The sequence below is a fragment of the Pseudomonas fluorescens genome (genome assembly GCF_018614775.1).
GTDB classification, from domain to species: domain Bacteria; phylum Pseudomonadota; class Gammaproteobacteria; order Pseudomonadales; family Pseudomonadaceae; genus Aquipseudomonas; species Aquipseudomonas fluorescens_BY.
Window position 1 is genome coordinate 1 of sequence record NZ_JAGGOF010000062.1, and the last position, 56,028, is coordinate 56,028.

Below are 56,028 nucleotides of genomic sequence, written 5' to 3' on the forward strand. Positions count from 1 at the left end.
CGGCAAGGAATGGGGCCGTGAAACCGAACTGGCCTACACCGTGCAGAGCGGCGCGCTGAAAAGCCTCAACGTGAAATGGCGCAACTCGACGATGCGCCGGGACTTCAATACCAATGAGTTCGATGAGAACCGCTTGATTGTCAGCTATCCGATCAGCTTGTTGTAAAGCGGCTGCGGTGGGTCTGCTGGTGTGGCGGCCGTGCCGCCGCTATCGCGAGCAGGCTCGCTCCCACAGGGGATTGTGCGGGTTCAGAATGCCAACTGAAGGGTTTGCTGGCCTTCGAGGCTGAGCAGGAACTGTTTGGCTGCAAGACCGCCGGCGAAGCCGGTGAGGCTGCCGGAGGTGCCGATGACGCGATGGCAAGGGGCAATGATCGAGATCGGGTTACGACCATTGGCCGCGCCAACCGCCCGCACCGCGGTCGGTTGGCCGATCTGGATGGCAATGTCGCGGTAGCTGCGGGTCTGGCCGAAGGGAATGGTCAGCAGCGCCTGCCAGACGCGGATCTGGAAGTCGGTGCCGACAAAATCCAGTTCCAGTTCGAAACGGCTGCGTTGGCCGACAAAGTATTCCGTGAGTTGGCGTTCGGTTTCCTTGAGGGTCGGGTGCTGGCTGTCTTCCTCCAACGGTCCCAGGCGTACCCGGTTGAGCCGTTCGTTCTCCCACAGGATGGCCGCCAGTTTGGTTTCCCGGGCGACGAGAATAAGTTGGCCGACGGGGGATGGGATGGTTGTGTAGAGGGGTAGCATTGGCGTCATTCCTGCTGACCTGTGACTGGCTTTTTGTGGCGTGGGGATTTATCCCCTCGCCACCAGTAGACCTCATTCAACCCAGCAACCCCAACGCCTTCGCTCGCGCTACGGCCTGGGTGCGGCGCTCCACGCCGAGCTTGCTGTTGATGTGGCTGGCGTGGGTCTTGACGGTGTGCAGCGAGATGAACAGTTGCTCGCTGATCTCCTGGTTCGAACAGCCTTGGGCGATCAATTGCAGCACCGCCCGTTCACGACTGCTGAGGGTTTCGACCGGAGCCGAGGGATCCGCCGCTTGAGCCGCCGCCAATGGCAAACGCTCAAGCAACTGCTCGCGTACATTGCTCGGCGCTGCTTGCAGCAGCTGTTCACGAAGCCATTCACGATGGTCCCCCAGCAGCCACTCGAACGGCTGCAACACACCGCCGCTGGCCGCTTCAAACGCCTGCGCCAGGGCGCGTCGCGCTTCGGGTTCGCGTCCAAGGCCCAGCAACAAGGCGACTTTCTGGTTCAACGCCATCACGCTGAGTATCTGCCGGCCCGTTTGCTGTCCATGTTCGAGCAAGGCATTGAGCCGTCCTTCAGCGAGCATCGGCTGGCCGCGGATGGACTCCAGCGACGCCTGTTGCAGTTCGACATGCAGCGGCAGTTGTGGGTGGAATTCCGGGGGGGCTGCGGCCCGTTCGCCCGTGTAGGTCTGCCCCAACCGCGCCAGCCAGGCCTCAGCCAGGTCGGTGCGGCCCTGGGCGAGCCAGAGCTCGCATTTGACCAGGGTGATCATCGCCAGGTAGTAGATCGGTGGCACATCCCAGATGTGCATCAGGCGCTCGGCTTCGGCCAGTTCGGCAAACGCCCGGGCGAATTCGCCGTTGTAACCTTCGATACGCGCGATCACGCAGTGGCCGAGCAACACGCTGATGTCGCGACAGGCGCGGGCCTCGGTGAGGCCGGCCTGCAAGCGCGTCAACCCGGCCTGGGGTTGCATGCGCAAGGTCAACAGGAAACCTTCATAGAGGATCAGCCGCGCCCGCACCGCGTAAAGCCGCTGGGGCGACAATTTTTGCAGACGTTGCAAGCCCTGGTGCACTTCATCCAGTGCCCGCTGGATCTCACCGCGGGCTTGCAGGACCCTGGCGCGATCGTAATGGGCCAGGGCCTCGAACAGCGGGTTGCCGACCCGCTGCGCCAGTTCCAGGGAATCGCGGTTCAGGGCACGGGCGCGCCACAGGTCTCCGTCGGCAATCGCCAGGTTCGACAACGTGGACAAGCACATCAGGCGTTGGCCGTAGCGCTTTTGCGGCAGGCTTTCCAGGGCTTCGCTGCAGTAGCGCACCGTGGCTTCGCGATCACCGCGGCCACGGGCGACGATCCCGCTCAACGCCAACCATTGGGCGAGCATGGATTTTTGTGCGGTGGCCGACGGCGCCGGCAGGAAGCGACTCAGATGCGCCGCCAGTTCTTCGGCAGCGTCCAGTTGGCAGGCCAGCCCCAACGCCCAGCTGTAGAGCACGATCAGTCGCGGGGTACTGATGAGCAGGCTGTCGGGCAAGTCCATTTTCCAGCGCAGCAGCATACCGACGTTCTGTTCGGCCAGCAGTTGCTCCTCCGAGAGGTTCTGCACCAGGTTCGCCGCCACGTCCAGATGCCCGGCCCGCAGCGCCTGCTCCACGGCTTCGTCGATCAGGCCCTGGGCGTTGAACCAGCGGCAGGCGCGCAGGTGCAGGGTCGCGGCCGGCACCATGGCCGGTGCACTCGGACGACTGCGCAGCAGATCGGAAAACAAGTGGTGATAGCGATACCAGTGGCCGTGCTCGTCCAGTGGCACCAGGAACACCTGATGGGCCGCCAGGTAGCGCAGGATCTCGGCGCTGTCATGGGCTTCGCGCACGGCGTCGCACAGCGCGCTGCAAAAGCGTTCCTGGGGCGCGGTGTCGTAGAGAAAGGCCTGTACTTCGGCGGGTAGGCAGTCGATGACCTCTTCGAGCAGGTAATCGCGAATCAGCCCTTCCCCGCCGTGCAGCGCCTGGGGCAGCAGGCCTTCGGTGCCGGCTTCGGCGGCAGCCAGCAACCAGAAACGCAGCCCGGCCACCCAACCCTCGCTGCGCTGGATGAGGTTTTCCAGGGCCTCGCCGCGCAACGAGCTGCTGTGATGCTGGAGCAGGGTCTGAGCCTCGTCATGGGTCAGGCGCAGATCCTGCTCACTCAGTTCAAGCAGTTGCCGCGACAGGCGCAGGCGCGCCAGGTGCCAGTCCGGGCGCTGCCGACTGGTGACGAGTACCAGCAAGCCATCGGGCAGGTGATTGAGGAAAAATTGCAGGCAGCGATCCAGCACCGGGCTCTGGGCCAGATGGTAATCGTCGAGCACCAGCAGCAACGGATTGCCGGACGAAAGATGGCTGGACAGTTCATCCAGCAGGCCATCGAGCCATTCTTCAAAGGCAAAGGGTTGATGGCGCTGGCGCATCTTCAGCAACCCCAGCGCCCGGCGGCCCAATTGCGGGTAGAACGCCTGGAGCCCTTCGAGCAGCCGCTCCAGGAAACGACCCGGATCGTTATCCCTGGCGCTCAACCCCAGCCAGAGGCTTTGCCAATGGGCCGGCAGCCCCTGGCAGAACTCCACCGCCAGGGAGCTTTTACCAAACCCGGCAGGGGCACTCACCAACAGCAGCCGGCCGCCAAGCCCCGCACTCAAACGCTCGCACAACCGCGGCCGCAAGACGTGTCCGTCGGGCAAGGGCGGGCGGTAGAAGCGCCCATCCTGGACCGCGATGGCTGCGCGGGCAGTATCCGGAAGTGAAGACAAATCAGTCATGGCCGGCTCTTGTTGAAAGGCGGATGGCGGCGTTGCAGATGTCCGCAGACTAGCGGTAAACGAGGAGGTATTGAAGGGAGTGCTACAAATGGCTACAAAAAGACTACACGTCGAGTGGCGCCCCAAATGCCGTTGTTGTGGGAGCAAGGCTTGCCCGCGATGAAAACAACCCGGTCTTTGCTGCATCGAGGCGCCTGTATCGCGAGCAAGCTTAGCTCCCACAGATTCCTTGCCACAGGTTTTGGGCGCAGCAAAAAAACGCCCCGAACCAGGTCGGGGCGTTTCTTCGAGGATGCGGCCTCGGGTAAAGCGTTTAGCGGATGCCGTCCTGACGCAGTGCGTTCGGGGTAAAGTCGGCGGTGGTGGCGGTGAAGCCGAAGTCGTAGGCCGATTTCTCTTCGTTTTTCATGCCCAGCGCCAGGTAGCGGCCGGACTGCAGGTCGTAGAGGGTTTCCAGGGCGTACCACGGCACTTGCTTGTCGTAGTAGTTCTCGGCATGGGCCTCGGCAACGCGCCACAGCTGGCCGCGACCGTCGTAATGGTCAATCACCGAAGCTTGCCAGGTGTCTTCGTCGATGAAGAAATCACGCTTGGCGTAGATGTGGCGCTGGCCTTCCTTCAGGGTCGCGGTCACGTGCCAGACACGGCGCAGCTCGTAGCGGGTCAGGTCCTGGTTGATGTGGCCGGCCTTGAGGATGTCGGCGTACTTGAGCTGCGGCGAATCGATCTTGTAGCTGTTGGCAGCAATGTACAGTTCCTTCTTGCCTTCGAGCTTCCAGTCATAGCGGTCCGGCGCGCCGTTGTACATGTCCAGGTTATCGGAGGTACGCAGGCCGTCGGCGGCCGTACCCGGGCCGTCATAGGACACTTGTGGTGCGCGGCGCACCCGGCGCTGGCCGGCATTGTAGACCCAGGCCGAACGCGGTTCCTTCACCTGGTCGAGGGTTTCGTGCACCAGCAGCACGCCACCGGCCAGGCGTGCCGGCGCCGTCACTTGTTGCTTGAAGTAGAACAGGATGTTGCCAGGGTTGGCCGGATCGAAATCCTTCATCTTGTCGCGGAACACGAACTGGTCGCGGAAATACACCAGGCTGTAGGAGCCATTGGGTTGCGGCGTGGCCTGGGTGACCAGGCGCGTCACGCTGCCGCCGCGGTAGCGGGTGATGTGGTTCCAGATCACTTCCACGCCGCTCTGGGGGATCGGGAACGGCACGGCCGTCTCGAAGTTCTCCAGGCCGTTGCCGCCGGACACCAGCTTGGTGTTGACCGCATTTTTCTTGATGGAGGCATACACCTCATCCGGCACGGTGGCGCCACGATGGGTCGGGTAGACCGGCATCTTGAAGGTTTCCGGGTAGCGCTTGAACATCGCGTACTGGCCCGGCGCGAGCTTGTCCTTGTACTGGTCGACGTTCTGCGCGGTGATGATGAACAGCGGTTTTTCACTGGCATAAGGGTCGGACAGGAAACCCTTGCTGTCCACGCTACCAGCGTTCTTGGCCATGGGTTTCCAGGCCGAGATAGAGCCATCGGCATTGCCGGCCATTTCGGCGCCCATCGGCGTCAGGCTCTTGCCCAGTTTGTCGGCTTCGGCGGCAGGCACTGCCGCCATGACACTGGCGGCCAGCAGGGATAGCCCCAACACGCCGACCTGCAACAGACTCTTTGTTATTTTCATAATGTGTCGTCCTGAAATACGGTGCTTAGAAGGTCACGCCGACGCTGAGCGCCAGGAAGTCGCGATCGTCCACGGTGCTGAAGTCGCCACCAAAGAAGTTGGTGTAGGCCAGGCTCGCGTTGTAGGTGTTCTGGTATTCGGCATCCAGCCCGAGGCTGACGGCTTTGCGGCCTTCTTCAAAGTTGCCGCCAGGGCCTGGCGAGTAGCCCTTGACGTCGTGGGACCAGGCCACGTTGGGCTTGAGGTTCACCCCGGCGAAGACATCCGGGTATTCCCAGATGGCGCGTGCGCGGTAGCCCCAGGAGGTGGCGGTGGTGAAACCGTCGTTGTTGCAGTTGCTGTTCACGTTGCCGATAGTCTGGCCGCCCCCTGCGGCCGTCGAGGTGTTGAGCGAGTTGCAGAAACCATTAGGCAGTTCGCCCGGACCAAACACCGGGTCACGGCCGTAGCGCGCCTCGGATTTGCTTTCCAGGCCGCCCACGTGGGTGACACCGACTTCGCCCACCAGGGTCAGGCGGCTGGCGCCCATGACCTGATCGAGAAAGTGCGTGAAGGTGGTCTGGAACTGGGTGACTTCCTTACGGTTATAGCCATGCAGGTCCTGGCCCGGCGTGCCCTGGAGCACCGAGGCATTGCCAAACCCGGGAAGCGGCGTCACGCCGGCAAAGAGAATATCAGTGGTGCTCAATTGCACCGGCGCATTCGGACGGTAGCTGAGCTCACCGCTCCACGCGGTGCCGGTCGGCAGCGTGGTGGAGAAGCTCAGGCCATAGAGGCGGATGTCTTCCGGGTATTCAACGAAGTAGTTGGAGTTACCCGCCACGATCAGAGGTCGCAGCGCCGCAATGGGCCCTGCGGTGTAGAACTGCTGCGCAGCGCCCTGGGCGCTGAAAATCGGCGCACGGCTGTGGTAGTTCATGAAGTAGGCACCGAACTCGGTGTCCAGCGGCTCGAACATGTACTTCATGGACGCGCCCCATTGGCCGCTGTCACGGGCATCGCGATCCGGGCCGCGACGCACCAGCACGCCCTCTTCATTGATGTCGACACCCTGGCCTTGAAGTATCGGGAGCACGACACCCGGAAGCGGAACGCTCGAACGCTTGTTCAACACCCGCAGGTTATTGGTGCAGCCATCGGCGATCACATCCGGCTGGGAGAAGAACGTGCCGCAGTTGTCGACCACGGTCTGGTCCCACTCCAACTGGTAGAAGGCCTCGGCCGACAGGTTGTCGGTCAGGCTCTGGGACACATAGAACATGTTGACCGGGATCAGGCCTTCCTTGATCTCGGCACCGGGGCGACGGAACGCGGACACGTCGACCGGGTTGATGGAGTTGATGCCGCCCTGGATGAAGGTGCTCTCACCCCAGCTGACCACCTGCTTGCCCAGGCGGACAGAACCCGGCTGATCGGCAATGGCATAGTTGTGGTAGACGAACGCATCGAGGATCTGCCCGCCGGAAGATTTGGCGCCTTCCTTGCGATTGTTATCGCTGATGTCTTTGAACTCGCGGTTTTCGTCCTTCAGTTCAAAGTCGTACCAGTACTTGCCACGGACAAAGACACCGGTATCGCCGTACTTCAGCTCCAGGTCGTGGATGCCCTTGAAGATCTTCGAGAAGGTTTCCCCACGCTTGAAGTTCAGGTGGCCGTCATCGGAGGTCTGTGACAAGCCCTTGCCGCCGTTGTTGACACCGATCAGGTCTCTGTTGGGCTTGGCCGTGGACCAGCTCGCGCCGACCGACAGGGACGAGTCGAACTGGCCTTCGATTTCACCGATGTTGAAACTGACGCCGAAAGCTGGCCCGGCGAGCGAAGAGGCGAGACTGACCGCCAGAGGCAGTTTTGCCCGGCGCCAGAACGTGGTTGCTGAGGTCATCGACGCTACTCCATGTGCATTATTGTTATGGCAGTGGGTTATTCACGAACACCTCGACGGCTGGGAGCGACAGGGCTCCGGTATCCGATGAGGTCGCATCGCTCTTTCGTGCGTGCGCCCCGTTCCTGAAAATCCGTCAGCGGACTATAGCCAGCAGGTAGTACGGCTTGATCCCTCTAAAGTGTGATTTGCAGCCCTCGACCACTCTGGAACGGTCCTTTCGCCAGGCCGACAGGTGTCGGCACGGCAAGGATGGCTGAAATTTGCGGTTTGACAAGGCAAGCGCTTGCTTGGTGGGGCTGCCGCGCCCTTTCGGGCACGGTAGAAACGCTCAAAGCGTCGAGAGGAAGGCGCTGTTGTTGCTCTGCCATTCGGTGATGTCGACGCGAATGCGCTTCTTGTCGAGTTTGCCGACGCTGGTCTTGGGAATTTCAGTAACAAGGGCGATCTGGCTCGGAATCGCCCACTTGCTCAAGTGCCCCAGTTCGACGAACGGCTTGAGGTGCTCCTTGAGTTCGCGTGCCCCGATCTGATGCCCTTCGCGAATCACCAGCAAGGCAAACGGCCGCTCGCCCCACTGCGGATCGGGAATCCCGACCACTGCTACTTCGCGTACCGCCACGTGACGGCTGATGAGGTCTTCAAGGTCCAGGGACGAGATCCATTCGCCACCGGTCTTGATCACATCCTTGATGCGATCGCGGATGTCGATCACACCCATGCTGTCGAGGGTGGCGACGTCCCCGGTGTGCAGCCAGCCGCCGGCCCAGAGCTCGGCGCCCTTCTGCGGTTCATTGAAATAACCTTCGGTGAGCCACGGCGCACGCAGCACCAGCTCACCTTGGGTTTCGCCATCGGCGGGCAGGAATCGGCCCTCGGCGTCGACAATCGCCGCTTCCACCAACGGCCCCGGCACACCGGCCTTGATCCGGTACGTGGTGCGTTCGTCCTCGCTGCCGGCCATCAGTTCTTCGTTGAGGTGGGCACAGGAGACCAAGGGACCGGTTTCCGACATGCCATAGGCGGCGGTGAGCTGGATCCCCTTGGCCTTGGCCGCTTCGTACAGGCTGCGGTTCAACGCGCTGCCGCCGATGACGATTTTCCAGCCGCCGAAATCGGTATCCTGGGCGCCCTTGGCGCTGAGGAGCATCTGCAGGATGGTCGGCACGCAGTGGGAGAAGGTGACCTCTTCCTTGCGCCATAGCCGCACCATGAATTCAGGGTCATAACGGCCCGGATAAACCTGCTTCAAACCGAGCATGGTCGCCACGTACGGCAGGCCCCAGGCGTGTACATGGAACATCGGCGTGATCGGCATGTAGACGTCGTTGGTGCCCAGCAGCCGCACGCTGTCGATCGACCCCATGATGGTCGACACGCCCAGGGTGTGCAGCACCAGTTGCCGATGGGTGAAGTACACACCCTTGGGGTTGCCGGTGGTGCCGGTGGTGTAGAACGTGGTGGCGACGGAGTTTTCGTCGAAATCCTGGAAGTCGTACGCGGGGCTGGCGGCGACCAGCAACTGCTCGTACTCCCCCACCAGGTTCGGCAGGTCGGCGGTTTTCTCCGGAAGGTCGGTCAGCAGCAGGGTCTTCTCGACCGTGGTCAGGTGTCCGGCAATAGCCTGGTACAAGCCGACGAACTCGCTGTTGACCAGCACGAAGCGGTCCTCGGCATGGTTCATGGTGTAGAGGATCTGCTCCGGTGACAGGCGCACGTTGATGGTGTGGATCACCGCACCGATCATCGGGATGGCGAACATGCATTCAAGGTAGCGATGACTGTCCCAGTCCATCACCGCCACGGTGTCGCCCGCCTTGACGCCGGCCTCGGTCAGGACATTGGCCAGCCGCGCGACCCGTTCGATCAGCGTCGGATAGCTGTAGCGCAACTGGTCGCGGTAAATGATCTCGCGGGTTTTCTCGTAACGGGCGCCGGACATCAGCAGCCGTTTGATCAGCAGCGGGTATTGATAAGCGCCTTCGGCTGGAGGAATAACGCGAGTCTGCAACATGGGAATCCCTTTTCTGACGGCACGGTCTTGGCTGAAAGCAAGCACTTTAGAGCGCTTATACACGGATCAAATCAGCCAAAGGGATGATTTGATCCGTGCGTAAATACTAGCCTTGAGCCATCTACGCGTCCGGTTTCCGAGCCTTTTGTACTAAACCTTGTCAGAATGGCGCTCAAAGGCGAGCATATGGCCTCGGTTTCTTTACAAAACCCATGGATGAATAAAGATTGCCACTCGGCCATTACGGAGAACAATGAGCATTGAATCAGGGCCCCCCCAGGCCACCGCGTCGCAGATGCCACCGTTGGTTTCGATCGTGGCTCCTTGCTACAACGCCGAGAAGTACCTGGAAGAGGCCATGCACAGCATCTTCGCCCAGGATTATCCGAACTTTGAAGTTATCGTGGTCGACGACGGTTCCACCGACAACAGCCTCGCAATGCTCCGGCACTTGCAGCAGACCTATGACTTCCAGCTCTATTCCCAGGCGAACCAAGGGGTCAGCGCCGCGCTTAATCATGGCTTGAAGTATGCCAGGGGCACATACGTGTCGACGCCCGACCTGGATGACGTGATGTTGCCTCATTCCCTGCGGGTCCGAGCCGATTACCTTGATCATCATCCCGAAACGGGTTGTGTCGGCGCGCTGATCATCTACATGAACAGCAATGGTCAGACCATCAAGGAGCAGCGGCGCACCAGTACCCAGATCTACACCTTCGATGACATCCTGCGCGAGGCGGTGGTGATCGGCGCACCTACCGCGCTCTACCGCATGAGCGCACTGCACAGCGCCGGTTTCTATGACCCGCTGCTTCGGGTCCAGGATTTCCAGATCACCCTGCGGATTGCCCACCAGGGCTATGAAATTCATGAGTTGCCCGTCAAGGTCACGCGCTATCGACGCCACCCCAACAATCTGTCCAGGAAGTACAAGCTGATGCTTGAGGCGGATCTGATGGCTATCGAGCCTTACCGTGACCACCCCGAATACGAATCGGCTCGCACGGTACTGATTCATAAGGCATTGAAGTACGCGGTGGTAGAAGACAAGAAAGAGGCGTGGCAGTTGCTGCGCAGCATTCCATGGCGCCACTGGAACAAGACCAGCTTGAGGCGCTTCAAGCGGCTGCTGCTGTCGCGCTCGACCGTGAGGTCCGGTTCGTGAAGTTTTTGCAGAAGCTCAAGGACCGCAGGACCCGAAAACACCTCAAACGTCTGGAAAAACTCGAGAGGGCCCCTGAAAAAATTCGCCTGCGCTATCCACGGTACGAGGTGGGCGTCGGAACCTATGGCATTCCGGAGGTGACCGAGTTCGGCGACGATACGCGGCTCAAGATCGGGTCCTACACGTCCATCGCCAACGGGGTAAAAATCCTATTGGGGGGTGGGCATCGCATGGACTGGGTCAGCACGTTTCCATTCCCGCTGATGATCGACGAGGCCAGGCATATCCCTGGCAGCCATCCGACCAAGGGCGACGTGGTGATTGGCAGCGACTGCTGGATCTGCGCCGAAGTGATGATTCTCTCCGGCGTCACCATCGGCCACGGTGCCGTCGTCGCCGCCGGCGCGGTGGTGACCCGCAATGTCGAGCCCTACGCCGTTGTCGGTGGCAACCCCTGCCGGTTCATCCGGTGGCGCTTCGAGGAGCCGGTGCGTCAGGCACTGCTCGCATCAGCCTGGTGGGAGTGGCCAATGGAGGAGGTCAAGGCTGTCGCGCCCTTGCTGTGCAGCGACGACATCGCGGCTTTCCTGGACTATGCCCGTCACCGCCAGGTCTGATCTGGGGCGGTCGCCCACTACACAAACGAGGGCAATCGGCGGCTTCAGTGCATCTCGGTGAACGCCAGCTTGACGCCAATGGCGATGAGCACCGCGCCCATGGTCCGGTCGAACCAGTGGCCCATGCGGGCGAAACCGGCACGCACCCGTTGCTGGCTGAACAACAGGGCCACCAGGCAGAACCAGACTGCAGTCGCGACCGCCAGGTACACGCCATAACCGGCCTGGACCGCCAACGGCGTGTGCGGGTTGATCACCACGGTGAACAGTGACAGGAAAAACAGTGTCGCCTTGGGGTTCAGGCCATTGGTGACGAAGCCTGCGGTGAACGCGCCGCGAGCGGTCCGCTCGCCGACTTCCTTGTGCAGGCTTTCCGAGGCCGGCTTGGCCGGTTGCGCCCGCAGTGCCTTGAAGCCGATGTACAGCAGGTACGCGGCGGCGGCCCACTTCAGCGCGTTGAACAGCACGATCGATTGCGACACGATCAGGCCGATGCCCAGCAGCGAATACCCCACATGCAGGAAAATCGCCGTGCCCACGCCCAGCGCCGTCCAGGTCCCGGCGCGTCGGCCATGGGTCACGCTTTCGCGCACCACCACGGCAAAGTCCGGCCCGGGACTTGCCACGGCCAGCAGGTGGATCAGGGCTACGGTGAGGAATTCGGCGAGGTACATGGGGGCTCCTTGTTGTTGAAATACCGTGGCGGGGAAGCTTGCTCCGCTCGAGTGCGCAGCGCTCCGTTGTTCTCAGGGCCGCTGCGCAGCCCAGCGCAAGCAAGCTCCCTCGCCACGGCTCGGCGTCATGCAACAGCTCATCTGATAGGCTCGCCACATTACGCCTTCAAGCCTCTTCATAACAGGTACAGCTGATGACAAACACCGCCCGCGCCGTTTTCCTCGACCACCCGTCTCTGGACCTCGGCGACCTGGACCTGAAACCGCTGCGTGATTGCTTCGACGACCTGCAATTGTTCGCCCGTACCACCTCGGACCAGGTAAGCGAGCGACTCAAGGGCGCCAGCGTGGCGATCACCAACAAGGCGGTGATCGATGCGGCCGCGATGGCCGCCAACCCTGGACTGAAGCTGATCCTGATCAGCGCCACCGGCACCAACAATGTCGACCTGGAGGCCGCCCGACGCCACGGCATCACCGTTTGCAATTGCCAGGGCTACGGCACGCCATCGGTGGCCCAGCACACGATCATGTTATTACTCAATCTGGCGACGCGCCTGGCCGATTATCAGAAAGCGGTGGGCAACGGTCGCTGGCAGCAGGCCTCGCAGTTCTGCCTGCTGGACTATCCGATTGTCGAATTGCAAGGCAAGACCCTGGGCCTGCTGGGCCACGGAGAACTGGGCAGCGCCGTCGGGCGATTGGCCGAAGCCTTCGGCATGCACGTGCTGCTGGGGCAGATTCCCGGACGCCCTGCCCGCTCCGACCGACTGCCACTGGACGAGCTGTTGTCGCAAGTCGACGCGCTGACCCTGCATTGCCCGCTCAACGAGCACACCCGCCACTTCATCGGCGCCCGGGAACTGGCCCGACTCAAACCCGGCGCCTTCGTGGTCAATACCGCTCGTGGCGGCCTGATCGACGAACAGGCCCTGGCCGAAGCGCTTCGCAACGGCCACCTGGGTGGGGCCGCCACCGACGTGCTGAGCGTGGAACCGCCGACCCAGGGCAACCCACTACTGGCTGGCGACATTCCCCGGCTGATTGTCACCCCCCACAACGCCTGGGGCAGCCGCGAAGCACGGCAACGGATCGTCGGGCAAATGACCGAAAACGCCTTGGGCTTTTTCAGCGGTACAGCGCGACGGGTCGTCAGTTGATAAACTGCTGCACTTTTTTTCAAGGAGAGACCATGGACCCGCGCAGTGAAGTACTGCTTCGTCAGGCCGAGTTATTCCAAGGCCCGGTGCTGCTGGCCGGCTTGCCCGCCGACGATCTGCTTGGCCGCCTGCCCGACGCCCATGGCTGGTGCTGGCACGCCGGCGACCAGGCTGCGCTGGACGCACGCTTTCCCGAGCGCAGTCACTTCGGCGTCAACGTGCCTGAACGCGCGTTCGACACCGCCGTGGTGTTTTTGCCCAAGGCCAAGGACCTCACCGATTACATTCTCAACGCCGTGGCGGCGCGCCTGGCCGGGCGCGAGGTGTACCTGGTGGGGGAAAAACGCAGCGGCATAGAAGGCGCGTCCAAGCAGCTCAACCCGTTCGGCAAGCCACGCAAGCTCGACAGCGCGCGGCATTGCCAGCTGTGGCAGGTCACCATCGCCAACGCCCCCGAGGCCAAGCCACTGGAGAGCCTGGCCCAGACCTACGAATTGTCTATGGCCGAAGGCCCGTTGACCGTCATCAGCCTGCCCGGCGTGTTCAGCCACGGTCGCCTGGATCGCGGCAGTGCACTGCTGCTCGAACACCTGGACAAGTTGCCCAGCGGTCATTTGCTCGACTTCGGTTGCGGCGCCGGTGTGCTCGGGGCGGTAGTCAAGCGTCGCTACCCGCACAACACCGTCACGCTGCTGGACGTGGATGCGTTCGCCGCCGCCAGCAGTCGCCTGACCCTGGCCGCCAACGGCCTGGACGCCGAAGTAGTGACCGGTGACGGAATTGACGCCGCGCCCATGGGTTTGAGCGCAATCCTGAGCAATCCGCCGTTCCATGTCGGCGTGCATACCGACTACTTCGCGACGGAAAATCTGCTGCGAAAAGCGGCAAAACATCTGAAAAACGGCGGCGAACTGCGCCTGGTTGCCAACAGCTTCCTCAAATACCAACCGCTGATCGAGGAACACTTGAGCATTTGCGCAATCAAGGCCGAAGGCCATGGTTTTCGCATCTACCGGGCCAAGCGCGGCTGAAACTTTTTTGGCAAACAGCACTTGCCCAATAGGATTTGCCTAGGCAGAATCCGCTCCGTCCTAGGGGAGTAGTCTCCCGCGAGCGCCCTGCTCGCCCGGCATACGTCAACATACTTGGTCAGCAGACCATGGCGTATGCGGCCCAAGCGTCCACGCAAATGGTCGTTGGGTTTGACAAGACCTATGACACGCACACCTTACCCGGGGCGGGAAGGCTGTACGTGTCATAGCCGTGTCGACCCGCCCCTTAGGAATCACCTGATGCTGGACTCTTTCCTCGTACCTACCGCCATCGTTGCGCTGGCCGAAATCGGCGACAAGACGCAATTGCTTGCGCTCATCCTGGCGGCGCGCTTTCGCAAACCCTGGCCAATCATCGCAGGCATCGTTGCGGCTACGCTCGCCAACCATGCGGCCGCCGGCGCGGTGGGGGCCTGGGTCGGGAATATTTTCTCGGATGCGGTGTTGCACTGGATCCTGGCGGCGAGCTTTGCAGCCACGGCGCTGTGGACCCTGGTCCCGGACAAGCTGGACGATGAAGAAGCCAACACCGGCCGCAAGTTCGGACCGTTCCTGACCACGCTGATTGCGTTCTTCCTGGCGGAAATCGGTGACAAGACGCAAATCGCCACGGTGATGCTTGCCGCGCAATACCCGGAGCTGTGGCTGGTGATCATCGGCACCACCCTGGGCATGCTGATTGCCAACGTGCCGGTGGTGCTGGCGGGCAATTTCGCCGCCGACAAACTGCCCCTGAACCTGATCCGCCGCCTGGCCGCCTCGGCCTTCTTCGTCCTGGCGGTCGTGGCGGTGTACAAGGCGATGCAGAGCAGCGGGTGGGTTTGAAGAGGTAGGCAAGCAGTTCCGTGTCATCGTTCATCGCGAGCAGGCTCGCTCTCACATTGGCCGCTAGTGCTCACACAACATGTGGTCACTGCCAATCTTCTGTGGGAGCGAGCCTGCTCGCGATGAGGCCAGTAGCCTCAATGCATGACGATGCTTACTTCTTGGCCTGCTGATAAAGCGGCATCACCTTCGGGATTGCCGCCTGCAGCGAGGCGATCCGGCTGCTTGATGCCGGGTGGGTGCTCATGAACTCCGGTGGCGACCCTTCCGATGCCTTGCTCATCTTGTTCCACAAGGTAATCGCGGCGTTCGGGTTGTAGCCGGCACGTGCGGCCAGTTCGAGGCCGATCAGGTCGGCTTCGTTCTCGTTGGCACGGCTGTTGGGCAAGGTCATGCCATAGTTGGCCACGGTGTCGGCCAGCGCCAGGCTGTCCTGGCCCAGGCCGAACAACGCACCGGCGCCCTGCTTGGCCATCTCGATGCCGTAGGCCTTGGACATCGCCTCACGTCCGTGTTCGCGCAGGGCATGGGCGATTTCATGGCCCATGACCGCAGCGATTTCATCGTCGGTCAACTTCAACGAGTCGATCAGTCCAGTGTAGAAAATGATCTTGCCGCCAGGACCACAGTTGGCGTTGAGCTCGTCGCTCTTGATCAGGTTCACTTCCCACTTCCATTGCGCCGAGTCCGGGCGGAACACCGGCGCCTGGGCGATCAATCGGTCGGCAATGGCCTGGACGCGCCTGGCTTCGCTGCTGGTCTTGTCCAGTACGCCCTGGGTGCTCGCCTCGCCCACGGTCTTCTGATAGGACTGGGCATACATCTGGTTGACCTCATCGGTCGACAACATGCTGAACATATACTGCTTGCGCTCCACGCCCACGGCCCCGCCGCTGGTGGTATTCACCGATTGGCAACCGGCGAGCAGCAGGCCCGCGCCCAGTACACTCACCATCAATGTCTTGTGCATATAAAAAGCTCCCTGGAAACGTGGGCGTATCCTAGGCGGTGATTTGTATCGGCGCCAGATACAGAGCGACGGATTACTGTTTTTTCGGAAAGGTCGCACTCCGTCCATTTGCGACATCCACGCAGCCAAAACAGTCATCCGACGAACTGTGTCTCATGTCCGAGCGCCGAAACGCCGATACAGCTTTCAGACGTCATCCCGCGTCCGGAGCCTTTATGAAATTCAAATCGATCCAGTTTTCCGTGGCCGCCCTGGCCGGCGCCATCGTTCTCAGCGTGGTCGCCGCCTTGGTGTTGTACGCGCTGTTTGCCGGCGCCCGCACCCAGGAGATGGTGCAACAACGGACCAAGGCGCAGTTCGAGCAACTCATCGAGCAGCGTCTCAGCGCCCTGGCCCGTACCCAGGCCAGCCTGATCCAACGGGAACTGGAAGCGCCGCTGCAACTCGCCAAGGGGCTTGCCACCACCAATGCGTTGATGGGCATGAAAGGCACGGACGGCAACCCGTCACTGAAGATGCCGCGCGAACAGATGATCAGCCTGTTGCGCGAAACCGTGGTACGCAATCCGAAAGTCCTCGGCGCCTACATCGCCTGGGAACCGAACGCCATCGACCATGATGACGCCAATTATGTGAACAGCCAGGTGCTGGGCATGGAAACCAATGGGCGTTTTCTGCCGTGGTGGTTTCGCAATCAGGACGGCACCTTGGGCCTGGAAAAACTCGCCGACGTAACCGACCAGAAACTGCTCTCCACCGGCATCCGCGCCAGTGAGTACTACCTGTGCTCCCAGGACAGCAGGAAAGCCTGCGTGATCGATCCGGCGCCCTACCGCGTCGGCGACACCATGACCATGCTCGCCTCGTTCATCGAGCCGATCATGATCGATGGCAAGTTCCAGGGCATTGTCGGCGCCGACCTGTCGGTGAACTTCATCCAGGACATGCTCGTCGCCGCCGACGGCAAGCTCTACAACGGTGCCGGGGAAATGGCACTGCTCTCCAGCAACAACCGCTTCGTGGCCTTCACCAAGGACCCGAGCAAACTCGGCGAAAAGGCCAGCGACCTGCTCGACGCCAGTGAACTGGATAACCTGGGCAAACTCGGCGCTGGCGAAGTGCGTTACAGCATCGATGAAGAACACGGGCATATCGAGGTGTACATGCCGTTCGGGATCGGTGAGACCAACGCCCGCTGGACGCTGATGTTGCAGCTGCCACTGGATGCAGTCATGGCCGACCTGCAAGCGTTGCAGAAAGACCTCGATCACCAGCGCCAGGCCGACATCTTCGGCATGGCGATGGTGGGCCTGGTGATTGCCGGGATCGGCTTGCTGGTGATCTGGCTGGTGGGCCACGGCATTGCCCGGCCGCTGAAGCAGATGGTGGCGATGCTCGACGATATTGCCCAGGGCGAAGGCGACCTGACCCGTCGCCTGGTGAGCGATCGCGCCGACGAACTGGGTTCGATTGCCCGGGGTTTCAACACCTTTCTGGGCAAGTTGCAGGGGATGATCACGCAAGTGGTGACTTCGGTGCAAAGCGTCAGCGATTCGTCGGAGCACACCGCCGATATCGCCATTCGTACCAACCAGGGCGTGCACAAGCAGATGTCGGAGATCGATCAGGTCGCCACCGCCGTGCAAGAAATGACCGCCACCGCCCAGGACGTGGCCCGCAATGCGACCCAGGCCGCGCAAGCCGCCAGTCACGCCGACCAGGCCGCCAGCCAGGGCATGCAGATTGTGCGGGACACTTCGACCTCCATCGGCGCCCTCGCCGTGGAAATCGGCAAGGCCGTGGGTGTGGTGCAGACCCTGGCCAAGGACAGCGAGAACATCAACGCGATCCTTACCGCCATCCGCGGGATCGCCGAACAGACCAACCTGCTGGCGCTCAACGCCGCCATCGAAGCCGCCCGCGCGGGTGAACAGGGTCGTGGTTTCGCCGTGGTGGCCGACGAGGTGCGCAACCTGGCGCAGAAGACGCAGCAGGCCACGGAGGAAATCCAGTCGATGATCCAACAGCTGCAACAAGGCACGCGGGATGTGGTGCGGGTAATGGAAGACAGCCAGCACCGCACCGATGAAAGCGTGCAGCACGCGGCAAAAGCGGCCCAGGCCCTGGAGACCATCACCCAGGCCGTGTCGGTGATCAATGACATGAACACCCAGATCGCCAGCGCCGCCGAGGAACAGAGCGCGGTGGCCGACGACATCAACCGCAACGTGATCAACATCGGCCAGGTGGCGAACGAAGTCGCAAGCGGCGCGGACGAGTCCAGCGCGGCCAGCGCCGGGCTGACCAAGCTGGCGGAACAGCAGCGGCGGCTAATCAATCAGTTCAGAGTCTGATCCGCAGCCGCCATCGCGAGCAGGCTCGCTCCCACAGGGGATTTGCACGGAACACACTTGCTGCAAACACCCGCAGCCAGTGTGGGAGCGGGCTTGCTCGCGAAGGCGGTGTGTCAGGCAATGCGATTCTGTCTGGGCTATTGCTTTCGCGAGCAAGCCCGCTCCCACAGGGGATTTGCACGGAACACACTTGCTGCAAACACCCGCAGCCAGTGTGGGAGCGGGCTTGCTCGCGAAGGCGGCAGTGGACGCACCACAGGCTTCAAGCCGGCGTCAGGCACTCCGGCCCATTGAGTTTCGGGTCGTTGACCATGTTCGCCAGCACCCGCTCGCGCAGTGTCGCCGGTTCGCTGGCGAGCAGGCCTTGCAAGACGTGCAGCGGCGTCTCGGGGTCGAGCCACAGGCGTTGGCCCTCTTCGTCCAGGATCAACGGCCGGCGCTGACCCGCTGCCGGCTGGGTGATCACCGCCGTGCTCAGCCACACCTGCTCCTGCACCGGATACGCTTCCCAAATCGCCGCAAAAAACAGCGACGAACCCTCGCCCGGCGTCAGCCAGTAAGGGCGCTTGCGCGTACCGCCGCGCCACTCGTAGAAGCCGTTGGCTGGCAACAGGCAGCGGCGCAGGCGCAAGGCCTCGCGGAACATCGGCTGCTCAGCCACGGTTTCGGCCCGGGCATGGGCCGGAGTGCGAGACAAATCGGTCAGCCACGGCGGCGTCAGCCCCCAGCGCGCCCGGGCCAGTTCGCGCTGGCCCTCGGCGCCGGCGCGCAACATCAGCACCGAATCGTTAGGCGAAATATTCCATTGGGCCTTCTGGTCGGCGGGAAAGCCGGGCAAGGCCGCGAAAGCGGGGTTCCAGCGAAACAGGGCATAACGTCCACACATGGGAGCAGCACGACTCTTGATAAAACGGCCGCCAGCCTAACAGACCAGCGTGCCGGGGTAGATCTGCGGTTCATCACCGGGCACTGGCATCGCGGCATTGTACGCAACGATCAGCTCGCGGGCGTATTGCGCCTGGTCATTCTCGACCGCCAGCCCCAGCAGGCCGTGCATCGGTAATTCCCCGGCGGCACCCACCAGGTCGCGGCCCAACACGTGCGCGGTGATGCCTTCGCTGGCGAGCATGCCTTGCAGCAACTCGCCTTCCATCAGGTTTTCCAGCTCGTAGATTCGTTGCATGGGCGCCCCCCATCAATCGTTTTCGCTAAAGACCTCGAGAAACCAATCCTCGTCATGCACTTGCAACTTAAACTTGATCGGTCGGCAACACACCTGACAGTCCTCAACATACTCTTGGTCCCCACCGGACAGATCCACGGACGTCTCGACCTCTTCGCCACAATAGGGGCAATCATAAAGTGCGGTTTCCAGCATCGCGGTCTCCCAGGTGACTTGTGCGTATAATCGCCGGTCTATTTGCAGGGCTATTTTCGTCTGGCTTATCTTCCAGGCCGTGCCCCGTCGTTTTTAGCGAACCTTTACTTACCCTAGCCGTTTCCAACAAGAGAGCATGATGGGCGAATTCGATGCCATCCGACCTTACGACGACAGCGAAGTCCCAGCGGTGCTGGCACGGCTGCTCGGCGACAAGGCGTTTCTAGATATCCTCACCCACTTCCGCTTCCCGCGCCTGGCCGGTGCTTTCGGCTGGATGCTCAAACCTCTTATAGCGCAAAGATTGCGTCGTGAGTTCGCCGGTGTGACCTCCGTTGCCACTTTGCAGGACAAGGTGGAGTTCTACGTCGACCACACCATCGAGCGCGCCACCGATGGCGTGACCTATACCGGAGTGGAGCAATTCAAGTCCGGCAGTGCGTACCTGTTCATCGCCAATCACCGTGACATCGTGATGGACCCGGCCTTCGTCAACTACGCCGTCTACCACGCCGGCCTGCCGACGCCGCGCATCGCCATTGGCGACAATCTGCTGCAAAAGCCTTTCGTCAGCGACCTGATGCGCCTGAACAAAAGCTTCATCGTGCACCGTTCCCTCACCGGGCGCCGGGAGAAACTGGCGGCGTATCAATTGCTGTCGGCCTACATCAACCACTCGATCCGCAACGACTGCGCTTCGATCTGGATCGCCCAGGCCGAGGGCCGGGCCAAGGACGGCGACGACCGTACCGAGTCGGCGATCCTCAAGATGTTCCACATGAGTCGCAAGGATGAACCGTTCGGCGAGGTGATCCAGTCCCTGAACCTCACGCCGGTGTCCATCAGCTACGAATACGACCCGTGCGATCAGGCCAAGGCCCGCGAGCTGTACATCCGCGCCACCACCGGTACCTACACCAAGGCACCCGGCGAGGACGATGTGAGCATTGCCACGGGCATTACTGGCTACAAGGGCCGGGTCCACGTGAACTTCGCCGCGCCGATCACCGAGCTGTTCGAGGACACCAAGCAATTGGCCCTGGAGATGGACCGGCAGATTCTCGGCGGCTATCGGTTGTTCCCGGTGCATTACCTGGCGTACGCCCAATGGGCGGAGGCCGACCCGCAATTGCAAGTGCCGACGGCGGCCGAGGTATTTGGCGCCGACGAACTGGCCAAGGCCGAAGAGGAATGGAAACGCCGGCTGGACGCTTGCCCGGTGGAACACCGACCGTACCTGGTGCTGCAATATGCGACGCCGGTGCGTAATCAGTATCGGGTCAAGGCAGGGTTGGCGCTGTAACGCCGCACACCTGGCGACGCAAAAGGAACGGAGCCCGGTGAACCTGTGGAGCAAGGCTTGCCCGCGATGAAAGCGACGCGGTCTTCTTCGGAAATCGAGGAGCCTGTTTCGCGAGCAAGCTTTGCTCCCACAGGTTCCGGCACCACAAGAGTATCCTCGCCGCCGGAAGTCTCAACTGATCTGCGTGCTGACCCACGACACCAGCAACGCCAGCGCCAGGCAGCCAAAACCGAACCGGTAGAAAAACCGGTTCATGCGCTGGGTCGCCAGGTCCAGCAGCGCTTCGAAACGTTCCTCGCCATCGCCGCTGCGCGTTTGCAGGCAGGCGCGGGCCCGCTGCTCACGGCGGCGCGTCGCATGCAGCACCCAGCCGCCCGGGCAGGCAAACAGCAGCGCGAGCAGGTTGATCAGTTTGGCGGGGTGGGCGGCGAACAACGAGAACAGATGCAGCGACATCACAACCTCAAGCGAGAAACGGACAGGACGCGCCCGGGACCTACGAACAGGGCGCGGATTCTACCGAAAGCGTGCCGGCCTGCACCGTTTTTTCCGACCTGTGGGGCAAGGCTTGCTCGCGCGCCGCTGCTGAGTATCAGATTAATGTCCCCCGTCACGGTTTCGTCATCTGGATAGGCCACCCTGTCGCCCTTCAAACCCGCGCGGACCCCATCATGCTTCACGCCGAAAACCAGGATCGTCTCTACCTCATCAGCCCGAGCGACGAACAGCAGAACCTCGTCGACAGCCTGTCCTTCAATGTGCAGGACCGACACTGGTTGGTGTATTGCGCCCTCGGCGGCCATCAACATGCCGACCTGCCCGAGGCCGATCTGCTGACGGGGATCAGTGTGCTGGAGTTGTATTCGCAGGCTGCATAAAACTGTGGGAGCGAGCCTGCTCGCGATGGCGGCGGCACATTCGACATCAATGTGACAGACAAACCGCTATCGCGAGCAGGCTCGCTCCCACAGGGTGTACTTCCTGAATGAGTTGAAATTTTACTCAGCCAGCACCTGACCAATCGTCGGGTCCTTGAACAGCCGGGTCAGGGCATCGCTCAACACGTCGCTGACCAGCTTGGTGTTGGTGTCCTGGTTCGGCGCCATGCCGAAGCGCTGGTCCAGCGAGGCACCGTAGCGACCGCTGTAGCGGCGGTTGGCGTTCTGCACGTCGGAGCGGAAGGTCGCGCCGATGGTGGCTTCGGTCACGTACATGCCTTCCTTGGGCGATTGGTACTTGAGTTCGGCCAGGGTCACGGTCAGTTGCGGTGCGTTCAATGCATTCGAGGTGGGAGTGAAGCCGAGCAGACGTACGGCAGCTTCAGCCTGGGCCTGCAACTTGGGCAGGATCTGCGCGCCCTGCACCGTGATCACGCTGGTTTCCGGGTACAGCCCGCCACGGGTGCCGAGCGTCGGCGACGGACGACCGTCCACGACCCGCACCACCACCGGCTGGCCACGCCCCACAGGCGCCAGCTGGGCATTGAGCTTGGGCTCCGGGCTAAGTTGTTGCGGGCTGTGGGCGCAGCCGACGAGGGTCAGACTGGTCACAGCGATCAAACCGAACAACAGGCGTTGCAACATGCTTCTCTCTCCAGAATCGGGCACACACAGGCCGGCAGTATAGCGGTGCGCTCCGCCTCGGAACCAGCACCGGACGATGAATACTGAAATGTCTGACACGAGCCAGGAATAGCGGTTCCTGTCACCCCTTTGTCACGGTCCTTACACCGGCATGTCATGGCTCGCTGTCAGGCTTGTTCCAAGCTCCCTGACCCGGTATCCGATCATGCGCTTTCTTATTTCCCTGTTTACCCCACGTCCTCACCACCGCAGCTTCGCCCTGCTGGACGGCAATGGTCGCTGCCAGGCATTCAAGCAGTGCAGCCTGCAACCGATGGGGGAAGGCTGGGTGGAAATCGAAGAGATCCGTCTCAACTGGCTGCACCAGCCACTGCCCGCCAGTGCCCGCGTGCAACCGGTTCGGGCTCGCGCACGCAGCCGGCAACTGTTGACCATCTGACCGGACGGCTAATAAAAGTCATTAAACACGACCATTTCCCTGCGTTTCTTCGATACAATCTCCCCCCGATTATAAGGACGTCTCCTGATCGGGCCTCGCAACACCGCTGATGCGCTGGTATTGGCACCCCGCACCGCCCACAGAGAGCCGCCCACACAGATCGAGTGAAGCTGGCGCGCTTGCTGTTTCTCAAGCCATTCCCCACTTTTCGCGAATCTGCAGAGCTGTCATTACGCTCGGTCACTGAGCTGTCTGCCCGTTTTGCCTGTCATGTATTACATGGGGGCGACCAAACCGGGCACGGTGCCAGGCTGGGACAGCCCTTTTTTGAGGTTCACGTCTTCAAAAGAGCGTGAAAAAACGGGTTTTCACAACTTCACGAGAGTGTGGCGAGCAAATGAAGAGTTTTGCGTCTGAACAAGCACCATTGGCGTCTGAAACAGCCCAACGACACAGGACCGGATATCGCTCAAGAACCGGCGCCTGAAGCCTGTCCGCTACGGATTTGGTTGCACGAACGGATGTCTCGGCCATAAGTCGAATTGCCTGCCCGGCGCTTAAATGAGTTCATGTGACTCTTGAGGCCAGGCTGCATGCATCCGCAGTAGTTGCGAAAAATTGCGAAGATTCGGACATGGCGATCCTGGCCATGGGTACCTGGGGCACAACCAACCGGCCCCGCCACTCCTGGCCGCTATGCCGACAATTTGGTGCTGCAGATTTTGGAGACGCGTTAAATGGCGCATAACGAAGCAGTCGATGTAGTTCTGGTAGGGGCCGGCATCATGAGTGCCACCCTGGCCGTGCTGCTCAAGGAGCTCGACCCCGCGATCTCGCTGGAAGTCGTCGAGCTGATGGATTCCGGTGCCGCCGAGAGTTCCAACCCGTGGAACAACGCCGGCACCGGTCATGCCGGGCTGTGTGAGCTCAACTACACGCCCCAGGCCGCCGACGGCAGTGTCGACATCAAGAAAGCCGTACACATCAACACCCAGTTCGAGGTGTCGAAGCAGTTCTGGACGTACCTGACCAAAAAGGGCACGTTCGGCTCGTCCAGGTCCTTCATCGCCCCGGTGCCGCACCTGAGCTTCGTCCAGGGTGAAAAGGGCGTGTCGTTCCTGAAGAAACGCTTCGAACTGCTGAGCAGGCATCATGCCTTCGCGGATATGGAATACACCGAAGACAAGGCCCAGATGGCCGAGTGGATGCCGCTGATGATGCCGGGGCGTCCGGCCGACGAAGTCATCGCCGCCACCCGCGTCATGAACGGCACCGACGTCAACTTCGGCGCCCTGACCAATCAACTGCTCAAGCACCTGACCAGCGCTCCCGACACCCAGGTCAAGTACTGCAAGCGCGTCACCGGCCTCAAGCGCAACGGCAGTGGCTGGACCGTGAGCATCAAGGACGTCAATTCGGGCAGCAGCCGCGAAGTCGAGGCGAAGTTCGTCTTCCTTGGCGCCGGCGGCGCGGCGTTGCCACTGCTGCAAGCGTCGGGCATCGAGGAAAGCAAAGGCTTCGGCGGCTTCCCGGTCAGCGGCCAGTGGCTGCGTTGCGACAACCCGGACGTGGTCAAGCATCACCAGGCCAAGGTCTATAGCCAGGCCGCGGTGGGTTCGCCGCCGATGTCGGTGCCGCACCTGGACACCCGCGTGGTCGATGGCAAGAAATCCCTGCTGTTCGGCCCCTACGCCGGTTTCACCACCAAGTTCCTCAAGCATGGCTCGATCATGGACCTGCCGCTGTCGGTACGCGCCGGCAACATTGGCCCGATGCTGGCCGTGGCCCGCGACAACATGGACCTGACCAAGTACCTGATCAGCGAAGTGATGCAGTCCATGGAGCAACGGCTGGAATCCCTGCGCCGCTTCTACCCCGAGGCGAAAGCCGAGGACTGGCGCCTGGAAGTGGCCGGCCAACGGGTGCAGATCATCAAGAAAGACCCGAAGAAAGGCGGCATCCTGCAGTTCGGCACCGAACTGGTGGCGGCCAAGGACGGCAGCCTCGCCGCCCTGCTCGGCGCATCGCCAGGCGCCTCGGTAACCGTTTCGATCATGCTGGAACTGATCGAGCGCTGCTTCCCGGACAAAGCCAAGGGCGAGTGGGCCAGCAAGCTCGCGGAGATCTTCCCGGCCCGGGAAAAAGTGCTGGAAACCGATGCGGCGCTGTATCGCAAGATCAACACGCAGAACAACATCGCGTTGGAGCTGGTTGAAGAAAGCAGCGAGACTCAAAGCTACGCTTGATGCTCGGCGCTAAAAAAAACGCCCCGTTCTTTTCCGAGAGCGGGGCGTTTTTTTTTATGAGCAGACTCTGCTGTGGCGAGGGCGCTTGCTCCCGTTGGCCTGCAAGGCAGGCCTCGGTTCAATCAACCACGCGCCTTGTTGATCAGCTCGATGTATTCCTCGGCATTGCGCTGGTCCTGGATCAACGCAACGAAATCGTTGCCGTGTTCGTCCCTGCCATTGAGGTCATGGCCGGCTTCGACGAAGAAGGTCAGGAAGCGCTCGAAATCGTCGACCCGCAGGCCACGGTAGGCCTTGATCAGTTTATGCAACGACGGTGAAGTGGCATCGACCGGTTCGAAATTGAGGAACAGTTTGATCTGCTCGTCGCCAATCTCGTCGCCAATCACTTGTTTCTTGTCTTTACGCATTGCCGGCTCCAACTCGCACAATTCACGGGGCGGGCAGTTTACCCCCGGCAGGCCCCGGGGCTCAACGCAGGCGTTCGGCCCCGGTGTGCAGGTCGGCCCAGATATGGCCATTGGCATAGGTGAGGAATTGCACGTATACGGTGTTGTTGCGCAACAGATCGATGACCACACGGTACTGGGCCTGTGGATAAGACAGAGTCAGGGTCTTGCTGGCTTCGTCGAACACCGGCTTCTTCAGACTTTTGCTTTCGCCGTCGAAATTGAGAATCACCTGGTTGATGCCAGCGCCCTTGTTCAGCGGTTTGCCCTTGAGGCGCACCAGCAAGGGCGACGTAACCGGGATCGGTTGCTGGTTGGACAAACGCTGATTACCCAACACCACCGAATACTCGGTGACTTGCAGCAGTTGCTGCTGCTCGGGCTGCTCCTGGCGCGCCACCAGGTCATCGGGCGGCAGGAATTGGCTGTGCATCGGCGCAGCCACGACCGCCAACGGCAGGCTGGATATCAACAGCGCAACGGTGCAACGGCGGATCGATACACGCATGACAAGCTCCGGGGTCGTGGCCGAGCACTCTAGCATGGGCGCGGGGCAAAACCGTGGGAGCAAGCACTGTGGGTCAGACGGTGGGAGCAAGGCTTGCCCGCGATGAAGGCGGCGCGGTCTCCGAGAAATCGAGGCGCCTGTTTCGCGAGCAAGCTTTGCTCCCACAGATGTGTTCTCACAGTTTTGTTCTCACAGGGCTTTGCGACCACAGTGCCAAGGCCTGCAGATCAGTCGAACTGCGCACGCATCCAGGCATGGTACTGCGCCACGCCGGTCTCGCCTTCGCGGGGTGCCCAGTGGGCCAGCTCGCCCTCGCCCACAGGCCGATAGGGGCCGGCCTTGCATTCGAACATCAGGCTATCGGCTTCCAGCACCACCAACCCGTGATACACGCCCGTTGGCAGGTCGACACCGAGGCAGTCGCCGCCGGCCTGCAGGATGCGTTTGTCCACCACCGCACCGCTTTCATCGAAGATCAACACCCCCAACCGGCCCTTGAGCACCAGCAGGGTTTCAGCCTTGTCGGCGCCCAGGTGACGGTGCGGCGGGATGTAGGTCGAAGGCTGCAAGCCCACCGCCATGCGATGGCAAGTTTCTTCCATTTGATGATAGTTGTGGTGCTGCCGGCCGCGAGGACTGGCCGCCGCTTTCCCGGCCAATTCGTCAAACAGCGCTTGATCCAGAAAGCTCGGCCCAGTCATGGCTTACATCCCTTTGACGGCGAAGATGCCGTTGGCGTTGCGCCAGTAGCCTTTGTAGTCCATGCCGTAGCCGAAGATGTAGCGGTCGACGCACGGCAGGCCGACGAAATCGGCTTTCAGGTCCGGACGCGCCTTGCGGTCGTGGTCCTTGTCGATCAGCACGGCGGTGTGCACGGCGCGGGCGCCGGCATGCCTGCAGAAGTCGATGATGGCGCCAAGGGTGTGACCTTCATCGAGGATGTCGTCGATGATCAGCACGTCACGGTCGATGAACGAGACTTCCGGCTTGGCTTTCCAGAACAGGTCGCCGCCGCTGGTTTCGTTGCGATAACGGGTGGCGTGCAGGTAGGACGCTTCAAGCGGGAAGTTCAGATACGTCAGCAGCTTGCCGGAGAAAATCAGCCCGCCGTTCATGACGCAGAAGACCACCGGATTGGAATCAGCCAGTTGCTCATTGATTTGCGCACCGACACGGGCGATGGCCGCTTCGACTTCGGCTTCGGTGTACAGGCAGTCAGCCTCTCGCATGATTTGACGGATATGCTCGAGATCAGCGGACATGGCGCTCTCCAAGGGAGGTTGAGGGGTGGGACGGGTTCGGAAAAGCGGGCAAAGGTACGCATCCCGCCCGGCCAGATCAAGCGTTTGTGGACTAACGTTCTGTATTGTCTATAGGACAACACCCTCGGATAGATTAATCTAGGCCGGTTTTTTTGCCCGCCGCCGGAGCCTTCCCCATGCCCATCCTCGAGATCCGCCATCCGCTGATCAGACATAAACTCGGCCTGATGCGCCGCGCCGACATCAGCACGAAGAACTTCCGTGAGCTCGCCCAGGAAGTCGGTGCCCTGCTCACCTACGAAGCCACCAAGGACCTGCCGCTGGAGTCTTATGACATCGACGGTTGGGCCGGCAAGGTCCAGGTCGAGAAAATCGCCGGCAAGAAGATCACCGTCGTGCCGATCCTGCGTGCCGGCATCGGCATGCTCGAAGGCGTGCTGAGCCTGATCCCAGGCGCCAAGGTCAGCGCCGTGGGCGTGGCACGCAACGAACAAACGCTGCAGGCCCACACCTACCTGGAAAAACTGGTGCCCGAAATCGACGAGCGCCTGGCCATGATCATCGACCCGATGCTCGCCACCGGCAGCTCCATGGTCGCCACCATCGACCTGCTGAAAAAAGCCGGTTGCCGGGACATCCGCGCCATGGTGCTGGTTGCCGCCCCCGAGGGTATCCAGGCCGTGCAGGACGCTCACCCTGACGTCACCATCTACACCGCGTCCATCGACCAGAAGCTCAACGAACACGGCTACATCATCCCAGGCCTGGGCGACGCCGGCGACAAGATCTTCGGCACCAAGCAGAAGGACGCTTGAGCATGCAGGATGAGTTCAACGATCCGCTCTGGCGCCAGGTACTGTCCGGCGCGCAGATGCTGTTCGTCGCCTTCGGCGCGCTGGTCCTGATGCCCTTGATCACCGGGCTGGACCCGAACGTGGCGCTGTTTACCGCCGGCCTGGGCACGATCCTGTTCCAGATCGTCACCGGGCGCCAGGTGCCGGTGTTCCTGGCGTCGAGCTTTGCCTTCATCACCCCGATCATCCTTGCCAAGGGCCAGTTCGGCCTGGCGGCGACCATGGGCGGTGTGATGGCGGCCGGTTTCGTCTACACCTTCCTCGGCCTGGCGGTGAAGATCAAGGGCACCGGCTTCATCGACCGCTTGTTGCCGCCTGTGGTCATCGGCCCGGTGATCATTTCCATTGGCCTGGCGATGGCGCCGATTGCCGCGAACATGGCAATGGGCAAGGCCGGCGACGGTACCGAGCTGATTCATTACCAGACGGCGATGATGATCTCGATGCCGGCCCTGCTCACCACACTGATCGTCGCGGTGTTCGGCAAAGGCATCTTCCGCCTGGTGCCGATCATTTCCGGCGTGCTGGTGGGGTTTGCCATGGCGTTTTTCTTCGGTGTCGTGGACACCGCGAAAATCGCCGCCGCCCCATGGTTCGCCCTGCCGAACTTCACCGCACCCGAGTTCAACTGGCAGGCGATCCTGTTCATCGTACCGGTGGCGTTGGCTCCAGCGATCGAGCACATCGGCGGCGTGATCGCGGTGGGCAGCGTGACCGGTCGCGACTACCTGAAGAAACCCGGCCTGCACCGCACCCTGCTCGGTGATGGCATTGCCACCACCGCCGCCGGCCTGTTCGGTGGCCCGCCCAACACTACCTACGCCGAAGTCACCGGCGCGGTGATGTTGACCAAGAACTACAACCCGAAAATCATGACCTGGGCAGCGATCTTCGCCATCAGCCTGGCGTTCATCGGCAAGTTCGGCGCGCTGCTGCAAAGCATCCCGGTGCCGGTGATGGGCGGGATCCTCTGCCTGTTGTTCGGTTCGATTGCGGCGGTGGGCATGAACACGCTGATCCGCCACAAGATCGATCTGGGCGAAGCACGCAACCTGGTGATCGTCTCGGTGACGCTGGTGTTCGGCATCGGTGGCGTGCTGGTGGGCACCGGCACTGGCCCGGATGACTTCGGTCTCAAGGGCATCGCGCTGTGCGCGGTGGTGGCGATTGGGCTGAACCTGTTACTGCCGGGCAATGATGGCTGGAAGCAGAGGAAGGCGGATGAGCCGCTGATTTAGCTGAAATGCTTGATCGTTCCCACGCTCCGCGTGGGAATGCAGCCAGGGACGCTCCGCGTCCCAAAGGCCGAACGCGGAGCGTCCGTAAAGACGTTCCCACGCAGAGCGTGGGAACGATCGAAGGGAACCTGCTCGCGATAAGGCCCTTGAACTTACAAAGCCAACGGCGCCCGCTCACACAGGCTGCTCAACGCCTTCGCCCACTGCGGCTCGTCGTTGAGACACGGCACCAGCACCAACTCCTCCCCGCCCGCCTCGCGGAACTGTTCGCGCCCGCGATCGCCGATCTCTTCCAGGGTCTCGATGCAGTCGGCAACGAACGCCGGGCACATCACCAGGACTTTCTTCACGCCACGCTTGGCCAATTCCTCCAGGCGCGCTTCGGTGTAGGGTTCGATCCACTTGGCGCGGCCGAGTCGGGACTGGAACGACACCGACCATTGCCCTTCCTTGAGCCCCATCTGCTGGGCGAACAGTTCGGCCGTGCGAATGCACTGGGCGCGGTAGCACGTCGCGATGACCTCCGGCGGTGCGTTCTTGCAGCAGTCGGCGTCCTTGAAGCAATGAAACCCCGTCGGGTCGAGCTTGGTCAGGTGCCGCTCCGGCAAACCGTGGAAACTCAGCAGCAGATGATCGTAATCCTGCATCAGGTAGGGCTTGGCGCTGGCAACCAGGGCGTCGAGGTATTCCGGCTGATCGTAGAAGGGCTGGAGAATCGAGAATTGCACGTCGAGTTTCTTTTCCCGCACGACCCGCTTGGCTTCCTCGATAACGGTGGTGACGGTGCTGTCGGCGAACTGCGGGTACAACGGCGCCAACGTGATCTTCTTGTGGCCCTGGCTCGCCAGACGCACCAGCTCCGATTCAATGGACGGCTCGCCATAACGCATCGCCAACGCCACCGGGCCCTGGGACCATTGGGCCGTCATGGCCTGTTGCAGTCGACGGCTGAGCACCACCAGCGGCGACCCCTCCTCCCACCAGATCGAGGCGTAGGCGTGGGCCGATTGTTCGGGACGCTTGATCAGGATCAGCGACACCAGCAACCGCCGCACCGGCCATGGCAGGTCGATGACGTAGGGATCCATCAGGAATTGATTGAGGTAACGGCGCACATCGGCCACCGAGGTGGAAGCAGGCGAACCCAGATTAACCAGAAGCAACGCGTGATCGGTCATGCAACGTCCTATTTCAAAGTCGGCTGGACAAGTCGTCCAGGGCCGCAGGTAAATCGGTGAAGCGGAATGTAAAACCTGCCGCCTGCAATCGGGCCGGCATGGCGCGCTGGCCGCCCAGCAAGAGCAATGACAATTCGCCCAGCATGAGTTTCAGCGCAAGCTCAGGCATCGGCACCACGGCGGGCCGATGCAACACGTGGCCCAGGGCCTTGGCGAAATCGCTATTGCGCACCGGGTTCGGCGCGCAGGCATTATAAGGACCGCTCGCCTCGTCCTGGTGCAGAAGAAAATCAATCAGGGCGATTTGATCGTCCACATGAATCCACGGCATCCACTGCCGACCATTACCGATACGCCCGCCCAGCGCCAGCTTGAACGGCAGCAACAGCCGCGACAAAAGGCCGCCCTCAGCGGACAGGACCAGGCCGGTGCGCACCAGCACCACGCGCAAACCCATGGCTTCGGCGCGCTGCGCGGTTTCTTCCCAGGCGATGCACAACTGGCTGGCGAAATCCTCGCTGACCGGTCCAGACGCCTCGGTCAACTCGCGTTCGCCGCCGTCGCCATACCAGCCCACCGCAGAACCGGAAATCAACACCCGCGGCTTTTGCTCGCAGCGCTCCAGCCACGCCAGTAATACCTCCGTGAGGGTGATGCGGCTGCTCCACAACAACATCTTGCGCTTGTGCGTCCAGGGCCGGTCGCCAATCGGTGCACCGGCGAGGTTCACCACCGCGTCCACCGGCTCGCGAATGTCGTCGAGCCTGGCGACTCCGCGCACCTGCGCCCCACAAATATTCGCCACCTCTTCGGGGCGACGACTCCAGACCGTCAAGCGATGTCCCTGCGCCAACCAGAGGCGGCAGAGTTGACGTCCGATCAAACCAGTACCGCCGGTCAGCAATATGTGCATGAGTTGTTCCTCTCATCGCGTTTTACCCAGCCCGCTAGTCTATTTTTATAAGCAGGGATTTTCCGTATCGGACAGGGTCTGTGTTTAACAATAGGACACCCTGTCCAAACGCGAACGGTAAAACTTATACCAAAAACCCGAATTGTACAGGTTTAAACGACGGCGTAGTCTGTACAGAAAAGGTAAACGAGGCCCTCATGACTGTACCTATCGCAATCATCGGCACCGGCATCGCCGGACTTTCAGCCGCCCAGGCCCTGACGGAGGCCGGGCACATCGTGCAACTCTTCGATAAAAGCCATGGCAGCGGCGGACGCATGTCCAGCAAACGCAGCGACGCGGGCGCGCTGGACATGGGCGCGCAATATTTCACCGCCCGCGATCGCCGCTTCGTTACGGAAGTCCAGCGCTGGCAAGCCAACGGCTGGGCCCAGGAATGGAATCCGCAACTGTATAACTTCCAGGGCGGGCAACTGAGTCCTTCGCCGGACGAGCAGACCCGCTGGGTCGGCACGCCACGCATGAGCGCCATCACCCGGGCCTTGCTAGGCAAGCTGCAAGTGCAGTTTTCCTGCCGGATCACCGAGGTGTTTCGCGGCCAGGAACACTGGCATCTGCAAGACGCGGAAGGTTTCACCCACGGTCCGTTCGGCCAAGTGGTGATTGCCACCCCGGCGCCCCAGGCCACGACGCTGCTGGCGGCTGTGCCGAAGCTGGCCGGTGTGGCGGCAGGGGTTAAGATGGACCCGACCTGGGCGGTGGCCCTGGCCTTCGAAACACCCCTGGACACACCCATGGAAGGCTGCTTCGTGCAGGACAGCCCGCTCGACTGGCTGGCCCGTAATCGCAGCAAACCAGGACGAGACAGCAAGCTCGACACCTGGGTGCTGCACGCTACCAGTGACTGGAGCCGGCAGCACATCGACCTGTCCAAGGAAGCGGTGATCGAGCACCTGCACGGAGCCTTCGCCGAACTGCTGCACAGCGCGATGCCTGCGCCGAGCTTCAGCGTCGCCCACCGCTGGCTCTACGCCCGCCCCGCCGGTAGCCACGAATGGGGCGCCCTGGCCGATGCCGACCTGGGTCTGTATGTGTGTGGTGACTGGTGCCTGTCTGGCCGGGTCGAAGGTGCCTGGCTCAGCGGCCAGGAAGCTGCACGTCGGTTGCACGACAGTCTGCAATAAATCGCGTCACCCTGCATGGCCCGCTGCTGTCGGAAAAGACAGCAGCTCCCCTCTTTGTAAAAAATCATCCCCCGCAATGCCAACCAGTTTGGGAAACCCTTGTGGGAGCGAGCCTGCTCGCGATGAAGACGGCACAGTCAGAAGAGACGCCAACTGATCCACCGCTATCGCGAGCAGGCTCGCTCCCACAGGACGTATGGCGCTTGACTTGTACAACTTCGCACCTATGATGAAATATATTGTACAAAAATATCGTCCTGTACAAGATTATGTCATCCGAGGTCGTCCATGCCCAACGAAGCCATCGCCAAGCCAAAAATTGCCATCAGCGCCTGCCTCATGGGTGCCGAAGTACGCTTCAACGGCGGCCACAAACAATCGCCGTTGTGCAGTCGTACCCTGATCGATTACTTCGATTTCGTACCGGTATGTCCCGAAGTCGCCATCGGCCTGGGCATCCCACGAGAACCCATCCGGCTGGTGGGCGACCCCGATCAGCCCGAGGCAATGGGTACGGTGGATCGTGAACTCAACGTGACACGGCAGCTGGCCGACTACGGGCAACAGATGGCCACGGAACTGGATGACATCTGCGGCTACATCTTCATGCAGAAATCACCGTCATGCGGCCTGGAACGGGTCAAGGTCTACGGCCACAACGGCGTCCCCCAGGACGGTGGCGGCCGGGGTATCTATGCCCAGGCCTTCTGCGAGGGGCACCCTGACCTGCCGGTGGAAGAAGACGGGCGCCTCAACGACCCGGTGTTGCGGGAGAACTTCCTCACCCGGGTGTTCGCCTACGCCCAATGGCAGTCCTTGCGTCGCCAGGGCCTGACCCGCCGCAGCCTTATCGACTTCCACTCGCGCTACAAATATTTGCTGATGGCCCACAACCCGGTGCAATACAAAGCCTTGGGCAATTGGCTGGGCAACATGGCCAAGGCCGACCCCGAGGAGCTGGGCCGACATTACTTCAGCGCTCTGATGGCCGCCCTGAAAAAATGCGCCACCCGCCGCACCCACACCAATGTACTGCAGCACCTGAGCGGTTACCTCAAGCGCGCCATTGACGCGCAGGACAAACAGGAAGTGCAACACCTCATCGGGCAGTACCGCCTCGGCATCGTGCCGCTGGTGGTGCCGTTGACCTTGCTCAAGCATCACTTGCGCCTGCACCCCGATCCGTACCTGGCGCAGCAGGTCTACCTGCAACCGCATCCGGAAAACCTCAGCCTGCGAAATGCCATCTGATGAAACCTGAAACCGATTCCAGTGCCCGCGAAGACCTCGGCGCCGATTTCGCCGAGGCCTTGGCCCAGGGCTGGCTGCCGATCCGTGAAGTCGCCCGGCAAACCGGCGTCAACGCGGTCACGCTGCGCGCGTGGGAGCGCCGCTACGGCTTGATCGTGCCGCATCGCACGCCCAAGGGGCATCGACTGTTCAATGCCGAGCATGTGCAAAGGATCCAGGCCATCCTCACCTGGATCAATCGCGGGATGGCGGTGAGCAAGATCAAGCCATTGCTCGACACACCGCGCCCGCCTGCCGAACCGGTGGAAAACGACTGGCAGCGTCAGCGCCGTGCCCTGGTGCTGGCGGTGACGCAACTGGCCGAACGGCAGATCGATGACCTGATCAACCAGGCCATGGCCCTCTACCCGCCCTGGACCGTGTGCGAGCAACTGTTGTTGCCGTTGCTGGCCGAGTTGCAATTGCGCTGGCAAGGCCAGTTCGGTGCGCAACTGGAGCGGGTCTTCCTGTGTTCCTGGCTGCGCAGCAAATTCGGCAGCCGGGTCTATCACAACAACCGCCAGTTGCGCGGCGCGCCGTTGCTGCTGGTCAACCATTCGGACCAGGCCCTGGAACCGCAACTGTGGCTCACCGCCTGGCTCGCCAGCAGCGCCGACTGCCCGGTGGAAGTGTTCGACGGGCCAATACCCGCAGGCGAACTGGCCCTGGCAGTCGAGCGCCTCCAGGCGCGCGGCATGCTGCTGTACTCCAGCAACGCGATCAACCTGTCTCAACTGCCCCGACTGCTGGGCGGCATCGACTGCCCGATCATCATTGCCGGCCCGGCCGCGTCGATTCACCACGCCCGGTTATCCACAGGCGTGGCGATGATCGACGTGTCCTGGGCCGAAGACCCGCTATCGGCCTACCGCGAACTGGGCCGCAGAGAACTTCTTTAGATGGACAACAGCATGCAACTGATCTGGCTGCGCAGCGACCTGCGCCTGCACGACAATACTGCCCTGGCGGCAGCCGCAGCCCAAGGGCCCTGCGTGGCGGTGTACCTGATGAGCCCGGAACAATGGCGCGCCCATGACGACGCACCGTGCAAGGTCGACTTCTGGCTGCGCAACCTCGCCTCGTTGAGTGCGGACCTGGAAAAACTGAATATCCCGTTGCTGATTCGCACCGCGCCCCACTGGGATCAGGCAGCTCAGGTATTGCTGACGCTGTGCCGGGAACTCAAGGTCGGCGTCGTTCACGTCAACGAGGAATATGGCCTGAATGAAACCCGGCGCGACGCCGAAGTCGCGCGAACCCTGGGGGACCGAGGTATCGAGTTCCACAGCCACCTCGATCAACTGCTGTTCAAGCCCGGCAGCGTGCTGACCAAGACCGGCAATTACTTCCAGGTGTTCAGCCAGTTCCGCAAGGCTTGCTATAACCGCCTGCACGTTTCACTGCCAGGCCTGGTCGCCACGCCGGGCGAGCAAGCACCCACTGGCATCGCCAGCGACCCGGTGCCGTCCCACGTCGAAGGTTTTGCCCCACCCGCCCAAGCCCTACGCAGCCTGTGGCCGGCCGGAGAAAACGAAGCCCGACGGCGCCTGGACACATTTGTCGATCAACAGATCGACTATTACCAAAGCGAACGGGATTTCCCGGCCAAATCCGGTACCAGCCAACTGTCGCCTTACCTGGCGGCCGGCGTGGTTTCGCCGCGCCAGTGCCTGCACGCTGCGCTGCAAGCCAACCAGGGCGAGTTCGAAAGTGGCAGCGTTGGCGCAGTCACCTGGATCAATGAACTGCTGTGGCGCGAATTCTATAAACACATTCTGGTGGGTTTTCCACGTGTGTCCCGGCATCGTGCGTTCCGCCCGGAAACCGAAGCGCTGGCCTGGCGCAACGCCCCGGAAGAACTGGCGGCCTGGAAGCAGGCTCGCACCGGCCTGCCAATTATCGACGCGGCCATGCGCCAACTGCTGGAGACCGGCTGGATGCACAACCGCTTGAGAATGGTGGTTGCCATGTTCCTGACCAAGAACCTGCTGATCGACTGGCGCGAAGGCGAACGTTTTTTCATGCAGCACCTGATCGACGGCGACCTGGCAGCCAACAACGGTGGCTGGCAGTGGAGCGCCTCCACCGGCACGGACGCCTCGCCCTGGTTCCGGATCTTCAACCCGCTGAGCCAATCGGAGAAATTCGATCGTGAGGGCCTGTTCATCAAACGCTGGCTACCGCAACTGAACGATCTCGACAAGCAACAGGTCCATAATCCAAACCCCCAGGGCGGGCTGTTTGACGCAGTAGACTACCCCGCGCCGATGGTTGACCTTGGCCAATCCCGCGCGCGGGCCCTGGCGGCGTTCAGGGATCTGCCGAAAAGACCGGACGCTGCCGCAGAGCCCTTGGACGATCAGCGAACATTAAATTATTGATAAAGTCGGTGCCGTTTTAAGCCTTGGGCTTATAGTCTTAAAATTTTCACGGACTTCCGCGCCATGGCACCTGGCACGCCGCCCTTCAAAGGAGTATGGAATGGGTCGAAAATCGCCCCTTCGTTATTGGTTGACCGGTGCCGGCAACGGCGTTGGCGCGGCGCTGGCGCAAGCGTTACTCGAAACCGGCGCCTGGGTGGCGGTAAGCACCTGTTCGGCTCAAACGTGCGAAGCGCTTTCGACGCGTTATCCGGGACAAGTGCTGCCAGCGCCTGGCAACCTGAGCGACAGCCAGACCGTGCGCGAGATCGGCGAGTTCATCGCCCAACGGTGGGGCGGCCTCGATCGGGTGATCCTCAACGCGGGAACCGCTGAGTACGTCTGCGGGCAGCCGCCGGAAGAGGCCATGATCGAGCACATCGTGCGCAGCAATCTGCTCGCCGCCAGTTTCTGTATCGAAACGGCCCGCCCATTGCTGGGTGCTGGCACCGACGCGCACCTGGTGGGTATCGCCAGCCCGGTGACTTACCTGACATCCCTGCAAGCCACCGGCGGCAGATCGTTGCGCGAGCTGTTCGACGCCGCTCGCCATGAGCTGGCAGCCGAAGGCATCGACGTAACGTTGGTCACCCCCGGCATCGACAGCACCTCACTGAACCTGGACGATTGCTTCCCCAAACCCGCTCATTGGTCGGCAGACGACGCAGCGGCCTACATCCTCGGGCAATTGACCGAACGTCCTGATGCAGTGACCCTTTCAGTCTCTTGCGTGACGGCGCTATGGCCGCTATCGCAGGCCGAGGCGCAAGCGGCTCCAGGCGACCCGACGAACCGTACCGATCAGGGGTAAACCCTGAACCGCCCCGTTGCTTTACACTAGGCGCCATGAAAACCATCCCCCTCCATGACATCGCCACGCCCGCCGTCACTTGCTCGACGTGCGCGGCATGCTGTTGCCAATTGGAAGTGATGCTGATTACCGACACCGGCGTTCCGGAGCGCTTTATCGACACCGACGATTGGGGCGGGGAAGTCATGCTGCGGCTCGACGACGGTTGGTGCGCAGCCCTGGATCGCGACAGCATGATGTGCACGATCTACGAAAAACGCCCGCTGATCTGTCGCGAGTTCGAGATGGGGGCACCGGAATGCATTGAAGAGCGCAAGGGGATTGCGACGGCGTATCGGTAGAACACTTCACTGTGGGAGCGAGCCTGCTCGCGAAAGCGGTGCATCAGGCACTGCGATGCCGGTTGATACATTGCTTCGCGAGCAGGCTCGCTCCCACAGGTTTACAGGTATTACAGCGGCATCGTGTAGTGCAGCGCGTAGCTTTCCACACCGTCGTTGGTCGACTTGATACCGGCGTTGGAGTAATGCGTGGCGCGGATGCCCACTTCATGTCCGCCATTGAAGCGCAGGCCGAAACCGATGCGGTCTTCGAACTGGAACGCCGTGCCCAGCTTGTTGGTTTCCACTTCGGTGTTGGCAAACAACGCCACGCCCACACCCGCCTCAACGTAAGGCTTCACGTTCTGGCCGGCGAATTCATACACGAAGACTGGCGAAAACGACAGGCTGTGGTTGCTCGATTTCTCGTCCCCGTCCCAGTAGGTGTAGGCACCGCTCCAGTAGCCGGTCAGGCGGCCGACGTCGCTCTGCAACCAACTCTTGTCCCAATCAAACTGCATGCCCAGGCGATAGGTCATGGTCGAGTCGCTGGTCTGGCCGATCCCAAACTCCACGCCCGCCGCCTGTGCGGTGTAAGTATGCCCCAGTAATGCAGCCGCAAAGGCGGCAAAGCAGAATAAGCGCTTCATGAGAAACATCCTTTTCCGAACAGATTTAGTTAGTTTTTTGTTACACACAGACAGGGCTATAGAAATCCGCGTTGAATCAGAAGTTCAGCGCAATTCACAAAATTTTCACGTTTTCCTACAGACCGAAGCTTCGCACAACGCCAGACGATTGCCATAGCGTTGGTAGGATTTTTCCTAAATGTATCGGGTCAGCGCTACTCCAGAATTGGGTTTCGCTGGCGGGGCCCTCGGCCAGCAACGCCCGTTCGGCTAATAGACGCTGGAGCTGCCGGGCGACGGCGGCGCCGGTATCGATCAGGCTGATGTGCGCCGGAATCATCGGGTGGAGCAGCGGCTTGAGGAAGGGATAGTGCGTGCAGCCCAGGATCAACGTGTCGCAACCGGCGGCAAGCAAGGGTTCGACGTAGTGCTGCAGCAACTGGCGCAAGGCCGGGCTGTGCAGGTCGCCGGCCTCGATCATTTCCACCAGCCCCGGGCATGGCTGGGTGATTACCCGCACGTCGGTGGCAAAACGGTCGAGCAAGGCGGCGAACTTGGCGCTTTGCAAGGTGCCGGTGGTGGCCAACACACCGACAATGCCGCTGCGGGTGGCAGCGGCCGCCGGCTTGACCGCCGGTTCCATGCCGACGATGGGCCAGAGCGGAAAATCGCGGCGCAGGTCGGCCACGGCGGCGACCGTTGCGGTATTGCATGCGACCACCAAGGCCTTGGCACCTTGCCCCTGGAGAAAGTCAGCAATGATCGCGCAGCGCTGTCGGATGTATTCCGGGGTTTTCTCCCCGTAGGGAATATGCCCACAGTCGCCGACGTACAACAGCGACTCATTGGGCAGCAGCCGACGGATTTCTCCCAGCACCGAGAGCCCGCCGACACCGGAGTCGAGCACACCGATCGGCGCTTCACTCATGGCGGTTACCGCAGACGCTGCACCCCGGGTCGCGCTTGACTCGCAACTCTCGGAAACGCGAGCCCAGGGCATCGATCAACAGCAGTCGCCCCACCAGCGGCTCACCAAAACCCACCAACAGTTTCAAGGCTTCGAGGGCTTGCAGGCTGCCCACCAGCCCTACCAGCGGGCCCAGCACGCCGGCTTCGCTGCAGGTCAGCTCGGCTTCGCTGCCATGACCGTAGAGGCAGTGATAGCAAGGGCTCTCGGCTCGTCGTGGATCGAACACCGACAACTGCCCTTCCAGGCGAATCGCTGCACCGCTCACCAGCGGTTTGCCTGCCGCGATACAGGCGGCGTTCACCGCCTCGCGGGTGGAAAAATTGTCGGAGCAATCCAACACCACGTCCGCATTCGCGACCGCAGCGGTCAGGCTGTCCTCGTCCATGGCCGTCGGGTACGGCACCAACAGGACCTCGGGGTTGATCGCGGTCAGGCGACGCATCGCCGAATCGACCTTGCTCAGACCAACGCTGTCGGTGTCGTGAATGACCTGGCGTTGCAGGTTGGTCAGGTCAACCGTGTCGAAGTCCGCCAGGTGCAACTCGCCGACGCCTGCGGCCGCCAGGTACAACGCCACCGGGGCGCCGAGACCGCCAAGGCCGACGATCAGCACGCGGCTTTGCTTGAGGCGCAACTGGCCGTCGATGTCGACGTGTTGCAGCAGAATCTGCCGGCTGTAGCGCAACAGCTCCTCGTCGTTCAGCACGGCAGGCACCCCAGGCTGATGCGTTCATGGCCGCCCAGGTCCTTGCGGCTGTGGACCTCGACGAAGCCTCGGGCCTGCAACAGATCCCGCACCGCCTCGGCCTGATCGTAACCGTGCTCGAGCATCAGCCAGCCGCCCGCTTCAAGATGAGCGGGAGCCTGGGCAATGATTTCGCGCAAGTCATCGAGCCCGTCCTGGCCGGCAATCAACGCACTGGCCGGTTCGAACCGCACGTCACCTTCGGCCAGGTGCGGATCGGTCGCGGCGATGTACGGCGGGTTGCTGATGATCAATTCGAAGCGCTCACCGTCCAGGGCGCTGAACCAATGGCTGCTCAACACCGTGACGTTGCGCAAACCCAGGCGCTGGCGATTGCGTTCGGCCAGGGCCACGGCCTCCAGCACACGGTCGACCGCCGTGGTCTTCCAGGCCGGACGCTCGCTGGCCAATGCCAGGGCAATCGCACCGCTGCCGGTGCCGAGATCGAGGACCCGGGCCGGCGTGGCCGGCAACAGGGCCAGCGCGGTTTCTACCAGCAGCTCGGTGTCGGGACGCGGAATCAGCGTATGGGGTGCGACTTCCAGGTCGAGTTTCCAGAAGCCCTGCTGCCCCAGGATATAGGCCACCGGCTCGCCGGAACGACGGCGCCGCAGGTATTCGGAGAATAGCAATGCCGCTTCGCTCGGCACGATCCGCTCGGGCCAGGTGTGCAGGAAGCTGCGGGGTTTGCCCAGCGCAGCCGCCAGCAGCAACTCGACGTCCAGGCGTGGCGTGGGCGAATCCGGCAGCTCGGCGGCGCGTAACAGGCTGGCGATGATGGTCATTTGGTCACCTGTGCTTACTCGCCAATCGCCGCCAACTGGTCGGCCTGGTACTCGGCCAGCAACGGCTCGATGACCGCATCGACACCGCCGGCAAGAATCTCATCAAGGGAATACAGGGTCAGGTTGACGCGGTGGTCGGTGACCCGGCCCTGGGCGAAGTTGTAGGTACGGATCCGCTCGGAACGGTCGCCCGAACCCACCAGCAGCTTTCGCTCGCTGGCGATGGCGTTGGCGGCGGCGCTGGTTTGCTGGTCGTTGAGCTTGGCCGATAACCAGGCCATGGCCCGCGCGCGGTTCTTGTGCTGGGAACGCTCTTCCTGGCATTCGACCACGATGCCCGAGGGCAAGTGGGTGATACGGATCGCCGAGTCGGTCTTGTTCACGTGCTGGCCGCCCGCGCCGGAGGAGCGGTAGGTGTCGACCCGCAAATCGGCCGGGTTGATTTCGATGGCCTCCTGCTCGTCCGGCTCGGGCAATACCGCCACGGTGCAGGCCGAGGTGTGGATGCGACCCTGGGATTCGGTGGCCGGCACGCGCTGCACACGGTGGGCGCCGGACTCGAATTTCAGCTTGCCATAGACGTTGTCGCCTTCGACCCGGGCGATGACCTCCTTGTAGCCGCCGTGTTCGCCTTCGTTCTCCGACAGGATCTCCACGCGCCAGCCGCGTCGCTCGGCGTAGCGCGAATACATGCGGAACAGGTCGCCGGAAAAAATAGCCGCTTCGTCACCGCCGGTGCCGGCGCGGATTTCCAGGAAGACGTTACGCCCGTCGTTGGGGTCCTTGGGCAGCAACATGCGTTGCAGGCTGCTTTCCAGTTCGACCAATTGCTCCTTGGCCTCGCGGACTTCCTCCACGGCCATTTCGCGCATGTCCGGGTCGCTGTCCTTGAGCAGCGCCTGGGCCCCTTCGAGATCGTCCTGCACTTTGAGCAACTGTTTATAAGTGGCGACAATCGGCTCGACCTCCGCGTACTCCTTGGAATAGGTGCGGAATTTGTTCTGGTCGCTAATGACTTCGCCATCGCCGAGCAAGGCGGTCAATTCTTCGAAACGGTCCTGGAGGATGTCCAGCTTATTGAGCAGTGACGCTTTCATTGCGGTTTTTTATCCGAAAAGCTATCCGGTGAACCCTCACCGAGGGCAAAGAGTTCCTGGGCCATGGCCAGCGCATCGAGACGGCCCTCGGCGGTCAGCTTCTTGAGCTGGACACTGGGGGCGTGGAGCAATTTGTTGGTCAGGCCCCGTGCCAGCTGCACCAGCACTTCTTCAGCGCTGCCGCCGTTGGCCAGCAGGCGCTGGGCCTTTTGCAGTTCTTCGTCGCGCAGGCGTTCGCTCTGCTGACGATAGGCCTTGAGCACATCCACCGCCGCCAGCTCGCGCAGGCGCACCATGAAGTCGTCGGCGCCGACGGTGATCATTTCTTCCGCCGCCTGGGCCGCGCCCTGCCGGCTCTTGAGGTTCTCGGCGACCACTTCGTGCAGGTCATCGACGCTGTAGAGATAGACGTCGTCCAGCTCGCCGACTTCCGCCTCGATGTCCCGGGGAACGGCAATGTCCACCATGAAGATCGGCTTGTGCTTGCGCAGCTTCAGGGCGCTTTCCACCGCGCCCTTGCCCAGGATCGGCAACTGGCTGGCGGTGGAACTGATGACGATGTCGCTGTGCACCAGCTCGGCCGGAATATCCGACAGCAGCACCGCGTGGGCGCCGAACTGTTCGGCCAGGGTACTGGCGCGCTCCAGGGTCCGGTTGGCAACGACGATGCGTTTGACACCCAGGTCGTGCAGATGGCGAGCGACCAGGGTGATGGTCTCGCCCGCGCCGATCAGCAGCGCCTGGCTGCGTTGCAAATCACTGAAAATCTGTTTCGCCAGGCTGACGGCGGCAAATGCCACCGACACCGGGTTCTCGCCGATGGCCGTGTCGGTGCGCACCTGTTTGGCGGCGTTGAAGGTGGCCTGGAACAGCCGGCCCAGCAGCGGCCCGACCGTGCCGGCCTCGCGGGCCACGGCGTAGGCCGACTTCATCTGGCCGAGGATCTGCGGCTCGCCCAGCACCAGCGAATCGAGGCCCGAGGCCACGCGCATCATGTGACGAACGGCCGCATCGTCTTCATGCACATAGGCACTGGCGCGCAGTTCTTCAAGGCTCAACTGGTGATAGTCGGCCAGCCAGCGCAGCACGGAATCGGCCGAAACGTGATCCCGTTCTATATAGAGCTCGCTGCGATTGCAGGTGGAGAGGATCGCAGCTTCGCGGCTGTCGGTGAGCCGGCAGAGCTGCTGCAGGGCCTCAACCAGTTGCTCAGGCGTAAAGGCCACGCGCTCGCGGACGTCTACTGAAGCAGTCTTGTGGTTGATACCAAGTGCAAGGAAGGCCATTCAAGGTCGCTGATGGTGACGTGAAGCCGGCAATTGTCCTACTTCGCCAGATCCAGAACAACCACTCGATCTCTATCGCCCGATGCTGGCGCGTAAATCGACGGGGCGGTTATGTTTGATCGAAGGCTTGTGTCATGATGATCCGACCGCAGGTTAGTCGTCCTCTTCCTATATGAATAGATCTTCCGCGTTGCTCCTCGCTCTTGCCCTGCTCAGTGGCTGCCAGTCCATGGCTCCCGTTTCGACAGACGGTACGCCGCCGGTCGAAGACAGCACGCAAGCCCCAGAAAAGCCCAAGGTCTACGGCTCGTTCAGCGAAGAAACCATCTTCAGCCTGTTGAGTGCCGAATTGGCAGGCCAGCGCAATCGCTTCGACATTGCGCTGGATAACTACGTGACCCAGGCCATCAATACCCAGGATCCCGGCATCTCCGAGCGGGCCTTCCGCATCGCCGAGTACCTGGGCGCCGACCAGCCCGCGCTGGACACCGCGCTGATCTGGGCCAGGAACGCCCCGGACGACCTGGAAGCGCAGCGCGCCGCCGCCGTGCAGCTGGCACGGGCCGGGCGCTACGACGACTCCATGATGTACATGGAGAAAGTCTTGCTGGGCAAGGGCGACACCCATTTCGACTTCCTGGCGCTGTCGGCGGCCGACACCGATCAGGAAACCCGCAATGGCCTGATGAAAAGTTTTGATCGCCTGCTGCAGCGTCACCCGAACAACAGCCAGCTGATTTTCGGCAAGGCCCTGCTGATGCAACAGGATGGCGACACCCAGGGCGCCCTCTCCCTGTTGGAAGACAACCCGCCGGAAGCCGGTGAAGTGGCGCCGATCCTGCTGCGCGCACGCCTGCTGCAAGGCTTGAACCGTGGCGACGAAGCCCTGCCGCTGCTGGAAAAAAGCATCAGGAAATACCCGGACGACAAACGCCTGCGCCTCACCTACGCCCGCATGCTGGTGGAGAACAACCGCATGGACGACGCCAAGGTGGAGTTCTCCAGCCTGGTCCAGCAGTACCCGGAAGACGACGACTTGCGTTATTCCCTGGCGCTGGTGTGCCTGGAAGCCAAGGCCTGGGATGAGGCCCGGGGCTACCTGGAAGACCTGATTGCCCGGGAAAGCCACGTCGACTCGGCCCACCTGAACCTGGGGCGCATCGCCGAGGAGCGCAACGACCCCGAAAGCGCCCTGATCGAGTATGCCCAGGTCGGCCCCGGCAACGACTACCTGCCGGCGCAGTTGCGCCAGGCCGACATCCTGATGGGCAACGGCAAGACCGCCGAGGCCCAGAGTCGCCTCGCCGTGCAGCGCGACAGCCAACCGGACTATGGCATCCAGCTGTACCTGATCGAAGCTGAAACCCTGTCGGCCAACCATCAGGGCGACAAGGCCTGGAATGTGCTGCAACAAGCCTTGAAGCAATACCCGGACGACCTGAACCTGCTGTACACCCGTGCAATGCAGGCGGAAAAACGCAATGACCTGGCCCAGATGGAGAAAGACCTGCGCCTGATCATCCAGCGCGATCCGGACAACGCCATGGCCCTCAACGCCCTCGGCTACACCTTGTCGGACCGCACCACCCGCTACGACGAAGCCAAGGTGCTGATCGAGCAGGCCCACCAGATCAACCCGGAAGACCCGGCAGTGCTCGACAGCCTTGGCTGGGTGAACTTCCGCCTGGGCCATCTCGACGAAGCCGAACGCCTGCTGCGCCAGGCCCTGGAGCGTTTTCCCGACCAGGAAGTCGCCGCGCACCTGGGCGAAGTCCTGTGGGCCAATGGCAAACAACGCGAGGCCCGGCAGATCTGGAGTCGCTTCCTCAAGGATCAGCCCGACAGCCCGATTCTGCGCGGCACCATCAAACGCCTGACCGGATCAGAGACCCTTTAAGATTATGTTTTTGCGCCATTTCATCGTCTTCAGCTTCATTGCCTTGCTCGCCGGCTGCGCGGGCTTCGGCGCCCGCGAATCCGTCCAGGGCCATGGCAACCCGGCCCAGTGGCGGGAGCACAAGGCACAACTGACCGGCCTGGACGGTTGGCAGATCGACGGCAAGATCGGCATACGCGCGCCGAAAGATTCGGGCAGTGGCACGCTGTTCTGGCTGCAACGCCAGGACTACTACGACATTCGCCTGTCGGGGCCGTTGGGCCGTGGTGCTGCACGCCTGACCGGCCGACCCGGCCAGGTTGCGCTGGAAGTTGCCAACCAGGGACGCTACGAGGCGTCCACCCCCGAAGCCTTGCTGGAAGAGCAATTGGGCTGGAAATTGCCCGTCTCCCACCTGACCTGGTGGGTCCGCGGGCTGCCCGCACCAGACAGCAAGAGCCGCCTGACCCTTGACGCCGACAGTCGCCTGTCCAACCTGGAACAGGACGACTGGCAGATCGAATACCTCAGCTACGCCCAGCAGAACGGCTACTGGTTGCCCGAGCGGATCAAACTGCACGGCAGCAATCTGGACGTCACGCTGGTGATCAAGCAATGGCAGCCGCGCAAGCTGGGGCAATGACATGACCGCTGCACGCCTGACCTTGCCCTCGCCGGCCAAGCTCAACCTGATGCTGCACATTCTGGGTCGTCGCCCCGACGGTTATCACGAATTGCAGACGATCTTTCAGTTCCTCGACTACGGCGATGAAATCACCTTTGCCGTGCGCGACGACGGCGTGATTCACCTGCACACCGAATTCGAGGGTGTTCCCCACGACAGCAACCTGATCGTCAAGGCCGCGAAAAAACTCCAGGCGCAATCCGGTTGCGCGCTGGGCATCGACATCTGGATCGAAAAAATCCTGCCCATGGGCGGCGGTATCGGCGGTGGCAGTTCGAACGCGGCGACAACGTTGCTCGGGCTCAATCACCTCTGGCAGCTGGGTTGGGACACCGACCAACTGGCGGCGCTGGGCCTGACGCTGGGGGCCGACGTACCGGTTTTCGTGCGTGGCCACGCCGCTTTTGCCGAGGGCGTCGGGGAAAAACTCACGCCGGTGGAACCCGAGGAATCCTGGTACTTGGTGCTGGTGCCGCAAGTATCTGTAAGTACAGCAGAAATTTTTTCAGATCCGCTGTTGACACGTAACTCTCCTCCCATTAAAGTGCGCCCCGTTCCCAAGGGAAACAGTCGAAATGACTGCTTACCGGTGGTAGCAAGGCGTTACCCAGATGTTCGTAACGCTTTGAATTTGCTAGGTAAATTTACCGAAGCAAAACTCACTGGAACTGGAAGTTGTGTGTTTGGGGGCTTCCCAAGCAAAGCTGAAGCTGATAAAGTCTCGGCCCTTCTGACAGAGACCCTTACAGGGTTTGTAGCAAAAGGAAGCAACGTTTCGATGTTGCATCGCAAGCTGCAAAATCTGCTCTAACAGGAATCGAGTGCTGGGCACTCGCAGCAACAGATACAGGGGCGTCGCCAAGCGGTAAGGCAGCAGGTTTTGATCCTGCCATGCGTTGGTTCGAATCCAGCCGCCCCTGCCATTTTCCTATACTCATCCAGGTATACCCTCAGCCTTCAGGTACTGCGCGTGTCCAAGATGATGGTCTTTACGGGGAACGCTAACCCCGATCTGGCTCGGCGTGTCGTACGTCAGCTGCATATCCCGCTCGGTGACATTTCTGTCGGTAAGTTCTCCGACGGCGAAATCACTGCCGAGATCAATGAAAACGTTCGCGGTAAAGACGTCTTCATTATTCAGCCGACCTGCGCTCCGACCAACGATAACCTGATGGAACTCGTCGTGATGGCTGATGCCTTCCGCCGCTCCTCGGCTACTCGTATCACTGCTGTTATTCCTTACTTTGGTTATGCCCGCCAGGATCGCCGTCCGCGTTCCGCACGTGTGGCGATCAGCGCGAAAGTCGTGGCTGATATGCTCACCGTCGTTGGCATCGACCGTGTTCTCACGGTTGACCTGCATGCTGACCAGATCCAGGGCTTCTTCGATATTCCCGTGGACAACATCTACGGCTCCCCGGTCCTGGTGGATGACATTGAAGATCAGCGCTTCGAAAACCTGATGATCGTGTCCCCGGACATCGGCGGCGTCGTGCGTGCACGGGCGGTGGCCAAATCCCTGGGCGTTGATCTGGGCATCATCGACAAGCGTCGTGAGAAAGCCAATCACTCCGAAGTGATGCATATCATCGGCGACGTCGAAGGGCGTACCTGTATTCTGGTTGACGACATGGTCGACACCGCCGGCACCCTGTGCCACGCGGCCAAGGCCTTGAAAGAGCATGGCGCTGCCAAGGTCTTCGCCTACTGCACACACCCTGTGCTGTCGGGTCGGGCAATCGAAAACATTGAGAATTCCGTGCTGGACGAACTGGTGGTGACCAACACCATCCCGTTGTCCGCTGCAGCACAAGCCTGTGCGCGTATCCGTCAACTGGATATCGCACCGGTGGTTGCCGAGGCGGTTCGCCGCATCAGCAATGAAGAATCGATCAGCGCGATGTTCCGCTAAGGGCCCTGCCCTGGCCATGACATCTCGTTGACGAAAAGCGCCCCGCCCCGGCATTCACTGTCGGGGCGGGGCTTTTTTGCCCATATCGCCTTTAGCGCTGGTCGCAAACGCTGGGGCGAATGTGGTTATTTTGGAGATACAACATGAACGATTTTACCCTGAATGCTGAAGTGCGTTCCGACCTGGGGAAAGGTGCGAGCCGCCGCCTGCGTCGTCTCGCAAGCCTGGTTCCAGCTGTAGTCTACGGTGGCGACAAAGCCCCTGAGTCCATCAGCATGCTGGCCAAAGAAGTCACCAAACTGCTCGAAAACGAAGCGGCCTACAGCCACATCATCGAGCTGAACGTAGGTGGCACCAAGCAGAACGTCGTGATCAAGGCCCTGCAACGTCACCCGGCCAAAGGCCACGTGATGCACGCTGACTTCGTTCGCGTGGTTGCCGGTCAGAAGCTGACTGCTGTTGTGCCAGTGCACTTCATCAACGAAGCAGCTCCGATCAAGAAAGGCGGCGAGATCTCGCACGTGACTTCGGAAATCGAAGTGTCCTGCCTGCCGAAAGACCTGCCTGAATTCATCGAAGTCGACCTGGCTAACGCCGAAATCGGCACGATCATTCACCTGTCCGACCTCAAGGCGCCTAAAGGCGTTGAGTTTGTTGCCCTGGCACACGGTGATGACAAGGCTGTTGCCAACGTCCACGCTCCACGTGTTGCTCCAGAAGCTACTGAAGAAGGCGCAGCAGAGTAATTTCACTCTGTTGCCGGAGTGACCGGAAACATCGCGGACTGGAACGTAGCGAGACAGCGGGCGAGAACGCGAAGTTTACTTAACGGTAGATCCGCACTGTTCATCCACTGTCGCTGCAGTCTGACCGCGACGTTACCCACACTCCAGGAAGGGCCCCTATCGTGACTGCCATCAAACTGATCGTTGGCTTGGGAAATCCAGGCGCTGAATACGAACAGACCCGGCATAACGCAGGGGCCCTTTTTGTTGAGCGCATCGCGCACGCACAAGGTGTCAACCTGGCGGCCGATCGCAAATATTTCGGCCTGACCGGGCGCTTCTCGCACCAGGGTCAGGATGTTCGCCTGTTGATCCCCACCACCTACATGAACCGCAGCGGCCAGGCCGTGGCGGCATTGGCCGGTTTCTTCCGCATCACGCCTGAAGAAATCCTGGTGGCCCACGACGAACTCGACCTGCCCCCGGGCGTTGCCAAGCTCAAGCAGGGCGGCGGCCATGGCGGTCACAACGGGTTGCGCGACATCATCGCGCAACTGGGTAACCAGAATACCTTTCACCGCCTGCGGCTCGGCATCGGCCACCCGGGCGTTGCCAGTATGGTTTCAAATTTTGTCCTGGGTCGTGCGCCTCGCGCCGAACAGGAAAAACTCGATGCCAGCATCGATTTTGCCCTCGGCGTGCTGCCGGATATCCTCGCCGGTGAATGGAACCGCGCGATGAAAAACCTGCACAGCCAGAAGGCCTGACACTTATCCGAGGGGAAACACCATGGGATTCAATTGCGGCATCGTCGGCCTGCCTAACGTCGGCAAGTCCACCCTGTTCAACGCCCTGACCAAATCCGGTATCGCGGCCGAGAACTTCCCCTTCTGCACCATCGAGCCGAACAGCGGCATCGTGCCGATGCCCGATCCGCGCCTGGAAGCACTGGCGGCGATCGTCAATCCCAAGCGCATCCTGCCGACCACCATGGAATTCGTCGACATCGCAGGCCTGGTGGCCGGCGCCTCGAAAGGCGAAGGCCTGGGCAACAAGTTCCTGGCCAACATCCGTGAGACCGACGCCATCGCCCACGTGGTGCGCTGCTTCGAAGACGAGAACGTGATTCACGTTTCCAACAGCGTCGACCCGAAACGCGACATCGAGATCATCGACCTGGAACTGATCTTCGCCGACCTCGACAGCTGCGAGAAGCAACTGCAGAAAGTCGCGCGCAATGCCAAGGGTGGCGACAAGGACGCCGTCGTCCAGAAAGGCCTGCTGGAGCAGTTGATCAGCCACTTCACCGAAGGCAAGCCGGCGCGCAGCCTGATGAAGAACATGAGCACCGACGAGAATCTGGTGATCAAGGGCTTCCACCTGCTGACCACCAAGCCGGTGATGTACATCGCCAACGTTGCCGAAGACGGTTTCGAGAACAACCCGCACCTGGACGTGGTCCGGGCCATCGCCGAAGAAGAAGGCGCCATGGTCGTGCCGGTCTGCAACAAGATCGAAGCGGAAATCGCCGAGCTGGACGACGGCGAAGAGAAAGACATGTTCCTCGAGGCCCTGGGCCTGGAAGAGCCTGGCCTGAACCGCGTGATCCGCGCCGGTTACGAGATGCTCCACCTGCAGACCTACTTCACCGCCGGTGTCGAAGAAGTCCGCGCCTGGACCGTACGCGTCGGCGCCACCGCCCCGCAAGCCGCCGGCGTGATCCACACCGACTTCGAAAAAGGCTTCATCCGCGCCGAAGTCATCGCCTACAACGACTTTATCCAGTTCAAGGGTGAAGCCGGTGCCAAGGAAGCCGGCAAATGGCGCCTGGAAGGCAAGGAATACATCGTCAAGGACGGCGACGTGATGCACTTCCGCTTCAACGTCTGAAGTAGGGGCATTAAAAAAGCCGCGTTGATTCGCGGCTTTTTTGTGGGCGCTTTCCCGTGCCATAAACTCCGCTGCGCGGGTTCCAAGCATGCATCAGGTCAGCAGGTGCCCCGGATCGACCTCCGGTGCCACCCCAACCAGCCCTATCCCGGCGTCGGGGGCAAAGATCATGTCTTCTTCGTCAAGGCTCTCCCGCCAATCACCGGCAATCGCGATCTGGAACCAGTGGCCTTGCGCGTCTGCTTCCATATTGGTCAGATACGTGCGGTCCAGTTCCTTGTTGTAAGCCATCTTCAGCGTCGTGTCCGTACCGTCTCCGAAGCCGGTATAGCCCAGGGCCGAGACATCGATCCTGTCGTCAACCGTGAAGCCTTCGATAAGATCGGCAAAGCTCTGGCTGTCAGTACGGTAGCTGTCCTCGGTAGAGGTATAGCGGAACACGTCATCGTTTTGATGATGATCGGTCCACAACGATAGGTCGGTTCTGTCCCCGCCGTTAAGGCGGTCAGCGCCCCGGCCGCCGATGATGACGTCGGCTCCAGCGCCGCCGTTGATACGGTCGTTGCCGTCCAGGCCGTAGATGATCTCAGACAAGGCAGAGCCGGTAATCGTATCCCTGGCAGACGTACCTTCGACCGTGGGCGCGGTGAACACCAGGTTGGTGCTGTTCAACTGCCCCACCAGATTGCCATCAAACGCCAGTTCAAACCGGTGCCCTGCCGCATCGACGTCATAGCTCTTGAGGTAGGTGCGAGTCCCGTCTGCGCTGGCCTGGACGGCCAAGGTGCCGTCATGGCCGTTGCCGAGGCCGGTGAAGCCGAGGGCGATCAGGTCGACGCGGTCCCGGGTGGCGTCGAAGTCCTGGATTCGGTCGCTGCTGTTTTGCGTATCGGTGCGGAAACTGTCGCTCAGCTCGGTGAAGCGGAAGATGTCGGCGCCAGCGCCACCTTGCAGAACGTCGCGCCCACCGTTGCCTTGGAGCACGTCATCACCCGCCAGGCCGTGGATGATTTCGGCGGCATCAGTACCCTGCAGGATTTCCTCGCCGGCGTATCCGTCTATATGGTGCTTGCCGTCCTGGCTGCCGAAGCGGGTATCTACACTGCCATCCGCGTTCAAGCGGATGAGGCTGAAATCCCCGTCGTTCGTGCCGGCCGCCACGATCTTGCCATCGGCTTGTACCGTCAACGCTACGGGCGTGTCGGCCTCGAAGGTCACCGTGCCATTGGCACCAAAGCGGGTGTCGAAGGAACCGTCAGCGTTAAGCCGCACCACAGTGGTCAAGGCGTCGCCTTCACCATGCCCCATGACGATGATCTTGCCATCCGCTTGCAGGGCCACCACCGAGTCTTCGCCAAACCCCATGGCAGGGCTCAGGTGAAGGACACCGTTGTTGCCGAAATGGGTGTCCAACTGTCCATCGGGGCTGAAGCGCTGCAAGGCGTATGTCGGATCACCCGCGCCGGCAGCATTGTACGCAGCCCCGACCACGACACTGCCATCGGCCTGCACCGCAGTCGAGATCCCGCCATTGTAATAGGCGTCTGCGGGAATGCTGACGGTCAGCACGCCGTTGTCGCCAAAGCCATCGACTAAAGTGCCGTCATTGCCGATCTTGGTCACCGTGGCCTGGTCAAACCCGCGGGCGCTGACCTGGAATGTGCCATCGGTATTGGCCGTCAGGTCGATGTCTTTGAAGTCGTGGCTGATACCGATGGTCATGGCGCCGTTTTGACCGAAGCTAGCATCGCGTGTCCCGTCGCTGTTGAAGCGTTCCACCTGTACGCTGGTGTTCTGGGCGATGGCGATAAGCACTTTGCCATCGGGCTGCACCGCCGTCAGTTCATAGCGCGACGCCGGGGCTATCGCGGCCGGTATCAGGTCGATACCGCCGTCATGGAAGCTGGTATCCAGGCTGCCATCGGCATTCAGGCGGATGACGGAATGGTTCTGTTCGTAGCCGTAGCTTTCCTCGCCGGGCGCCCCGGGGTACCCCCACGCAAGGTACTCGGTATAGCCACCCACCAGTATCTTGCCGTCCGGCTGGATAACGATGCTCTGGTTATCATCGAACTGGCCGGTGAGGTCGACCTGGACAGTGCCAGGGCCTGTCCTCACCGTATGGGTACTTGCCGTCGTGCTATCGATAGTTGCCATGAGTTTAATCCTTTAAAGGGGTGGGATTCGTCACGCTAGTAGAGCAATTAGGATTTGCCCCCTGCCCCAATCGTTCCCACGAGCTGCGTTCGATCCATGGTTTTTCGTAGCCGGCTGGCTTCGCTAACGGGCCGGGAAAGCCATGATTTCCTGGGCGATACCCGATGCAGGGGTGTGAAAAAGCCGCGGTAATACGCGGCTTTTTTGTGGGTATCAACCTGTCCCGAGCGAGCCCCCCCTCAGACGGGCGGTTAGAACAGGTAGCCCATGTAGACCGCCGTGCCGCCACCGGCCTGCACGCCGGCGTTCATGCCGGCCATGACCACCGCGCCCTTGGCCGACTGCAGCAACTGCCGGTTGACGGTGCTGGCAGCAATGATCGAAGTCGCCGGGCTGGCGTTCAAGGCCACTGACAACGCCAGCAGCTTCGGATCAAGCCCGAACAACAGCGCTGTAGCCGAACCACCAACCACCAGGCCTCCTCCCACTTCGGTGTACATGCAGGGGCCGGTGATGTCGTCTTCGGTCAAGTCACGGGCGGCCAGCGCGTCGCTGACAAACACCTTGCCGAAGCTGGGGAAAGCTTCTGCCGCGCCGGCCGCCCCCACGCTCTTGCCCTTGATCTGGATGTTGACCTTGCCGAAGCGCGGCAGCCGCGCGCCAAATCCGGCCCCTACCCCGACGCCGCCATAGCGATAGCTGACGTCCTTGCCCTCGGGCGAACGGAGGATGATCGAACCGCCACTGCCCGCCACCAGGGCCACGGTCAGGCCGCCACCGCTGGCGGTCTGGTACGCCCAGCGACTGGCATTGACCGGGATCGGAATGTTGTAGCTCATGCTTCAAAGTCCTTTATGTGAATGAACTGCACGGCGGCCGCGCTGGCGGGTGACGTTTGCCAGACCTGCGCAGGCGAACATGAGACCCAGCGCCCCCAGTAACCCGGAAGGCCCCCATAATGCACCCGAATCATCAATGACAGCGCTGCCGGCTGGCTGCTCGGGCAGGTAATGGACGCGGACCGGCTGCCCCGGTTGGTAGCCGAATATCAGGCCGCCCTGGGGATAAGAGACTTTTTCACCCTTGTCGCTGGTGAAGGTGATTTCAGGGTGCGAACCGCCCGCATTGAGGCGGCTGACGATGCCGTCGGCGGTCTGCGCGTGGGCGAGGAATTCGCGGCGGTCAAGCAAGAGATTGACGGCGATAACCAGCAGGACGACACCGATCAGGGCGAACAGCAGGCTCAGCAATGTCTTCCCGAGGGATGAAGGGATGTCGTTAGCCATGGCTTGTCTCGATATCGTCCATGAAAGAGGGGCATCAGGATAACAAGAAGTGTCGCTCTGTGGGAGCGGGCTCGCTCCCACATCAGGTTTGACCTTGCCTTATTCCTACCTGTGCTTACGCAACAACACCCTCGTCACGCGGCGCTCCTGCACCTGCGTTACCGTCATGCTCCACGCCTGCCAATCGAGCTTATCGCCAATCATTGGCAAACGATCCAGCAGGCTCATGACCAACCCCGCGAGCGTCTGGTAATCCTCCGTCGCGTGCGCCTGGAAACCGATGTGTTCGCGGATCTGGCTGAGGTTCAGCGCACCGCTGACCAAGTAAGCGCCCTCCTCCTGCGCGAGGATGTTCGGGCCGTCGATTTCACTGGCATCGGGCAACTCACCGGCGATCGATTCCAGGATGTCAGTCATGGTCACCAGCCCGATGAAATCACCAAACTCGTTCACCACGAACGCGATATGCGTCGAGGCTGTGCGCATCTGCTCCAACGCGTTGAGGATCGTGAAGCTGTCGAGCAGGTTGATGGCTTTACGGGCAATGACTTCCAGGTTGGGTTCGTTACCGGCCAACAATTCCTTGAACAGTTCCTTTTTATGGACGAACCCCAGGGGTTCATCCACCCGCCCGTCGCGGATCAACGGCAGCCTTGAGTAGGACGAATGCATCAGCTTCGTGCGAATTTCCTCCGGCGCGTCGGCCAAGTCAATGTGGTCGACCTCCGCACGCGGCGTCATCACCGCACGGATCGGACGCTCCGCCAGCTGCAGCACCCCGCTGATCATCACGCGTTCGCGCCGATCGAACACCTGCTCGACCTCATCGCTGGCGAGCATGTCGGCGATTTCCTCACCCACTTCTTCGGCACTCAACTTTTGCCCACCGAGCAAACGCAACACCGCATGAGCGGTCCGCTCGCGCATGGGCCGCCGCCCTTGCAGGCTCTTCTTGCGCCGCGAGCGGGCCAATTGGTTGAACACCTCGATCAGGATCGAGAAGCCAATCGCGGCATAGAGGTAGCCTTTTGGAATGTGAAAGCCCAGGCCCTCCGCCGTCAGGCTGAAACCGATCATCATCAGAAAGCCCAGGCAGAGCATGATGACCGTGGGGTGCGAGTTGACGAATCGGGTCAGCGGCTTGCTCGCGATGATCATCAGGCCGATGGAGAAGATCACCGCGATCATCATGACCGACAGGTGTTCCACCATGCCCACGGCGGTGATCACAGCGTCCAGCGAGAAGACCGCATCGAGCACCACGATCTGCGCCACGATCGGCCAGAACAACGCATAGGCGGCGTTGCCGGAACGTTGCGCCACATGGCCTTCCAGCCGCTCATGCAACTCCATGGTCGCCTTGAACAGCAGGAAAACGCCACCGAACAGCATGATCAGGTCCCGGCCCGAGAAGGTCTTGGCGAAAACTTCGAACAACGGCTCGGTCAGGGTCACCATCCAGGAAATACTGGCCAGCAGGCCCAGGCGCATCAACAACGCGAGGGACAGGCCGATCACCCTGGCACGATCGCGCTGCTCTGGCGGTAACTTGTCCGCCAGGATGGCAATGAATACGAGGTTATCGATGCCGAGCACCAGCTCCAGCACGATCAGGGTCAGCAGGCCAAGCCATGCCGTGGGGTCTGCGATCCATTCCATGGGATTACTCGCTCCCTCGCAATGGCTTTAGATTGATGCAGGGTGTGGGATGAGAAAAGCGACTGGGAGGCTCCACGAGGGTGTTCATATCGACCTGAAAGAAATTAGGGATAAAAATCCTACAGTCTTTCGGGACACTTCATACGCGACGAATCATTACAGAATCTGACAAGCAGACTCGAAGCCGAATCGGTGCGGCCGCCAAAAAGATCAGGGCAAAACTGCCGACGCCTGAATATCGGGCAGATGGGCAATGTGCCATTTTTTAGTGCAGCGAGGCCATCGCTTGGCCTGCTATCGATTTGGAAAGAAAACCCTCACTGGGCAAGGTGATAGCGCAACGCCATGGTCTGAATCTTGCCTTGTAAATGCCCTACGACGCGGCTCCTTACAAAGGGGACCGAGAATGGGAAGTTTCGCTACAGAGCTGGCCCACAGAGCCGATTTGGACAAACTTTCGAAGCCTTTTAAAAGGGCACCCGTTTCAGCACTTGTGTAGAAACGCACAATTAGAGTGCAAGGGTGTTCAGGGGAGTATGGGCATGCAGGCGTTTCTATCACCGGGCATCAGACTCTTGGGACATTTCGGCTTCGCCCGAAAATTCCAGCTGTTGTTCCTGCTTTTCATCCTGCCACTCATGGGCAGCCTGTGGCTTATCGGCCAGGACTATCGCGACAAACTCAGCCTGATTTCCGGGGAGCGCGCCGGGGTACGTCAACTGCTGGCCCTGGATAACCTGGACAATCTGCTCACCGCCCAGCGCAACCGTGCGGCGCGCTGGCGAGCCACGGAAACCAATCGACAACCGACCCCCGCAACCTTGGCCGCCATGGCGGCTTTCGATGCCGTGCAGCCGGCCCTCAACCAGGCCGCCAGCGACCTGGGCAACACGTTGCAAGGCGAAGGCGCCGAAGCCGACACCCTGGCTCGCTTTCAAGCGTTGCAGAACAGCCTCAACGGCCTGGATTCGAAAAGCCTGGGCGCGGTGGGTTG

55 protein-coding genes, 1 tRNA gene, 1 pseudogene and 1 riboswitch (1 of these 58 only partly in view) are annotated in these 56,028 nt (G+C 61.5%); of the genes and pseudogenes, 29 read left to right on the forward strand and 28 right to left on the reverse strand.

The features are described 5' to 3' along the window. Nucleotides 1-166: OprD family outer membrane porin (locus J7E36_RS16775; RefSeq protein WP_215005174.1), on the forward strand; the 166-nt coding region annotated here is incomplete at its 5' end. Between the two features lie 83 nt (nt 167-249). Here J7E36_RS16775 and J7E36_RS16780 read toward each other — a convergent pair. The 5 genes from J7E36_RS16780 to J7E36_RS16800 form a co-directional block, all read right to left on the reverse strand. Next, nucleotides 250-750: a methylated-DNA--[protein]-cysteine S-methyltransferase gene (locus J7E36_RS16780; RefSeq protein WP_215004952.1), complete on the reverse strand. Its 501-nt coding sequence runs from the start codon at nt 748-750 to the stop codon at nt 250-252. Between the two features lie 76 nt (nt 751-826). Beyond that, a complete protein-coding gene (locus J7E36_RS16785) occupies nt 827-3,562 on the reverse strand; it encodes a LuxR C-terminal-related transcriptional regulator (protein WP_215004955.1) in 2,736 nt (911 codons plus the stop codon). Between the two features lie 313 nt (nt 3,563-3,875). After that, on the reverse strand, nt 3,876-5,240 hold the full coding sequence (locus J7E36_RS16790; RefSeq protein WP_215004957.1) for a DUF1329 domain-containing protein: 1,365 nt from the start codon (nt 5,238-5,240) through the stop codon (nt 3,876-3,878). Nucleotides 5,241-5,265: 25 nt separating this feature from the next. Continuing rightward, nucleotides 5,266-7,122, reverse strand: coding sequence for a DUF1302 domain-containing protein (locus tag J7E36_RS16795; RefSeq protein WP_215004960.1), 1,857 nt, complete (start codon nt 7,120-7,122; stop codon nt 5,266-5,268). Nucleotides 7,123-7,453: 331 nt separating this feature from the next. Beyond that, nucleotides 7,454-9,136 carry a fatty acid--CoA ligase gene (locus tag J7E36_RS16800; RefSeq protein WP_215004963.1) on the reverse strand — a complete coding sequence of 561 codons (1,683 nt, stop codon included), beginning with the start codon at nt 9,134-9,136 and terminating at the stop codon, nt 7,454-7,456. A gap of 253 nt (nt 9,137-9,389) precedes the next feature. Here J7E36_RS16800 and J7E36_RS16805 point away from each other — a divergent pair, with 253 nt between their 5' ends. Next, the gene (locus J7E36_RS16805; RefSeq protein ID WP_215004965.1) at nt 9,390-10,304 is read left to right on the forward strand and encodes a glycosyltransferase family 2 protein; all 915 of its coding nucleotides are present in this window, start codon (nt 9,390-9,392) and stop codon (nt 10,302-10,304) included. After that, on the forward strand, nt 10,301-10,921 hold the full coding sequence (locus tag J7E36_RS16810; protein WP_215004969.1) for a CatB-related O-acetyltransferase: 621 nt from the start codon (nt 10,301-10,303) through the stop codon (nt 10,919-10,921). Before J7E36_RS16805 ends, J7E36_RS16810 begins: the two co-directional genes overlap by 4 nt. Before the next feature lie 44 nt (nt 10,922-10,965). Here J7E36_RS16810 and J7E36_RS16815 read toward each other — a convergent pair whose 3' ends face one another. Then, on the reverse strand, nt 10,966-11,595 hold the full coding sequence (locus J7E36_RS16815; RefSeq protein ID WP_215004972.1) for a LysE family translocator: 630 nt from the start codon (nt 11,593-11,595) through the stop codon (nt 10,966-10,968). 194 nt (nt 11,596-11,789) lie between these two features. Between J7E36_RS16815 and J7E36_RS16820 the strand changes: the two genes are divergently transcribed. From J7E36_RS16820 to J7E36_RS16830, 3 genes are all read left to right on the forward strand, one after another. Continuing rightward, nucleotides 11,790-12,755: a 2-hydroxyacid dehydrogenase gene (locus J7E36_RS16820; RefSeq protein WP_215004974.1), complete on the forward strand. Its 966-nt coding sequence runs from the start codon at nt 11,790-11,792 to the stop codon at nt 12,753-12,755. A 32-nt stretch (nt 12,756-12,787) separates the two neighbouring features. Beyond that, nucleotides 12,788-13,786, forward strand: a complete 999-nt coding sequence (locus J7E36_RS16825; RefSeq protein ID WP_215004977.1) for a class I SAM-dependent methyltransferase — start codon at nt 12,788-12,790, stop codon at nt 13,784-13,786. 50 nt (nt 13,787-13,836) lie between these two features. Then, a riboswitch (yybP-ykoY riboswitch) is annotated at nt 13,837-13,959 on the forward strand. A gap of 88 nt (nt 13,960-14,047) precedes the next feature. Continuing rightward, a complete protein-coding gene (locus J7E36_RS16830) occupies nt 14,048-14,632 on the forward strand; it encodes a TMEM165/GDT1 family protein (RefSeq protein WP_215004980.1) in 585 nt (194 codons plus the stop codon). A gap of 154 nt (nt 14,633-14,786) precedes the next feature. On the opposite strand, the gene J7E36_RS16835 is transcribed toward J7E36_RS16830, so the two are convergent. Then, the gene (locus J7E36_RS16835; protein WP_215004983.1) at nt 14,787-15,602 is read right to left on the reverse strand and encodes a M48 family metallopeptidase; all 816 of its coding nucleotides are present in this window, start codon (nt 15,600-15,602) and stop codon (nt 14,787-14,789) included. 1,301 nt (nt 15,603-16,903) lie between these two features. Between J7E36_RS16835 and J7E36_RS25595 the strand changes: the two are divergent. Then, nucleotides 16,904-17,098, forward strand: a pseudogene (locus J7E36_RS25595) (HAMP domain-containing protein); the annotation flags it as partial. A 114-nt stretch (nt 17,099-17,212) separates the two neighbouring features. Beyond that, on the forward strand, nt 17,213-17,956 hold the full coding sequence (locus J7E36_RS25600; protein ID WP_435304180.1) for a methyl-accepting chemotaxis protein: 744 nt from the start codon (nt 17,213-17,215) through the stop codon (nt 17,954-17,956). A gap of 262 nt (nt 17,957-18,218) precedes the next feature. Here the strand turns inward: J7E36_RS25600 and J7E36_RS16845 are convergent, their stop codons facing one another. The 3 genes from J7E36_RS16845 to J7E36_RS16855 are packed head-to-tail and all read right to left on the reverse strand — an operon-like array spanning nt 18,219 to nt 19,334. Further along, nucleotides 18,219-18,842, reverse strand: a complete 624-nt coding sequence (locus tag J7E36_RS16845) for an SOS response-associated peptidase (RefSeq protein ID WP_215004988.1) — start codon at nt 18,840-18,842, stop codon at nt 18,219-18,221. A gap of 36 nt (nt 18,843-18,878) precedes the next feature. Then, nucleotides 18,879-19,139 carry a putative signal transducing protein gene (locus J7E36_RS16850; RefSeq protein ID WP_215004991.1) on the reverse strand — a complete coding sequence of 87 codons (261 nt, stop codon included), beginning with the start codon at nt 19,137-19,139 and terminating at the stop codon, nt 18,879-18,881. A gap of 12 nt (nt 19,140-19,151) precedes the next feature. After that, on the reverse strand, nt 19,152-19,334 hold the full coding sequence (locus tag J7E36_RS16855; RefSeq protein WP_215004994.1) for a CPXCG motif-containing cysteine-rich protein: 183 nt from the start codon (nt 19,332-19,334) through the stop codon (nt 19,152-19,154). A 136-nt stretch (nt 19,335-19,470) separates the two neighbouring features. Between J7E36_RS16855 and J7E36_RS16860 the strand changes: the two genes are divergently transcribed. Further along, nucleotides 19,471-20,637 carry a 1-acyl-sn-glycerol-3-phosphate acyltransferase gene (locus J7E36_RS16860; protein WP_215004997.1) on the forward strand — a complete coding sequence of 389 codons (1,167 nt, stop codon included), beginning with the start codon at nt 19,471-19,473 and terminating at the stop codon, nt 20,635-20,637. Nucleotides 20,638-20,808: 171 nt separating this feature from the next. Here J7E36_RS16860 and J7E36_RS16865 read toward each other — a convergent pair whose 3' ends face one another. Further along, nucleotides 20,809-21,093 carry a hypothetical protein gene (locus J7E36_RS16865; protein ID WP_215005000.1) on the reverse strand — a complete coding sequence of 95 codons (285 nt, stop codon included), beginning with the start codon at nt 21,091-21,093 and terminating at the stop codon, nt 20,809-20,811. 215 nt (nt 21,094-21,308) lie between these two features. On the opposite strand from J7E36_RS16865, the gene J7E36_RS16870 reads away from it, so the two are divergent. Further along, nucleotides 21,309-21,515: a hypothetical protein gene (locus J7E36_RS16870; RefSeq protein ID WP_215005003.1), complete on the forward strand. Its 207-nt coding sequence runs from the start codon at nt 21,309-21,311 to the stop codon at nt 21,513-21,515. A 120-nt stretch (nt 21,516-21,635) separates the two neighbouring features. On the opposite strand, the gene J7E36_RS16875 is transcribed toward J7E36_RS16870, so the two are convergent. Then, the gene (locus tag J7E36_RS16875) at nt 21,636-22,220 is read right to left on the reverse strand and encodes a YajG family lipoprotein (protein WP_215005007.1); all 585 of its coding nucleotides are present in this window, start codon (nt 22,218-22,220) and stop codon (nt 21,636-21,638) included. Nucleotides 22,221-22,425: 205 nt separating this feature from the next. Here J7E36_RS16875 and J7E36_RS16880 point away from each other — a divergent pair, with 205 nt between their 5' ends. After that, nucleotides 22,426-22,659 carry a hypothetical protein gene (locus J7E36_RS16880; RefSeq protein WP_215005010.1) on the forward strand — a complete coding sequence of 78 codons (234 nt, stop codon included), beginning with the start codon at nt 22,426-22,428 and terminating at the stop codon, nt 22,657-22,659. Between the two features lie 737 nt (nt 22,660-23,396). Further along, on the forward strand, nt 23,397-24,905 hold the full coding sequence (mqo, locus tag J7E36_RS16885) for a malate dehydrogenase (quinone) (protein ID WP_215005014.1): 1,509 nt from the start codon (nt 23,397-23,399) through the stop codon (nt 24,903-24,905). A 122-nt stretch (nt 24,906-25,027) separates the two neighbouring features. On the opposite strand, the gene J7E36_RS16890 is transcribed toward mqo, so the two are convergent. The 4 genes from J7E36_RS16890 to J7E36_RS16905 form a co-directional block, all read right to left on the reverse strand. After that, entirely contained in the window at nt 25,028-25,315 is a 288-nt protein-coding gene (locus J7E36_RS16890) for a PA4642 family protein (RefSeq protein ID WP_215005018.1), read from the reverse strand. Between the two features lie 61 nt (nt 25,316-25,376). Beyond that, nucleotides 25,377-25,862, reverse strand: a complete 486-nt coding sequence (locus tag J7E36_RS16895) for a hypothetical protein (protein WP_215005021.1) — start codon at nt 25,860-25,862, stop codon at nt 25,377-25,379. A gap of 227 nt (nt 25,863-26,089) precedes the next feature. Continuing rightward, complete coding sequence (locus J7E36_RS16900) at nt 26,090-26,563, reverse strand: WbuC family cupin fold metalloprotein (RefSeq protein ID WP_215005024.1); 474 nt, start codon at nt 26,561-26,563, stop codon at nt 26,090-26,092. Between the two features lie 3 nt (nt 26,564-26,566). After that, nucleotides 26,567-27,124, reverse strand: coding sequence for a hypoxanthine-guanine phosphoribosyltransferase (locus J7E36_RS16905; protein ID WP_215005027.1), 558 nt, complete (start codon nt 27,122-27,124; stop codon nt 26,567-26,569). A 176-nt stretch (nt 27,125-27,300) separates the two neighbouring features. Here J7E36_RS16905 and upp point away from each other — a divergent pair, with 176 nt between their 5' ends. Both upp and J7E36_RS16915 read left to right on the forward strand, forming a co-directional pair. After that, on the forward strand, nt 27,301-27,939 hold the full coding sequence (gene upp / locus J7E36_RS16910; protein ID WP_215005030.1) for a uracil phosphoribosyltransferase: 639 nt from the start codon (nt 27,301-27,303) through the stop codon (nt 27,937-27,939). 2 nt (nt 27,940-27,941) lie between these two features. After that, nucleotides 27,942-29,216 (forward strand): uracil-xanthine permease family protein, encoded by a 1,275-nt coding sequence (locus tag J7E36_RS16915; RefSeq protein ID WP_215005033.1) that lies wholly within the window; start codon nt 27,942-27,944, stop codon nt 29,214-29,216. 152 nt (nt 29,217-29,368) lie between these two features. Here the strand turns inward: J7E36_RS16915 and hemH are convergent, their stop codons facing one another. Beyond that, nucleotides 29,369-30,394, reverse strand: a complete 1,026-nt coding sequence (gene hemH, locus J7E36_RS16920; protein WP_215005036.1) for a ferrochelatase — start codon at nt 30,392-30,394, stop codon at nt 29,369-29,371. 13 nt (nt 30,395-30,407) lie between these two features. Continuing rightward, nucleotides 30,408-31,307 carry a TIGR01777 family oxidoreductase gene (locus tag J7E36_RS16925; RefSeq protein ID WP_215005039.1) on the reverse strand — a complete coding sequence of 300 codons (900 nt, stop codon included), beginning with the start codon at nt 31,305-31,307 and terminating at the stop codon, nt 30,408-30,410. A 197-nt stretch (nt 31,308-31,504) separates the two neighbouring features. On the opposite strand from J7E36_RS16925, the gene J7E36_RS16930 reads away from it, so the two are divergent. The 6 genes from J7E36_RS16930 (at nt 31,505) to J7E36_RS16955 (ending at nt 37,353) form a co-directional block, all read left to right on the forward strand. Then, nucleotides 31,505-32,491, forward strand: a complete 987-nt coding sequence (locus J7E36_RS16930; protein WP_215005042.1) for an NAD(P)/FAD-dependent oxidoreductase — start codon at nt 31,505-31,507, stop codon at nt 32,489-32,491. Nucleotides 32,492-32,779: 288 nt separating this feature from the next. Then, nucleotides 32,780-33,742, forward strand: a complete 963-nt coding sequence (locus tag J7E36_RS16935) for a YbgA family protein (protein WP_215005045.1) — start codon at nt 32,780-32,782, stop codon at nt 33,740-33,742. Then, entirely contained in the window at nt 33,742-34,680 is a 939-nt protein-coding gene (locus J7E36_RS16940) for a MerR family transcriptional regulator (RefSeq protein WP_215005048.1), read from the forward strand. The genes J7E36_RS16935 and J7E36_RS16940 overlap by 1 nt, the downstream gene beginning before the upstream one ends. Nucleotides 34,681-34,692: 12 nt before the next feature. Further along, on the forward strand, nt 34,693-36,162 hold the full coding sequence (phrB, locus tag J7E36_RS16945) for a deoxyribodipyrimidine photo-lyase (RefSeq protein WP_215005051.1): 1,470 nt from the start codon (nt 34,693-34,695) through the stop codon (nt 36,160-36,162). A 100-nt stretch (nt 36,163-36,262) separates the two neighbouring features. Beyond that, the gene (locus J7E36_RS16950) at nt 36,263-37,012 is read left to right on the forward strand and encodes an SDR family NAD(P)-dependent oxidoreductase (protein WP_215005054.1); all 750 of its coding nucleotides are present in this window, start codon (nt 36,263-36,265) and stop codon (nt 37,010-37,012) included. 35 nt (nt 37,013-37,047) lie between these two features. Further along, on the forward strand, nt 37,048-37,353 hold the full coding sequence (locus J7E36_RS16955) for a YkgJ family cysteine cluster protein (RefSeq protein WP_215005057.1): 306 nt from the start codon (nt 37,048-37,050) through the stop codon (nt 37,351-37,353). Nucleotides 37,354-37,463: 110 nt separating this feature from the next. Here the strand turns inward: J7E36_RS16955 and J7E36_RS16960 are convergent, their stop codons facing one another. The 6 genes from J7E36_RS16960 to hemA form a co-directional block, all read right to left on the reverse strand. Then, entirely contained in the window at nt 37,464-37,982 is a 519-nt protein-coding gene (locus J7E36_RS16960) for an acyloxyacyl hydrolase (RefSeq protein WP_215005060.1), read from the reverse strand. Nucleotides 37,983-38,097: 115 nt separating this feature from the next. Further along, entirely contained in the window at nt 38,098-38,889 is a 792-nt protein-coding gene (gene murI / locus J7E36_RS16965; protein WP_215005063.1) for a glutamate racemase, read from the reverse strand. Next, a complete protein-coding gene (locus J7E36_RS16970) occupies nt 38,882-39,637 on the reverse strand; it encodes a molybdopterin-synthase adenylyltransferase MoeB (RefSeq protein ID WP_215005066.1) in 756 nt (251 codons plus the stop codon). Before J7E36_RS16970 ends, murI begins: the two co-directional genes overlap by 8 nt. After that, nucleotides 39,631-40,461 carry a peptide chain release factor N(5)-glutamine methyltransferase gene (prmC, locus tag J7E36_RS16975; protein ID WP_215005069.1) on the reverse strand — a complete coding sequence of 277 codons (831 nt, stop codon included), beginning with the start codon at nt 40,459-40,461 and terminating at the stop codon, nt 39,631-39,633. Before prmC ends, J7E36_RS16970 begins: the two co-directional genes overlap by 7 nt. A 14-nt stretch (nt 40,462-40,475) precedes the next feature. Continuing rightward, nucleotides 40,476-41,558 carry a peptide chain release factor 1 gene (gene prfA / locus J7E36_RS16980; protein WP_215005072.1) on the reverse strand — a complete coding sequence of 361 codons (1,083 nt, stop codon included), beginning with the start codon at nt 41,556-41,558 and terminating at the stop codon, nt 40,476-40,478. Continuing rightward, a complete protein-coding gene (gene hemA, locus J7E36_RS16985; RefSeq protein WP_215005075.1) occupies nt 41,555-42,844 on the reverse strand; it encodes a glutamyl-tRNA reductase in 1,290 nt (429 codons plus the stop codon). The genes prfA and hemA overlap by 4 nt, the downstream gene beginning before the upstream one ends. A gap of 172 nt (nt 42,845-43,016) precedes the next feature. On the opposite strand from hemA, the gene J7E36_RS16990 reads away from it, so the two are divergent. The 8 genes from J7E36_RS16990 (at nt 43,017) to ychF (ending at nt 49,932) form a co-directional block, all read left to right on the forward strand. Then, complete coding sequence (locus J7E36_RS16990; RefSeq protein ID WP_215005078.1) at nt 43,017-44,741, forward strand: tetratricopeptide repeat protein; 1,725 nt, start codon at nt 43,017-43,019, stop codon at nt 44,739-44,741. Nucleotides 44,742-44,745: 4 nt separating this feature from the next. Continuing rightward, entirely contained in the window at nt 44,746-45,363 is a 618-nt protein-coding gene (gene lolB, locus J7E36_RS16995; protein ID WP_215005081.1) for a lipoprotein insertase outer membrane protein LolB, read from the forward strand. A 1-nt stretch (nt 45,364) separates the two neighbouring features. Continuing rightward, a complete protein-coding gene (ispE, locus tag J7E36_RS17000) occupies nt 45,365-46,216 on the forward strand; it encodes a 4-(cytidine 5'-diphospho)-2-C-methyl-D-erythritol kinase (protein ID WP_215005084.1) in 852 nt (283 codons plus the stop codon). Between the two features lie 37 nt (nt 46,217-46,253). Beyond that, a tRNA-Gln gene (locus J7E36_RS17005) sits at nt 46,254-46,328 on the forward strand. 47 nt (nt 46,329-46,375) lie between these two features. Then, on the forward strand, nt 46,376-47,317 hold the full coding sequence (locus J7E36_RS17010; protein ID WP_003171603.1) for a ribose-phosphate pyrophosphokinase: 942 nt from the start codon (nt 46,376-46,378) through the stop codon (nt 47,315-47,317). A gap of 143 nt (nt 47,318-47,460) precedes the next feature. After that, nucleotides 47,461-48,063, forward strand: a complete 603-nt coding sequence (locus J7E36_RS17015) for a 50S ribosomal protein L25/general stress protein Ctc (RefSeq protein WP_215005087.1) — start codon at nt 47,461-47,463, stop codon at nt 48,061-48,063. Between the two features lie 161 nt (nt 48,064-48,224). Next, a complete protein-coding gene (gene pth / locus J7E36_RS17020; RefSeq protein WP_215005090.1) occupies nt 48,225-48,809 on the forward strand; it encodes an aminoacyl-tRNA hydrolase in 585 nt (194 codons plus the stop codon). A 22-nt stretch (nt 48,810-48,831) separates the two neighbouring features. Further along, nucleotides 48,832-49,932, forward strand: a complete 1,101-nt coding sequence (gene ychF / locus J7E36_RS17025; RefSeq protein ID WP_215005093.1) for a redox-regulated ATPase YchF — start codon at nt 48,832-48,834, stop codon at nt 49,930-49,932. Between the two features lie 93 nt (nt 49,933-50,025). Here ychF and J7E36_RS17030 read toward each other — a convergent pair whose 3' ends face one another. From J7E36_RS17030 to J7E36_RS17045, 4 genes are all read right to left on the reverse strand, one after another. Next, nucleotides 50,026-52,089, reverse strand: a complete 2,064-nt coding sequence (locus J7E36_RS17030; protein WP_215005096.1) for a calcium-binding protein — start codon at nt 52,087-52,089, stop codon at nt 50,026-50,028. Between the two features lie 251 nt (nt 52,090-52,340). Then, on the reverse strand, nt 52,341-52,928 hold the full coding sequence (locus tag J7E36_RS17035; RefSeq protein ID WP_215005099.1) for a hypothetical protein: 588 nt from the start codon (nt 52,926-52,928) through the stop codon (nt 52,341-52,343). Nucleotides 52,929-52,931: 3 nt separating this feature from the next. Continuing rightward, complete coding sequence (locus J7E36_RS17040; protein WP_215005102.1) at nt 52,932-53,375, reverse strand: DUF3592 domain-containing protein; 444 nt, start codon at nt 53,373-53,375, stop codon at nt 52,932-52,934. Nucleotides 53,376-53,480: 105 nt separating this feature from the next. Further along, on the reverse strand, nt 53,481-55,034 hold the full coding sequence (locus tag J7E36_RS17045; RefSeq protein WP_215005105.1) for a TerC family protein: 1,554 nt from the start codon (nt 55,032-55,034) through the stop codon (nt 53,481-53,483). 542 nt (nt 55,035-55,576) lie between these two features. On the opposite strand from J7E36_RS17045, the gene J7E36_RS17050 reads away from it, so the two are divergent. Then, a protein-coding gene (locus J7E36_RS17050) for a methyl-accepting chemotaxis protein (RefSeq protein WP_215005108.1) crosses the window boundary here: on the forward strand, nt 55,577-56,028 show its 5' end (the start). Its footprint extends 1,606 nt past the window's final position; only the first 452 of its 2,058 coding nucleotides appear in the window; it begins with the start codon at nt 55,577-55,579; its stop codon lies off the right edge, out of view.

Excerpts from the sequence above, each read along its gene's own strand:
- J7E36_RS25600 (WP_435304180.1), top strand. The coding sequence starts at position 17,213 with ATGTCGGAGATCGATCAGGTCGCCACCGCCGTGCAAGAAATGACCGCC.
- J7E36_RS16880 (WP_215005010.1), top strand. The coding sequence starts at position 22,426 with ATGCGCTTTCTTATTTCCCTGTTTACCCCACGTCCTCACCACCGCAGC.
- J7E36_RS17030 (WP_215005096.1), bottom strand. The coding sequence starts at position 52,089 with ATGGCAACTATCGATAGCACGACGGCAAGTACCCATACGGTGAGGACA.
- J7E36_RS16865 (WP_215005000.1), bottom strand. The coding sequence starts at position 21,093 with ATGTCGCTGCATCTGTTCTCGTTGTTCGCCGCCCACCCCGCCAAACTG.
- J7E36_RS16890 (WP_215005018.1), bottom strand. The coding sequence starts at position 25,315 with ATGCGTAAAGACAAGAAACAAGTGATTGGCGACGAGATTGGCGACGAG.
- J7E36_RS16850 (WP_215004991.1), bottom strand. The coding sequence starts at position 19,139 with ATGCAACGAATCTACGAGCTGGAAAACCTGATGGAAGGCGAGTTGCTG.
- murI (WP_215005063.1), bottom strand. The coding sequence starts at position 38,889 with ATGAGTGAAGCGCCGATCGGTGTGCTCGACTCCGGTGTCGGCGGGCTC.
- J7E36_RS16905 (WP_215005027.1), bottom strand. The coding sequence starts at position 27,124 with ATGTCCGCTGATCTCGAGCATATCCGTCAAATCATGCGAGAGGCTGAC.
- J7E36_RS16900 (WP_215005024.1), bottom strand. The coding sequence starts at position 26,563 with ATGACTGGGCCGAGCTTTCTGGATCAAGCGCTGTTTGACGAATTGGCC.
- J7E36_RS16800 (WP_215004963.1), bottom strand. The coding sequence starts at position 9,136 with ATGTTGCAGACTCGCGTTATTCCTCCAGCCGAAGGCGCTTATCAATAC.
- J7E36_RS16795 (WP_215004960.1), bottom strand. The coding sequence starts at position 7,122 with ATGACCTCAGCAACCACGTTCTGGCGCCGGGCAAAACTGCCTCTGGCG.
- J7E36_RS16815 (WP_215004972.1), bottom strand. The coding sequence starts at position 11,595 with ATGTACCTCGCCGAATTCCTCACCGTAGCCCTGATCCACCTGCTGGCC.
- J7E36_RS16790 (WP_215004957.1), bottom strand. The coding sequence starts at position 5,240 with ATGAAAATAACAAAGAGTCTGTTGCAGGTCGGCGTGTTGGGGCTATCC.
- J7E36_RS16875 (WP_215005007.1), bottom strand. The coding sequence starts at position 22,220 with ATGTTGCAACGCCTGTTGTTCGGTTTGATCGCTGTGACCAGTCTGACC.
- J7E36_RS16830 (WP_215004980.1), top strand. The coding sequence starts at position 14,048 with ATGCTGGACTCTTTCCTCGTACCTACCGCCATCGTTGCGCTGGCCGAA.
- J7E36_RS16930 (WP_215005042.1), top strand. The coding sequence starts at position 31,505 with ATGACTGTACCTATCGCAATCATCGGCACCGGCATCGCCGGACTTTCA.
- ispE (WP_215005084.1), top strand. The coding sequence starts at position 45,365 with ATGACCGCTGCACGCCTGACCTTGCCCTCGCCGGCCAAGCTCAACCTG.
- J7E36_RS17035 (WP_215005099.1), bottom strand. The coding sequence starts at position 52,928 with ATGAGCTACAACATTCCGATCCCGGTCAATGCCAGTCGCTGGGCGTAC.
- J7E36_RS16855 (WP_215004994.1), bottom strand. The coding sequence starts at position 19,334 with ATGCTGGAAACCGCACTTTATGATTGCCCCTATTGTGGCGAAGAGGTC.
- J7E36_RS16785 (WP_215004955.1), bottom strand. The coding sequence starts at position 3,562 with ATGACTGATTTGTCTTCACTTCCGGATACTGCCCGCGCAGCCATCGCG.
- J7E36_RS16925 (WP_215005039.1), bottom strand. The coding sequence starts at position 31,307 with ATGCACATATTGCTGACCGGCGGTACTGGTTTGATCGGACGTCAACTC.
- prmC (WP_215005069.1), bottom strand. The coding sequence starts at position 40,461 with ATGACCATCATCGCCAGCCTGTTACGCGCCGCCGAGCTGCCGGATTCG.
- J7E36_RS16870 (WP_215005003.1), top strand. The coding sequence starts at position 21,309 with ATGCTTCACGCCGAAAACCAGGATCGTCTCTACCTCATCAGCCCGAGC.
- hemA (WP_215005075.1), bottom strand. The coding sequence starts at position 42,844 with ATGGCCTTCCTTGCACTTGGTATCAACCACAAGACTGCTTCAGTAGAC.
- J7E36_RS16940 (WP_215005048.1), top strand. The coding sequence starts at position 33,742 with ATGAAACCTGAAACCGATTCCAGTGCCCGCGAAGACCTCGGCGCCGAT.
- J7E36_RS17015 (WP_215005087.1), top strand. The coding sequence starts at position 47,461 with ATGAACGATTTTACCCTGAATGCTGAAGTGCGTTCCGACCTGGGGAAA.
- J7E36_RS16780 (WP_215004952.1), bottom strand. The coding sequence starts at position 750 with ATGCTACCCCTCTACACAACCATCCCATCCCCCGTCGGCCAACTTATT.
- J7E36_RS16935 (WP_215005045.1), top strand. The coding sequence starts at position 32,780 with ATGCCCAACGAAGCCATCGCCAAGCCAAAAATTGCCATCAGCGCCTGC.
- J7E36_RS16820 (WP_215004974.1), top strand. The coding sequence starts at position 11,790 with ATGACAAACACCGCCCGCGCCGTTTTCCTCGACCACCCGTCTCTGGAC.
- J7E36_RS16845 (WP_215004988.1), bottom strand. The coding sequence starts at position 18,842 with ATGTGTGGACGTTATGCCCTGTTTCGCTGGAACCCCGCTTTCGCGGCC.
- ychF (WP_215005093.1), top strand. The coding sequence starts at position 48,832 with ATGGGATTCAATTGCGGCATCGTCGGCCTGCCTAACGTCGGCAAGTCC.
- J7E36_RS16950 (WP_215005054.1), top strand. The coding sequence starts at position 36,263 with ATGGGTCGAAAATCGCCCCTTCGTTATTGGTTGACCGGTGCCGGCAAC.
- hemH (WP_215005036.1), bottom strand. The coding sequence starts at position 30,394 with ATGACCGATCACGCGTTGCTTCTGGTTAATCTGGGTTCGCCTGCTTCC.
- J7E36_RS17045 (WP_215005105.1), bottom strand. The coding sequence starts at position 55,034 with ATGGAATGGATCGCAGACCCCACGGCATGGCTTGGCCTGCTGACCCTG.
- J7E36_RS17040 (WP_215005102.1), bottom strand. The coding sequence starts at position 53,375 with ATGGCTAACGACATCCCTTCATCCCTCGGGAAGACATTGCTGAGCCTG.
- J7E36_RS16915 (WP_215005033.1), top strand. The coding sequence starts at position 27,942 with ATGCAGGATGAGTTCAACGATCCGCTCTGGCGCCAGGTACTGTCCGGC.
- prfA (WP_215005072.1), bottom strand. The coding sequence starts at position 41,558 with ATGAAAGCGTCACTGCTCAATAAGCTGGACATCCTCCAGGACCGTTTC.
- J7E36_RS16860 (WP_215004997.1), top strand. The coding sequence starts at position 19,471 with ATGATGGGCGAATTCGATGCCATCCGACCTTACGACGACAGCGAAGTC.
- J7E36_RS16825 (WP_215004977.1), top strand. The coding sequence starts at position 12,788 with ATGGACCCGCGCAGTGAAGTACTGCTTCGTCAGGCCGAGTTATTCCAA.
- upp (WP_215005030.1), top strand. The coding sequence starts at position 27,301 with ATGCCCATCCTCGAGATCCGCCATCCGCTGATCAGACATAAACTCGGC.
- phrB (WP_215005051.1), top strand. The coding sequence starts at position 34,693 with ATGCAACTGATCTGGCTGCGCAGCGACCTGCGCCTGCACGACAATACT.
- J7E36_RS16895 (WP_215005021.1), bottom strand. The coding sequence starts at position 25,862 with ATGCGTGTATCGATCCGCCGTTGCACCGTTGCGCTGTTGATATCCAGC.
- mqo (WP_215005014.1), top strand. The coding sequence starts at position 23,397 with ATGGCGCATAACGAAGCAGTCGATGTAGTTCTGGTAGGGGCCGGCATC.
- J7E36_RS16960 (WP_215005060.1), bottom strand. The coding sequence starts at position 37,982 with ATGAAGCGCTTATTCTGCTTTGCCGCCTTTGCGGCTGCATTACTGGGG.
- J7E36_RS16835 (WP_215004983.1), bottom strand. The coding sequence starts at position 15,602 with ATGCACAAGACATTGATGGTGAGTGTACTGGGCGCGGGCCTGCTGCTC.
- J7E36_RS16955 (WP_215005057.1), top strand. The coding sequence starts at position 37,048 with ATGAAAACCATCCCCCTCCATGACATCGCCACGCCCGCCGTCACTTGC.
- J7E36_RS16990 (WP_215005078.1), top strand. The coding sequence starts at position 43,017 with ATGAATAGATCTTCCGCGTTGCTCCTCGCTCTTGCCCTGCTCAGTGGC.
- J7E36_RS16805 (WP_215004965.1), top strand. The coding sequence starts at position 9,390 with ATGAGCATTGAATCAGGGCCCCCCCAGGCCACCGCGTCGCAGATGCCA.
- lolB (WP_215005081.1), top strand. The coding sequence starts at position 44,746 with ATGTTTTTGCGCCATTTCATCGTCTTCAGCTTCATTGCCTTGCTCGCC.